This is a genomic window from uncultured Martelella sp. (assembly GCF_963677965.2).
Taxonomy (GTDB): Bacteria; Pseudomonadota; Alphaproteobacteria; order Rhizobiales; family Rhizobiaceae; genus Martelella; species Martelella mangrovi.
The window spans coordinates 57,672-114,310 of record NZ_OY782683.2; the positions used below are offsets into that span (position 1 = coordinate 57,672).

At 61.8% G+C, this 56,639-nt stretch carries 48 protein-coding genes, 1 pseudogene and 1 riboswitch (1 of these 50 only partly in view); of the genes and pseudogenes, 21 read left to right on the plus strand and 28 right to left on the minus strand.

Going from position 1 to position 56,639, the window contains the following annotated elements; translation table 11 throughout:
• The 11 genes and pseudogenes from ACHZCU_RS21335 to ACHZCU_RS21385 all read right to left on the minus strand — a co-directional run.
• Window positions 1-515, minus strand: partial view of an anaerobic sulfatase maturase gene (locus ACHZCU_RS21335; protein ID WP_319520626.1) — the start only. The gene continues 763 nt to the left of window position 1, outside the view; the window shows 515 of its 1,278 coding nt (coding positions 1-515); its start codon is at window positions 513-515; its stop codon lies off the left edge, out of view.
• 161 nt (window positions 516-676) lie between these two features.
• Window positions 677-2,344 carry a hydantoinase B/oxoprolinase family protein gene (locus ACHZCU_RS21340; RefSeq protein ID WP_319520627.1) on the minus strand — a complete coding sequence of 556 codons (1,668 nt, stop codon included), beginning with the start codon at window positions 2,342-2,344 and terminating at the stop codon, window positions 677-679.
• Window positions 2,344-4,428, minus strand: coding sequence for a hydantoinase/oxoprolinase family protein (locus ACHZCU_RS21345; protein WP_319520628.1), 2,085 nt, complete (start codon window positions 4,426-4,428; stop codon window positions 2,344-2,346). Before ACHZCU_RS21345 ends, ACHZCU_RS21340 begins: the two co-directional genes overlap by 1 nt.
• A complete protein-coding gene (locus ACHZCU_RS21350) occupies window positions 4,425-4,919 on the minus strand; it encodes a GAF domain-containing protein (protein ID WP_319520629.1) in 495 nt (164 codons plus the stop codon). The genes ACHZCU_RS21345 and ACHZCU_RS21350 overlap by 4 nt, the downstream gene beginning before the upstream one ends.
• On the minus strand, window positions 4,906-5,220 hold the full coding sequence (locus ACHZCU_RS21355; RefSeq protein WP_319520630.1) for an ABC transporter ATP-binding protein: 315 nt from the start codon (window positions 5,218-5,220) through the stop codon (window positions 4,906-4,908). The genes ACHZCU_RS21350 and ACHZCU_RS21355 overlap by 14 nt, the downstream gene beginning before the upstream one ends.
• Before the next feature lie 39 nt (window positions 5,221-5,259).
• A pseudogene (locus ACHZCU_RS21360) lies at window positions 5,260-5,714 on the minus strand (ATP-binding cassette domain-containing protein); the annotation flags it as partial.
• Entirely contained in the window at window positions 5,711-6,601 is an 891-nt protein-coding gene (locus ACHZCU_RS21365; protein ID WP_319520632.1) for an ABC transporter ATP-binding protein, read from the minus strand. The pseudogene ACHZCU_RS21360 and the gene ACHZCU_RS21365, both read right to left, overlap by 4 nt.
• Window positions 6,598-7,431 carry an ABC transporter permease gene (locus ACHZCU_RS21370; RefSeq protein ID WP_319520633.1) on the minus strand — a complete coding sequence of 278 codons (834 nt, stop codon included), beginning with the start codon at window positions 7,429-7,431 and terminating at the stop codon, window positions 6,598-6,600. Before ACHZCU_RS21370 ends, ACHZCU_RS21365 begins: the two co-directional genes overlap by 4 nt.
• Window positions 7,428-8,453, minus strand: a complete 1,026-nt coding sequence (locus tag ACHZCU_RS21375) for an ABC transporter permease (protein ID WP_319520634.1) — start codon at window positions 8,451-8,453, stop codon at window positions 7,428-7,430. Before ACHZCU_RS21375 ends, ACHZCU_RS21370 begins: the two co-directional genes overlap by 4 nt.
• A gap of 140 nt (window positions 8,454-8,593) precedes the next feature.
• Window positions 8,594-10,198, minus strand: a complete 1,605-nt coding sequence (locus ACHZCU_RS21380; protein ID WP_319520635.1) for an ABC transporter substrate-binding protein — start codon at window positions 10,196-10,198, stop codon at window positions 8,594-8,596.
• Window positions 10,199-10,226: 28 nt separating this feature from the next.
• Window positions 10,227-10,898, minus strand: coding sequence for an XRE family transcriptional regulator (locus tag ACHZCU_RS21385; RefSeq protein ID WP_319520636.1), 672 nt, complete (start codon window positions 10,896-10,898; stop codon window positions 10,227-10,229).
• A gap of 386 nt (window positions 10,899-11,284) precedes the next feature.
• On the opposite strand from ACHZCU_RS21385, the gene ACHZCU_RS21390 reads away from it, so the two are divergent.
• Entirely contained in the window at window positions 11,285-12,457 is a 1,173-nt protein-coding gene (locus ACHZCU_RS21390; protein ID WP_319520637.1) for an MFS transporter, read from the plus strand.
• Window positions 12,458-12,479: 22 nt separating this feature from the next.
• Here the strand turns inward: ACHZCU_RS21390 and ACHZCU_RS21395 are convergent, their stop codons facing one another.
• Entirely contained in the window at window positions 12,480-12,956 is a 477-nt protein-coding gene (locus tag ACHZCU_RS21395) for an Lrp/AsnC ligand binding domain-containing protein (protein ID WP_319520638.1), read from the minus strand.
• Window positions 12,957-13,095: 139 nt separating this feature from the next.
• Here ACHZCU_RS21395 and ACHZCU_RS21400 point away from each other — a divergent pair, with 139 nt between their 5' ends.
• Window positions 13,096-14,115, plus strand: coding sequence for a 1-aminocyclopropane-1-carboxylate deaminase (locus tag ACHZCU_RS21400; protein WP_319520639.1), 1,020 nt, complete (start codon window positions 13,096-13,098; stop codon window positions 14,113-14,115).
• A 35-nt stretch (window positions 14,116-14,150) separates the two neighbouring features.
• Here ACHZCU_RS21400 and ACHZCU_RS21405 read toward each other — a convergent pair whose 3' ends face one another.
• Window positions 14,151-14,828 (minus strand): GntR family transcriptional regulator, encoded by a 678-nt coding sequence (locus ACHZCU_RS21405; protein WP_319520640.1) that lies wholly within the window; start codon window positions 14,826-14,828, stop codon window positions 14,151-14,153.
• A gap of 95 nt (window positions 14,829-14,923) precedes the next feature.
• Between ACHZCU_RS21405 and ACHZCU_RS21410 the strand changes: the two genes are divergently transcribed.
• The 8 genes from ACHZCU_RS21410 (at window position 14,924) to ACHZCU_RS21445 (ending at window position 25,826) form a co-directional block, all read left to right on the plus strand.
• Window positions 14,924-16,435: an ABC transporter substrate-binding protein gene (locus tag ACHZCU_RS21410; RefSeq protein ID WP_319520641.1), complete on the plus strand. Its 1,512-nt coding sequence runs from the start codon at window positions 14,924-14,926 to the stop codon at window positions 16,433-16,435.
• Window positions 16,436-16,513: 78 nt separating this feature from the next.
• Window positions 16,514-17,434: an ABC transporter permease gene (locus tag ACHZCU_RS21415; RefSeq protein ID WP_319520642.1), complete on the plus strand. Its 921-nt coding sequence runs from the start codon at window positions 16,514-16,516 to the stop codon at window positions 17,432-17,434.
• A gap of 19 nt (window positions 17,435-17,453) precedes the next feature.
• On the plus strand, window positions 17,454-18,359 hold the full coding sequence (locus ACHZCU_RS21420) for an ABC transporter permease (protein WP_319520643.1): 906 nt from the start codon (window positions 17,454-17,456) through the stop codon (window positions 18,357-18,359).
• Window positions 18,359-20,017, plus strand: coding sequence for an ABC transporter ATP-binding protein (locus ACHZCU_RS21425; RefSeq protein WP_319520644.1), 1,659 nt, complete (start codon window positions 18,359-18,361; stop codon window positions 20,015-20,017). The genes ACHZCU_RS21420 and ACHZCU_RS21425 overlap by 1 nt, the downstream gene beginning before the upstream one ends.
• The gene (locus ACHZCU_RS21430) at window positions 20,014-21,591 is read left to right on the plus strand and encodes a gamma-glutamyltransferase (RefSeq protein WP_319520645.1); all 1,578 of its coding nucleotides are present in this window, start codon (window positions 20,014-20,016) and stop codon (window positions 21,589-21,591) included. Before ACHZCU_RS21425 ends, ACHZCU_RS21430 begins: the two co-directional genes overlap by 4 nt.
• A gap of 14 nt (window positions 21,592-21,605) precedes the next feature.
• On the plus strand, window positions 21,606-22,994 hold the full coding sequence (locus ACHZCU_RS21435) for a M20 family metallopeptidase (RefSeq protein WP_319520646.1): 1,389 nt from the start codon (window positions 21,606-21,608) through the stop codon (window positions 22,992-22,994).
• Between the two features lie 52 nt (window positions 22,995-23,046).
• Window positions 23,047-24,555 carry an amidase family protein gene (locus ACHZCU_RS21440; protein ID WP_319520647.1) on the plus strand — a complete coding sequence of 503 codons (1,509 nt, stop codon included), beginning with the start codon at window positions 23,047-23,049 and terminating at the stop codon, window positions 24,553-24,555.
• A gap of 23 nt (window positions 24,556-24,578) precedes the next feature.
• Window positions 24,579-25,826, plus strand: a complete 1,248-nt coding sequence (locus ACHZCU_RS21445) for an FAD-dependent oxidoreductase (protein WP_319520648.1) — start codon at window positions 24,579-24,581, stop codon at window positions 25,824-25,826.
• Window positions 25,827-25,880: 54 nt separating this feature from the next.
• On the opposite strand, the gene ACHZCU_RS21450 is transcribed toward ACHZCU_RS21445, so the two are convergent.
• From ACHZCU_RS21450 to ACHZCU_RS21460, 3 genes are read right to left on the minus strand one after another with little or no spacing between them, the layout of a single operon-like run.
• Window positions 25,881-26,774 carry an MBL fold metallo-hydrolase gene (locus tag ACHZCU_RS21450; RefSeq protein WP_319520649.1) on the minus strand — a complete coding sequence of 298 codons (894 nt, stop codon included), beginning with the start codon at window positions 26,772-26,774 and terminating at the stop codon, window positions 25,881-25,883.
• Window positions 26,775-26,808: 34 nt separating this feature from the next.
• The gene (locus ACHZCU_RS21455; RefSeq protein ID WP_319520650.1) at window positions 26,809-27,429 is read right to left on the minus strand and encodes an NAD(P)H-binding protein; all 621 of its coding nucleotides are present in this window, start codon (window positions 27,427-27,429) and stop codon (window positions 26,809-26,811) included.
• Between the two features lie 14 nt (window positions 27,430-27,443).
• Window positions 27,444-28,049 carry a DsbA family protein gene (locus ACHZCU_RS21460; protein ID WP_319520651.1) on the minus strand — a complete coding sequence of 202 codons (606 nt, stop codon included), beginning with the start codon at window positions 28,047-28,049 and terminating at the stop codon, window positions 27,444-27,446.
• A gap of 103 nt (window positions 28,050-28,152) precedes the next feature.
• Between ACHZCU_RS21460 and ACHZCU_RS21465 the strand changes: the two genes are divergently transcribed.
• The 4 genes from ACHZCU_RS21465 to ACHZCU_RS21480 all read left to right on the plus strand — a co-directional run bounded on the left by ACHZCU_RS21465 (window position 28,153) and on the right by ACHZCU_RS21480 (window position 32,614).
• A complete protein-coding gene (locus ACHZCU_RS21465) occupies window positions 28,153-29,085 on the plus strand; it encodes a LysR family transcriptional regulator (RefSeq protein WP_319520652.1) in 933 nt (310 codons plus the stop codon).
• A 644-nt stretch (window positions 29,086-29,729) separates the two neighbouring features.
• Window positions 29,730-31,175, plus strand: coding sequence for an amidohydrolase family protein (locus ACHZCU_RS21470; RefSeq protein WP_319520653.1), 1,446 nt, complete (start codon window positions 29,730-29,732; stop codon window positions 31,173-31,175).
• Window positions 31,176-31,289: 114 nt separating this feature from the next.
• Window positions 31,290-32,093, plus strand: a complete 804-nt coding sequence (locus ACHZCU_RS21475) for an SDR family NAD(P)-dependent oxidoreductase (RefSeq protein ID WP_319520654.1) — start codon at window positions 31,290-31,292, stop codon at window positions 32,091-32,093.
• A 116-nt stretch (window positions 32,094-32,209) separates the two neighbouring features.
• Window positions 32,210-32,614 carry a nuclear transport factor 2 family protein gene (locus tag ACHZCU_RS21480; protein ID WP_319520655.1) on the plus strand — a complete coding sequence of 135 codons (405 nt, stop codon included), beginning with the start codon at window positions 32,210-32,212 and terminating at the stop codon, window positions 32,612-32,614.
• 7 nt (window positions 32,615-32,621) lie between these two features.
• Here ACHZCU_RS21480 and ACHZCU_RS21485 read toward each other — a convergent pair whose 3' ends face one another.
• Window positions 32,622-34,028, minus strand: coding sequence for an MFS transporter (locus ACHZCU_RS21485; RefSeq protein WP_319520656.1), 1,407 nt, complete (start codon window positions 34,026-34,028; stop codon window positions 32,622-32,624).
• Window positions 34,029-34,283: 255 nt separating this feature from the next.
• Here ACHZCU_RS21485 and ACHZCU_RS21490 point away from each other — a divergent pair, with 255 nt between their 5' ends.
• The gene (locus tag ACHZCU_RS21490) at window positions 34,284-34,913 is read left to right on the plus strand and encodes a TetR/AcrR family transcriptional regulator (RefSeq protein ID WP_319520657.1); all 630 of its coding nucleotides are present in this window, start codon (window positions 34,284-34,286) and stop codon (window positions 34,911-34,913) included.
• A 28-nt stretch (window positions 34,914-34,941) separates the two neighbouring features.
• Window positions 34,942-35,337: a hypothetical protein gene (locus tag ACHZCU_RS21495; RefSeq protein WP_319520658.1), complete on the plus strand. Its 396-nt coding sequence runs from the start codon at window positions 34,942-34,944 to the stop codon at window positions 35,335-35,337.
• A 54-nt stretch (window positions 35,338-35,391) separates the two neighbouring features.
• Here ACHZCU_RS21495 and ACHZCU_RS21500 read toward each other — a convergent pair whose 3' ends face one another.
• On the minus strand, window positions 35,392-36,291 hold the full coding sequence (locus ACHZCU_RS21500; RefSeq protein ID WP_319520659.1) for a LysR substrate-binding domain-containing protein: 900 nt from the start codon (window positions 36,289-36,291) through the stop codon (window positions 35,392-35,394).
• A 182-nt stretch (window positions 36,292-36,473) separates the two neighbouring features.
• On the minus strand, window positions 36,474-36,950 hold the full coding sequence (locus ACHZCU_RS21505; protein ID WP_319520660.1) for a carboxymuconolactone decarboxylase family protein: 477 nt from the start codon (window positions 36,948-36,950) through the stop codon (window positions 36,474-36,476).
• Window positions 36,951-37,012: 62 nt separating this feature from the next.
• Here ACHZCU_RS21505 and ACHZCU_RS21510 point away from each other — a divergent pair, with 62 nt between their 5' ends.
• Window positions 37,013-37,504 carry a MarR family transcriptional regulator gene (locus ACHZCU_RS21510; protein WP_319520661.1) on the plus strand — a complete coding sequence of 164 codons (492 nt, stop codon included), beginning with the start codon at window positions 37,013-37,015 and terminating at the stop codon, window positions 37,502-37,504.
• Between the two features lie 12 nt (window positions 37,505-37,516).
• On the opposite strand, the gene ACHZCU_RS21515 is transcribed toward ACHZCU_RS21510, so the two are convergent.
• On the minus strand, window positions 37,517-38,413 hold the full coding sequence (locus ACHZCU_RS21515; protein ID WP_319520750.1) for a LysR family transcriptional regulator: 897 nt from the start codon (window positions 38,411-38,413) through the stop codon (window positions 37,517-37,519).
• Between the two features lie 212 nt (window positions 38,414-38,625).
• On the opposite strand from ACHZCU_RS21515, the gene ACHZCU_RS21520 reads away from it, so the two are divergent.
• Complete coding sequence (locus tag ACHZCU_RS21520) at window positions 38,626-39,825, plus strand: MFS transporter (RefSeq protein ID WP_319520662.1); 1,200 nt, start codon at window positions 38,626-38,628, stop codon at window positions 39,823-39,825.
• A gap of 80 nt (window positions 39,826-39,905) precedes the next feature.
• Here the strand turns inward: ACHZCU_RS21520 and ACHZCU_RS21525 are convergent, their stop codons facing one another.
• The 8 genes from ACHZCU_RS21525 to ACHZCU_RS21560 form a co-directional block, all read right to left on the minus strand.
• The gene (locus tag ACHZCU_RS21525) at window positions 39,906-40,976 is read right to left on the minus strand and encodes a hypothetical protein (RefSeq protein WP_319520663.1); all 1,071 of its coding nucleotides are present in this window, start codon (window positions 40,974-40,976) and stop codon (window positions 39,906-39,908) included.
• A 50-nt stretch (window positions 40,977-41,026) separates the two neighbouring features.
• A complete protein-coding gene (locus ACHZCU_RS21530) occupies window positions 41,027-41,674 on the minus strand; it encodes an epoxyqueuosine reductase QueH (protein ID WP_319520664.1) in 648 nt (215 codons plus the stop codon).
• Between the two features lie 128 nt (window positions 41,675-41,802).
• Window positions 41,803-42,006: riboswitch (cobalamin riboswitch) on the minus strand.
• A gap of 140 nt (window positions 42,007-42,146) precedes the next feature.
• Window positions 42,147-43,949, minus strand: a complete 1,803-nt coding sequence (locus ACHZCU_RS21535) for an ABC transporter ATP-binding protein (protein WP_319520665.1) — start codon at window positions 43,947-43,949, stop codon at window positions 42,147-42,149.
• A 1-nt stretch (window position 43,950) separates the two neighbouring features.
• Window positions 43,951-45,753, minus strand: coding sequence for an ABC transporter ATP-binding protein (locus ACHZCU_RS21540; RefSeq protein WP_319520666.1), 1,803 nt, complete (start codon window positions 45,751-45,753; stop codon window positions 43,951-43,953).
• A gap of 148 nt (window positions 45,754-45,901) precedes the next feature.
• On the minus strand, window positions 45,902-46,684 hold the full coding sequence (locus ACHZCU_RS21545; RefSeq protein ID WP_319520667.1) for an ABC transporter ATP-binding protein: 783 nt from the start codon (window positions 46,682-46,684) through the stop codon (window positions 45,902-45,904).
• A gap of 3 nt (window positions 46,685-46,687) precedes the next feature.
• A complete protein-coding gene (locus ACHZCU_RS21550; protein WP_394706177.1) occupies window positions 46,688-47,731 on the minus strand; it encodes a FecCD family ABC transporter permease in 1,044 nt (347 codons plus the stop codon).
• Window positions 47,732-47,748: 17 nt separating this feature from the next.
• On the minus strand, window positions 47,749-48,900 hold the full coding sequence (locus tag ACHZCU_RS21555) for an ABC transporter substrate-binding protein (RefSeq protein WP_319520669.1): 1,152 nt from the start codon (window positions 48,898-48,900) through the stop codon (window positions 47,749-47,751).
• 18 nt (window positions 48,901-48,918) lie between these two features.
• A complete protein-coding gene (locus tag ACHZCU_RS21560) occupies window positions 48,919-51,090 on the minus strand; it encodes a TonB-dependent siderophore receptor (RefSeq protein ID WP_319520670.1) in 2,172 nt (723 codons plus the stop codon).
• Between the two features lie 143 nt (window positions 51,091-51,233).
• Here ACHZCU_RS21560 and ACHZCU_RS21565 point away from each other — a divergent pair, with 143 nt between their 5' ends.
• The 3 genes from ACHZCU_RS21565 (at window position 51,234) to ACHZCU_RS21575 (ending at window position 56,599) form a co-directional block, all read left to right on the plus strand.
• Window positions 51,234-52,124, plus strand: coding sequence for an AraC family transcriptional regulator (locus ACHZCU_RS21565; RefSeq protein ID WP_319520671.1), 891 nt, complete (start codon window positions 51,234-51,236; stop codon window positions 52,122-52,124).
• A gap of 154 nt (window positions 52,125-52,278) precedes the next feature.
• Window positions 52,279-53,523: an efflux RND transporter periplasmic adaptor subunit gene (locus ACHZCU_RS21570; RefSeq protein ID WP_319520672.1), complete on the plus strand. Its 1,245-nt coding sequence runs from the start codon at window positions 52,279-52,281 to the stop codon at window positions 53,521-53,523.
• Window position 53,524: 1 nt separating this feature from the next.
• Window positions 53,525-56,599, plus strand: a complete 3,075-nt coding sequence (locus tag ACHZCU_RS21575; protein ID WP_319520673.1) for an efflux RND transporter permease subunit — start codon at window positions 53,525-53,527, stop codon at window positions 56,597-56,599.
• Window positions 56,600-56,639: the final 40 nt, after the last annotated feature.

A 56,639-nucleotide genomic window follows, 5' to 3' on the forward strand; every position in this document is an offset into this window, starting at 1 on the left:
ATATTGTATTCGACATCGTGTTTCTTCAGGAGCTCGAGGCTCTTGCGAACCTTGTCGAAAACCGATTTGCCGTTACGGGCCTTGCGATGCGCATCGTGCAGTTCAGACGGCCCGTCGATCGACAGACCGATGAGGAAGTCGTTTTCGGCGAGAAAGGTGGCCCAGGCGTCATCAATCAGCAGGCCGTTGGTCTGCATGGCATTACGGATGGTCTTGCCGTTGGCATGTTTTTTCTGCAGGTCCAGCGCGCGTTTGTAGAAGTCCAACCCTGCCATGGTCGGTTCGCCGCCCTGCCAGGCAAATTCCACTTCCGGCATCGGACTGGCGGCAATGTAGTTACGCACATAGGCTTCAAGCGTCGCGTCATCCATGTGGCGCGCGTATCTTGTCCGCTTGAGGGTGCCGGTCTCCTTTTCCAGATAGAAGCAGTAATCGCAGGCGATATTGCACTGATATCCCGTCGGCTTGGCCATCAGGTGAAATGGTTGCCGGGCGGCGGCACGGTTTACCGACATGGCGTCCTCCGTTGTTCGCCGCCATGGTTCTGCCGGTCGGCCGGTTTTTTCAAGTCCTTCTGTCAAGGCGCTGAAAATAAAACGGCAGGACCCGGGCGATACTGACTGATCGCCCGGGTCCTGCCGGATCGGTCCACATTCCGGACCGCCTTCAGCAATCTTCAGCCTTCGTCCCGGAGGCCGAAGACTTCGGCCGCCCGTTCGGGCGTGAGGAAGCCGTTCTTGATATCGGCCTTCACCTTGGCCGGATCGCGTTTCTTCGGATCGCCATAACCGCCGCCCGCACCCGTGATAATGCGGATGACATCGTCCTTGTCGACGCGCAGGCCGGAGACGAAGGCATAGCGTTCTTCACCGCCATCCTTGCGGCGGATCAGGGCATAGTTGTTGGAGCCCTCATTGCCGCCTTCAAGCGCCCATGGCCGTATCTTCGCCCGCGTGTAGCCGATTGTCACGAAGCTGTCGTCGCGGCGGATGCGATAGTCGAGCATGATGCCGCGCCCGCCGCAGAACTCGCCTTCGCCGCCATCTTCGAGGTTCAGCGCCATGCGGTCGATGATCAGGCCGTTGCGGGCCTCGGAGATTTCGGCCGGGCAGTTGAAGGTCTCGCCATGCACGGCGGAGAAGATGGCGCTGTTGCCGTCGGCGCCGCGTTCAGCGCCCCACCCGCCGATCTGCGGTTCGATGATGGTGTATTGCCGCCCGGTATCGGGATGAATGCCGCCGATGAAGGTGCCCGCAATCGAGGCGAAGTGACCGGCCGGGATCGCACCCTCCATATGCGGCGCAAGGCAACGGCAGATCAGATCGTAAACGCGGATGCCGACCTCATAATAGAAACCGACCGCTGCCGGTTCCTTCGCATGAAACACCGTGCCCTCGCGGGTCAAAAGCTTCACCGGCCGGAATGTGCCCTCATTGGCCTTCAGGGCCGGGTCCGTCAGAGATTTGAAGGCAACCTGGGTGGAGACCAGCGTGTCATCGAAGCTGGCGTTGAATGGCCCGTCGCTCTGTTCAGGGTTATCACGCAGATCGACGACGAATTCATCGTCGCTGATCGTCAGTTTGACGTTGAAAAACCGGCCGTCATCCTGCTCCTCGGTCAGTTCGAACGTTCCCTTGGGCAGTTTGGCGATCTCGGTCAGCGACATCTGCTCGCCGACGGTTATGAAGTTCTCGACCGCTGTCTGAAAGGTTTCGACACCGTATTTCGTGGCAAGCTCGGAAAGCCGCTTCGCGCCGATCCTGACGGAGGCAATTGCCGCCCACAAGTCGCCCTCGATGAAATCGGGCATGCGCGAATTGACGGTGATGATCTCGAAAACCGGTCTGACCGGCTCGCCCTTCGAAATCAGCTTGATGGCCGGCAGCCGCAGGCCCTCCTGAAAGATCTCCCTGGCGTCGGCCGAAAGCGAACCGGGCGCAATGCCGCCGATATCCGAGTTATGGGCGATATTGGCTGTCCAGGCGATCAGCGTGCCGTCGACAAAGACCGGCATGGCAACGATCAGGTCGTTGAGGTGGGTGACGCCGCCATAATAGGGGTCATTGGTGATGAAGACATCGCCGGGTTCGATTTCGCCGGGTTTCGAGAACTTCTCCGCCAGCACCTTGACCGATTTGTCGAGCACGCCGACAAAGCCGGGAATGCCGGCGCCCGAGCTTGCCAGCTGTCCCTTGGCATCAAGCACGCCGGTGCCCATGTCGAGCACTTCGTAGATAATCGAACTCATCGCCGTCTTGCGCATCGCCGCAAACATCTCGTCAGCGGCGGCCTGCAGCGAATTCTGGATGATTTCCAGCGTGATCGGGTCGTTGACTGTCGTCATCATGCTTCTCCTTCGGCGCCGAGCGCAATCTGGATATTGCCGAAGCCATCGATCTCGACGTGATTGCCGGGGTGGATGACCACTGTCGTGCCGGGATCTTCGATCACCGCCGGCCCGCTGAAGGTCATGCCGGGTTCCAGCTTTTCGCCATCATAGATATCGGCCGCGTGCACGCCCTCAAGGGCGTAATCGACCTTGCGTCTGCCTTTGAGTGCTGCTGCAGCCGGTGTTCCCGTTGCGGGCTTTTCCTGCATCTGCAACTTGCCGACTTCTGCCGAGGCGACCAGGTGAATGCCGACCAGTTCCACCGGCGCATCGAGGCGATAGGTGTATTCCTGCTCATAAGCGGCATGGAACGCCTCGGTGATTGCGGCAATGCCTTCCGTGGTGATCTCGCCCTCGATCAGAACCTCGGTCGTGTGTTCCTGGTTCTGATAGCGGAACTTGCCGAAACGCTGGAACCTGACACGGTTTGCATCGATCTTCTCGGCGGCAAACTGGGCAAACGCCAGCTTTTCGCTTTCCTCGAACAGGGCGGTGATTTCCCGTGCCGCATCGCTTTTCAGGTCGACAAGATGGGTGACGAAATAGTCTCGCCTGAGGTCCGACATCATCATCCCCCAGGCCGAGAACACCGAAGCGCCTGCCGGGATCACGACCTTTTTCGCGCCGAGTTCGGCGCCAAGCGCTGCCGCATGCATGGCGCCGCCTCCGCCAAAGGCAACGAGGGTAAAGTCGCGCGGATCGTGGCCACGGTTGAGCGAAACCAGCTTCAGGGCGTTGACCATGTTGTTGTTGGCGATGCGAACGATACCGCGCGCGGCCTCGTCAAGGCTGATCCCGAGCTTTTCGCCGACCTCGGCGAGTGCGGTTTCCACCGCCGCCATGTCGGCCTCCACCGAACCGCCGCAGAAATAATCGCGGTTGATACGGCCGAGCCATAGATTGGCGTCGGTGGTGGTGGCCTCTTTGCCGCCACGGCCATAGGCCGCAGGCCCCGGCATGGCGCCTGCCGATTGCGGGCCGACATGCAGCTTGGCGAATTCATCGACCCAGGCGATCGAACCGCCGCCATTGCCGATTTCCACCAGATCGACCACCGGCACCATGATCGGATAACCGGCAGAGGACTGATCGCGCTCGATCCAGTAATCGGTCATGATCTTCACATCACCGTTTTCGATCAGCGCGCATTTGGCGGTCGTGCCGCCGATATCGAGCGCCAGCACATTGGGCTCGCCGATCAGCCGCCCGAGTTCGGCAGCACCCCAGAAGCCGGAAGCCGGGCCGCTTTCAACCATGGTGATCGGGATTCTGGAGACGGATTCCAGCGTATCGACGCCGCAGTTCGACTGCATGATGTAGAGGCTGCCGTCGAAGCCCTGCGCGGTCAGCCCGTCGGAAAGGCGGGACAGATACCGTTCGGCAGCAGGCTGGACATAGGCGGAAAGCACGGCCGTATTGGTGCGCTCATATTCGCGCCATTCACGGGTGATCTGGTGCGAGGAAACCACCGCGACCTCGGGCCACCGCCGCCTGACCTCTTCAAGCGCTGCCAGTTCATGCGCCGGATTGGCATAGGAATGCAGGAACGAGATCGCAACCGCTTCCACGCCTTCGGCCCGGAACGCATCGAGAATGGCGGGCAGGCCGGAAAGATCGAGCGGCCTGACCTCTTCGCCATGATAGTCCATGCGCCCCGGCACTTCGAAACGCAGATAGCGCGGCACGAAAGGGGCGGGCTTGCGATAGTGCAGATTGAAGAAATCCGGGCGGTTGCCACGGGCGATTTCCAGCGTATCGCGAAAACCCTCGGTGGTGATCAGGCCAACCTTGACGCCCTTGCGTTCGGTCAGGGCGTTGATGACGACGGTGGTGCCGTGGGCAAGAAAATCGACGGCAGAGGCGTCGACATTGCCCTTTTTCATGACGTTGAGCACGCCTTCCTCGAAATTCGGCGGCGTGGTGTCGGATTTTGCCGTGGTGATCATCTGTTCGCCGGTTTCAATATCCGTTTCGAAGCAGACGAGATCGGTAAATGTGCCGCCGACATCGGTGGCGACGCGAATGGTTTTCCTGCTCATGTCCGCTCTCCCTTGCCCCGTTCGTGCAGCAACATGCAGATGGCGCCCGGCAGTTTCAGTGCCTCGGCAGCCTCGATGCGCTCCTGCGTATAAAATCCCGTCTCGTGCAGGCAGTTGATCGTGCCGATGACCTCGCCGCCGACGGTGACGGGAACATTGATGACGGACTGGCATCCCAGTTCGTTGATCAGCCGGTGGTCGTCAAACACCTCGGCGATGCCTTCAATCGTGTTCGCGACGAAAGTCTCGCGGCGTTTCAACGCCACGTCCGACCAGTAGGTGTCGTTATAGGGCTTGGTTCCCGAAACAGGATAGGCTTCCGGCATGTTGGAATAAATCCGTTCGGAATTGCGGGCGTTTGTATCGGCCGTCATCAGCGTGAACAGTTTCACGCCGACCAGTTCCTTGGTCAGAGCTTCCAGCGCCTTGCAGGCGGCCTCCGGGCCGTCGGCGACGGCGGCGGTAAAAGCGCTGTAGTCAGGACTTGTCATCAATGCTCTCCATTATCTGCCGGCGAAGCACCATCTCGTCTTCGCCGACCACAGGCACGGCCGAAATCAGCCGTCGGGTATAATCATGTCCGGGATTGGCGAATATCGCCTCGGTCGTATCGACCTCCAGCAGCCGTCCTTTCTCGAAAACGGCCATGCGATCGGCGATATTGCGGGCAACCGCCAGATCGTGGGTGATGAAGATGTAGGTGAGGCTGCGGGTCTTGCGCAGTGAGTTGAGGAGCTTCAGCACCCGCGCCTGAACCAGAACGTCAAGCGCCGACGTCGGCTCATCCAGCACCAGAAGCTCCGGCTCGCAGGCAAGCGCACGGGCAATCGCCACGCGCTGGCGCTGGCCGCCCGAAAGGCTGGAGGGCGAGCGCGCTGCAAAATCAGCCGCAGTCCCACCTCTTCCAGCAATTGTGCCACCCGCGCCCTGCGCCCGGCTTTCGGGCCGATATCGTGGATATCGAGCGGCAGGCGCAGCGACGCGCCGATGGACCGGCGCGGATTGAGCGCGGAAAGCGGGTTCTGCTGCACCAGCTGGATCGTGCGGCGCAGCGTGCGGTCGCGCTTGTCCGGCAGTTCATGGCCGTTGAAGATGATCCCGCCATCGCTGGCGTCGTGAATGCCGAGAATGATGTTGGCGATGGTGGATTTTCCCGAACCGCTCTCGCCGACCACGGCAAGGCATTCGCCCTTCTCCACATCGAAATTCACATGATCGAGCGCGCGGATGGTTCTGGTTCCGACGGTGAAATCCTTGGAGACGTTGAAGACGGAAAGCTGTTTCATTTCAGAAGCTCCCCTTCGCTATAGCCTTCATGGGCAATGAGAGGCGCGTGAAACCCGTCCATATCTTCTGGAAGATCGGGAATGCCGCCGCCGGAAATGCGTGGAACGGCGGAAAGCAGCGCCCGCGTATAGGGGTGGCGCGGATCGGCAAACAGGTCAGCCGTCGGCCCCTGCTCGACGATATTGCCCTTGTAGATGACGTAGACCCGATCGGCGAATTCGCGCACCACGCCGAGATTGTGGGAAATGAACAGAACCGAAGTGCCATGCTTTGCAACAAGCGCGGACATCAGCTTCAGCGTCTGGGCCTGCACGGTGACATCGAGCGCGGTGCCCGGTTCATCGGCCAGCAGCAGCGCCGGATTGTTGGCAAGCGCCATGGCGATCACGACGCGCTGGTTCATGCCGCCGGACAGCTGGAAGGCATAGGAATCCAGCACGCGCTCCGGGTCGTGGATGGCGACATCATCCAGAGCCGCAATCGCATTCTTGCATGCATCCACCGCGGTAATCCGGCGGTCGCGGCGCTTCAGCACCTCGAAAAACTGCTGCCCGATGGGATAGACCGGATTGAGCGAGGAGGTCGGGTCCTGAAAGATCATCGACATGCGCGTGCCGCGCAGGGCGTGACGCTTCTTCACGCTCATGGCGTTGATATCCTCGCCCTCGAAAATCACATCGCCGGAGACCCGGGTGGCGGAAAGTTCCTGCAACATGCCGAGGACGATGCGCGCGGTCACCGATTTTCCCGAGCCGCTTTCCCCGACAAGGGCGACACGCTCGCCCTTGCGGATGTGGAGCGAAATGCCGTGCAAAACTTCGTTTGTGCCGGACCATGAACGGAAAGCGAGCTTCAGGTCGGTAAGCTTCAGCGTCAGGTCATTCATTCGCCCACTCCCAGAATTTCACGCAGCGCATCGCCGATGAGGTTGAAACCGAAGACGACAACGAGGATGGCAAGGCCGGGAAAAACGGTCAGCCACCAGCTGTCCGGCAGGTAACGCGCGCCTTCGGCGACCATCGAGCCGAGATCCGGTGTCGGCGGCTGTACGCCAAGGCCGAGGAAGGACAGCGACGAGGCGATCAGGATGACAAAGCCGAAATCGAGCGTCATCTTGGTCAGGATCGACGGTACGCAATTGGGCAGGATCTCGCGGAACATGATGTGCATTTTCGATGCACCCAGCACTTCGGCTGCCAGCACATAGCCTTCCTGCCGCTCCGAGCGGGTAATGTTGTAGATCAGTCGCGTGTACCAGGGCCACCACATCACGGTGACGGCGATCATGCCGTTCATCAGCGTCGGTTTCAAAAGCCCCATCACCGACATCGCCAGCACCAGCGGTGGGATCGACAGGAACACGTCGGTAATCCGCATCAGGACGAATTCGGTCTTGCGGCCCAGATAACCGGCGGCAAGGCCCATCGATACACCGACGGGAACGGAAATCGCCAGAACGACAATGCCGAGGATCAGGGAAACCCGGTAGGCGTAGATAACCCGCGTAAAGAGATCGCGGCCGACCAGATCCGTGCCGAACCAGTGTTCGGCGCTTGGCGGCTTGTTGAAGTTGACGAAATCGACAATGGCGCCGCGGTGATCGGGATACGGCGTGATGACATCGGCGAAGATGGCCGAAAGCACGACAAGGCCGACCAGGATGATGCCTGCAAGCGACATCGGATTGCGGGTGAGAATGAAAAAAGCGCGCTTCATGTCCGGCCCTCCGCAAGGCGAATGCGTGGGTTGACGAAGGACACCATGAGATCGACGACGATATTGACGATCAGAAACATGGCGGCGATCACCAGAACCGTGCCGATGATGCCGTTCAGATCCTTGCGCAGGATCACGGCGACCCCGTAGCGCGAAAGGCCCGGCCAGGCGAAAACCGTTTCGATCAGGAAGGCGTTGCCGAGCATCGAAGCGAAGTCGAGGCCGATCACGGTCAGAGACGGGATCATCGATGGGCGAAGCGCGTATTTGCGGGCGATCTTCCTTTCGGGAAAACCATAGGCTTCGGCCATTTCGATATAGGGTTTGCCATAGGTCTCGACCATATTGGCGCGGATCAGCCGGGCCGTCTGGCCGATCCCGGCCAGCGCCAGCGCAAAGGCCGGCAGTATGACATGCCAGAGCGCATTGCCGAAGGCGGCGAAATTGCCGGCGAGCAGCGTATCGATCAGCAGAAAGCCGGAGGCTGACGGAATGTCGTAACTGTCGGAAATGCGGCCCGCAATCGGAAAGATCGGGAGGAAATAGGCAAACACCAGCATCAGTACCACGGCCCAGACGAAACCCGGCGCGGAAACCGTCAGAAGCGCGATGATGCGGGTCAGATGATCGAGAAACCGGCCACGGTGACGGGCGGCCATGATGCCGAGCGGCAGGCCGAAGCCGACCATCATGATACCGGCAACGATGACGAGTTCCAGCGTGGCGGGCAGAAACTGGGCGATATCTCTGATCACCGGACGGTTGGTATAAAGCGAAATGCCGAGGTCGCCGTGGAAAAGACCGCCGAGAAAATAGCCATATTGCGTCAGGAAGCTGTCATCGAGATGAAGCTGGGCACGCAAGGCGGCAACGGCAGCCGGGGTCGCGTTCGGACCCAGTGCGATACGGGCCGGATCGCCGGGGATGACCCGCGCGATGGCGAATATGAGAAAGGAAACCCCCACGAGGACGATGAGGGAAATTCCTATCCGCTGGAGAAGCAGGCGGACAATCGGAGTCATGCTTTATTGGCTTTCCCATCCGGCGCTTCTGTCCCGAAACGCTTTCGTGCTTGTTTCGGCCTCCACAAACCGGAACGGTGCGTGGAGGCCGGGTCCCGCCGGGGCGCACCCGCCGGCGGGACATTTGTCAGGTGAAATGCTTACTGCGCGTCTTTCATTTCCATCATGCGGAAATTGAAACCGAAACCGGCAAGGGCATAAGCCCTGGAAGGATCCGACAGGGCCGGCACGGAAACACGGTCGGACGCGGCGAATACCGGGGTTTGATCCTGCGCGTAGATGGTCGGCGCGATCGAGACGAGATATTCGTTCAGTTCCTTGTAGATCGCCGTCCTCTTTTCCGGATCGCTTTCGACGCGGCCGGTTTCAAGCATTTCGTCGACCTTGGGATCGTTCAGGTGCTCCGGTGACATCCAGGTTCCCTCAGCCGAGGAGGCATACATCGGATAAAGAAGCGTATCGGGATCGCCCGTGATCGTGTTGACGAACACCTGCGAGATATCCGGCGTGTTTTCAGGCTTGGTCACCTGCTCGGTGAACAGCGCCCACGGAACCTTGCGGATCGTGGATTTGATGCCGATCTGCGAAAGATTGGCCTGCATCAGCAGCGCAAAGCGCTCCTCAAGCGGCACTTCGCCGATCCATGACAGATCGACATTGATGTCGGATGCCGGATATTGGCAGGCCGCCAGATGTTCCTTGGCCTTTTCCAGGTCCTGCTTCATCACGTGATCATCACCAAGCGCGCCCATCATGCCGACCGGCAGCGCACCGGTCGAGGGTGAACCCTGCGAGACTTCATCGGTGATCGAAACCATCTTGACACCGGTGTCGTAATCGAAGGCATAGGCCATGGCGAGACGGCATTCCGGATCATCAAACGGCGCCTTGGCCGTGTTCATCTTGATGTAAAACTCGGTCGTGCCCTTTTCCTGCAGAAGCTGGGCGCCATCGTCTGCCAGCGATTTCAGCACTTCCGGGGGAAGCCACTGCGAGGAAATGTCATGCTCGCCCTGCGCAATCAGCGTGCGCACGGTGGCGGCTTCCAGACCATAACGGAAACGCACCCTGTCCGGCGCGGCAGCCGGCACGCCGAGGAAATAATCCGGGTTCTTGACCATTTCGGTCTCTTCCTGCGGATTATGCGATGTCAGCGCATAGGCGCCCGATCCGGCAGTGTGTTCCGAAAGCCAGGCCTGGCCCCAGTCGCCCATGTCATCCGTGCCATTGCCGCCGTCCAGCTGTTCCAGCACCGTCTTTTCATCGAGGATCGGCAGGCGCACCAGCGTTGAGACGAAAGGCGCGTTCGCTTGTTTCAGCGTGAAGACCACCGTTTGCGGGTCGGTTGCAGAAGCACTGTCGACAACATCGAACAGATAGGAGAGCCCCTGCCCGATGGCTTTCATGCGATCGAGCGAAAAGACAATATCGTCTGCGGTCAGCGGATTGCCGCTTTGAAACGTGACGTCGTCGCGGAGTTTGAATGTATAGGTCTTGCCGTCATCGCTGACCGTCCAGTCCGTTGCGAGGAACGGTTGAAAGCCCGGCTGCCCCTCGTTCGGGATCACCAGCGTGTCGTAGAGATTGTACATCAGGATGCTGTCGGCATAGTCCGATGCCTTGGCGGGGTCGAGCTCACCGGTCGGCGATTCATCCAGGCGCAGCACGGTCTCGGCAAAGACAGGTGTGGCCATGGCCGTTGCGGCGATGAGACCGGCAGCGAAGAGATGCCTTTTGAATTTCATATCGTCGTTCCCCTTGTTGCGGTTGGTTTCAGCCGTTGGCTCCGTCGGCCCTTTTGGCGGCGCGTGTGATGATCAGGTTTCTGTCGCTCGCATCCGGATCATCTCCGTCGCCGAAAACATCCATGGTGCAGGTGTGAAAGATGACGGTGTTCCCGGTGGTGTGATTCCAGGTCGTATGCGTCATGGTGGAGGGAAAATGCGCGGTATCCCCTGCCTCCAATATCGTGTGCGTGCCTTCGATCTCGATCGTCAGCGCGCCGGAAATGATGTAGAAAATTTCTTCGCCCTCGTGCGCCATCGGCTCGCTGCGATAGCCCGGAGGTTCATGAATGATCGTGCTTCTGAGCACATTGCCGGGAAAGGATGCCGACAGCCGTTCGTAACGCACGGCGTTTTTGTCATCACCCGAAAGACCATAGATTCGGCGGTCGCTGTGACGCGTGATCGGCGTGGCATTCTTCGGCTGGCTGAGAAAGCTGCCGATGTCGGCATCAAGAACACGGCAGACGGACACCAGAGACGTCAGCGATGGCACGGTAATGCCGCGTTCGATCTGCGAGATGAAGCCGGCAGTAAAGCCTGCCTCGTCGGCGACCTGCTGCAAGGTAAGCTTCATCGCCTTGCGGCGCTGGCGCAGCTTTTCCCCGAGCGGAGTGGCGGAAGGGGAAGAACTCTGAGGTTCATCCATTGGAGGCGTCATTGCCGTTCCTTTTTAGTATTACTTCAATTCAATGAATTCAGTAGGCATCTGTCAAGCCGTTTTTTTAGTCATGTTAAAAAAATAGGCGAAAACATGCTGCAGTGCGAGATGCCAAACGGAAAATAGAGACTGCTCTGGGAAATGGGTCGGATGCGCGCATCGCAGTGTTATGAACACAGCTCATGAGTGCTTGTCGGCATACCGCTCTGTTGCCGCCGGGCAATGCCGCTTATATAGCTGTTCAGAACTTGATGATAAGCAGCTTCCTGCCGACTGATCTCTCCCCGATATTCAGACAGTCCTGCATCTGTCCGGTCGCGCGCGCATGCCTTTCCGGCTGCTGATCTTCCATCACTGAAGGGCAAGACCGCACGGAGCGGGAAACTATGACGCAAGTGAAATCTGCCGGTTCGCCCGGCCTCACGCTGCTCGCCATCGGGCTTGGCGCATTCGCCATCGGCACCACGGAATTCGCGCCCATGGGCATGCTGCCTTCGATTGCTGCCGGCATTGATGTGTCCATTCCGGCGGCAGGTCAGTTGGTCACGGCCTATGCCGTCGGCGTGATGATCAGCGCGCCGTTCGTCACCCTGTTTCTGGCGCGCTTTGGCCAGCGGCGCGCGCTTCTGGCGACCATGGCGATCTATATTGTCGGCAATCTGCTTTCCGCGATAGCGCCGGAATATTGGTCGCTGATGGCCGGCCGGATTATCACCAGCCTGTGTCAGGGTGCATTTTTCGGCTTCGGCGCCGTCGCCGCCACAAGCGTGGTGGCGCCCGAACGGCGCGCCAGCGCCCTTGCGACCATGTTCATGGGGCTCAGCATCGCCAATATCGGCGGCGTGCCTGCGTCTGCGTGGATGGGCGAGACCATCGGCTGGCGGATGGCATTCGTCGTCACGGTCATCCTTGGCATCATCGCCCTTGTCGCGCTGGCGCTGGCGATACCGCAGGGCGAACCGGGAAAACGGCCGGATGCGAAACGTGAACTGGCCATCCTGATCCGCCCGCAGGTGCTGATGACGCTTGCCAGCACCGTCCTGTTCGCCGGCGGCTTCTTTGCCGTCTACACCTATGTCACGCCCATCCTCCAGAACCTTGCCGGCGCTTCCGGTCCCCTCGTCATACTGACGCTGATGCTGATCGGGATGGGACTGACCTTCGGCAACTGGGTTGGCGGCAGGCTGGCCGACTGGTCGCTGGAAAAAGGCGCCGCCCTGGCGCTCACGGCTCTGGCGCTCACAACGCTTGCCATTCCGCTGACGACGGGGTCGACCGTCACCGTCATCATCGGCTTCATGGCCTGGGCGATCGCGGCCTTCACCTGCACGCCGGCGCTGCAGCTGCGCGCCATGCATGCCGCCGCCGATGCGCCGAGCCTCGCCGCGTCGATGAATATCGCCGCTTTCAATTTCGGCAATGCCGTGGGGGCCGCCGTCGGCGGTGCAGTCATCGGCGTGGGGTTCGGCTATGCGGCCGTGCCGGTTGCCGCTTCCGTCATCGTCATGATCGGTCTTGGTGCCCTGCTGGCAAGGCATCGGGTGATGAAACCCGCCTGAACAGACAGGCCCCGCCGGCGGTTCAGAACTCCAGCGGGGCGTTGTCGATGACTTCCTTCATTACAAAGAAGGTTCGCGTCTGCCGGACGCCCGGCAGGGCGATCAGCTTTTCGCCGTGCAGCCTGTTGAAATCCGCCATATCGCGCACGCGCACCTTCAAAAGGTAATCGAAATCGCCGGCGACGAGGTTGCAGTCGAGAACGGCCTTTACCTTGCGAACCGCGTCCTCGAAGGTCGCGAAACTCTGCGGCGTGGAGCGGTCCAGAACAACGCCGACCATGACCAGCGCGCCGAGCCTGACCTTTTCGGGGGCGATCTGGGCTCTGAAACCCTTGATGTAATGTTCGTCAAAAAGCCTCTGCACCCGGCGGTGACAGGTGGCCGCACTGACATTGACGCGTTCTGCAAGTTCGGCATTGGTCAGGCGGCCCTCGCTTTGCAGGATGCGCAGAATTTTCAGATCGATGCGATCCAGATCGGCTGTGGTGGAATCTTTCATAATGATCGTTCTTTATGGATGTATCGGATAAATTTTCTTTCTTTTACCGATATTTAATCATTATTTTTGCTGAAATTCGAGAGTACATTTCACAATTCGATCTCTACTATCCAGCCAGTTTCATCTGCTGGAGAATTTCATGTCATTGCTGGAAAAATTCGAACGTTATCCGCTGACGTTCGGTCCGACGCCGATCGAGCATCTGCCGCGTCTGACCGAGGCGCTGGGCGGCAAGGTCGACATCTATGCCAAGCGGGAGGACTGCAATTCCGGTCTTGCCATGGGCGGCAACAAGCTGCGCAAGCTTGAATATATCGTGCCCGATGCGATTGCCGAGGGCGCCGATACGCTGGTCTCGATCGGCGGCGTGCAGTCCAATCATACGCGCATGGTCGCCGCGACGGCGGCCAAGATCGGGATGAAATGCGTTGTGGTGCAGGAAAAATGGGTCCCCCATTATGATGCAGTCTATGACCGTGTCGGCAATATCCTGATGACGCGGCTGATGGGTGCGGATTCGCGCCTCGTCGATGACGGTTTCGATATCGGCATCCGCCAGAGCTGGGAAAACGCCATCCAGTCGGTGAAGGATGCCGGCGGCAAGCCCTACCCGATTCCCGCCGGCGCTTCGGTGCACAAATACGGCGCGCTCGGCTATATCGGCTTTGCCGAGGAAGTGGCCGAGCAGGAAAAGGCGCTGGGCTTCAAGTTCGACTATATCGTCGTCTGCGTGGTCACCGGCTCGACACAGGGTGGCATGATCGTCGGCTTTGCCGCACAGGATCGCGCCGACCGGGTGATCGGCATCGATGGTTCGGCCACGCCCGAACAGACCCGCGCACAGGTGCGCTCGATCGTCGACAACACGGCGGAGCTCGTCGGCCTCGGCCGCACGGTGCGCGACGATGAAATCGTCATCAACGAAGATTATGCCTATCCGGCCTACGGCGTTCCGTCCGAGGAAACCAATGAAGCCATCCGTCTTGCCGCCCGCACGGAAGCGATGATGACCGATCCGGTCTACGAGGGCAAATCCATGCAGGGCCTGATCGACCTGACGAAGAAAGGCTTCTTCCCGGAAGGTTCCAAGGTGCTTTATGCCCATCTCGGCGGTGCGCCGGCGCTGAACGGTTACAGCTACTACTATAAGGACGGCTGATGCCGAGCGTCTCGGCGATTGGGCCCTGCGGGGCTTCAGTCGCCGGCTCCGGCCTGCGACATTGCTTCCAGGGTCGAAATATATTCGTCATAGGTGGCGCCCAGCGTGTTGATATGCCGGCGCATGCGTTCGGCGGCAAGTTCGGCGTCGCCATTGTCCATCGCTTCCAGAATTTCCGCATGTTCGCGCATCGACTTGGCAAGCCGGCCCTTGACGTCGAGCTGGTGGCGGCGGAACGGCCGCAGCCTCTGGTGCATCCGCCCTGCTTCCTCGGCAAGCACGCTGTTGCCTGAGGCCTCGTAAAACATGCCGTGAAGGCGGTTGTTGGCCTTGTAATAGAGGTCGGGTCTTTCCTGCTTCAGGGCCTTTTCGCAGCCCTGGGCGGCCTCGCGCAGAAAAAGCCGTTGCGCCGGCGTGATCCGCCGGGTTGCCAGCTTCACGCACCAGGCCTCGAGCTCGGCCATGACCTCGAACATTTCCACCAGTCGGACCATCGACGGGCGGCGGACGAAAGCGCCGCGGTTGGGGATCAGCTCCACGAGGAAACTGGCATTGAGAATCTGGAAGGCTTCCCGCAGCGGTGTGCGCGAGACATTCAGCTCGGTTGCCAGTGCCACTTCATTGAGTTTTTCGCCGTCCTGATAGCGCCCCATCGCGATGCGTTGCTCGATTTCGGCGCAGATGCGCGATGCGGTCTTCGATTTGGCGGTCATGATATTTTCTGTTTGACATTGTGCAGTGCATCATTTTGTATACAAAAAAACGGAACTGAATACAATAAAAAGTCAGACCACCAGAGGACAAACCAATGAAACTATCTTCCCTGCTTTTGAGCACGGCTGTCTTCCTGACGGCCTCATCTGCCGCATTTGCCGGCAAGGACGACAATTCCGTCAACATGGCGTTCGGAAAAGAGCTTGAGACGGCCGATGTCTATTTCAACACGGCGCGTGAAGGCCTGTTGCTGAACTATTCGGTATGGGACGGTCTTTTGTACCGCAATCCCGAGACCGGCGAATACGAGGGCAATCTCGCGACCGAATGGGAATGGGTCGATGACGTGACCCTGGAATTCAAGCTGCGCGAAGGCGTCACCTTCCACAATGGCGAGCCCTTCAACGCCGATGATGTGGTCTACACGATCGACTACATCACCAACCCCGACAATGGCGTCAAGAACGTCTCGAACGCGGCCTGGATCGACCACGCCGAAAAGATTGACGATTACACGGTCCGCATCATTGCCAAGGCGCCGTTCCCGGCAGCCGAGGAATATCTCTCCGGCCCGCTGGCGATGTATCCCAATGAATATTATGCCGAAGCCGGCCCGAGCGGCATGGGTCTCAAACCCGTTGGCACCGGTCCGTTCAAGGTGACCGAAGTCGATCCCGGCAAGCATTTCGTTCTCGAGGCATTCGAAGACTATCACGACGGCCCGAAGGGCAAGCCGGGCGTGGAGACGGTCGATATCCGCACCATTCCCGACGTGAATACCCAGATTGCCGAGTTCTTCAACGGCACGCTGGACTTCCTCTGGAACGTCCCGGCCGATCAGGCCGAAAAGCTGGACGCGACCGGCAATTACAACGTCGTCAACGCACCGGCCATGCGGATCGGCTATATCACCATGGACGCTGCAGGACGCGCTGACCCGGACGGCCCGATGACCAAGACCAAGGTCCGTCAGGCGATTTATCACGCCATTGACCGTCAGGCCATTGTCGACGCTCTGGTGAAGGGCTCGTCCACGGTCATCGACAGCGCCTGCTCGCCGGCGCAGTTTGCCTGCGCACAGGACCTGCCGACCTATGACTACGATCCTGAAAAGGCGAAGGAACTGCTTGCCGAGGCTGGCTATCCCGACGGCTTCACGATCGATTTCTACGCCTACCGGAACAGGCCCTATGCCGAAGCGATTACCGGTTTCTTAAGCGAAGTCGGCATCAGCACCAATTTCAACTACATGCAGTATTCGGCCCTGCGCGAGCTTCACCGGAAAGGTGAAGTGCCGATGGCATTCCTGACCTGGGGTTCGAATTCGGTGGCGGACGCTTCGGCAAGCACGGCGGAATTCTTCACCGGCGGGCCGCAGGACGATGCCCGCGACCCGGACGTGATCGAATGGCTTGAGGAAGGCGATTCCACCAACGACAAGGCCGCGCGCACCGACCTTTATAAAAAGGCGCTGACGAAGATCATCGACGAGGCCTACTGGGTTCCGCTGTTCACCTACAATGTGAACTACGTCATGGACCCGGACATGAGCTTCAAGCCCACCGACGACGAGCTTGTCCGCTTCTACGACTTCTCGTGGAATTGATCTGACGGAAACAGCATGCAGATCCCGGCCCTTCCGGCCGGGCTCTGCCCGCATTTTTCGAGCGGTCGGGAAAACGGTATGTATATTTTCGTTCTGAAACGGCTCGGGCTGGCGGTCGCCGTGGCGCTCACCGTTTCCGCCATCAGCTTCAGCCTTCTTTATATGGCCGGCGATCCGGCAATCGCCATTGCCGGCGAAAATGCCGACAGCGACACCATCGCCATGATCACCCAGCAATACGGGTTCGACCGGCCGATGATCGTGCAGTACTGGGACTGGCTGTCAAAGGCGGCCTCCGGCGATCTCGGGCAATCCTGGTATTTCAATCTGCCGGTGACCGAGCTGATCGCCGACCGGTTGCATGTCACCATGACGCTGGGTTTTCTGGCCATCAGCTTTGCCCTTCTTCTGGCAATCCCGATGGGGGTAGCCGCGGCGGTGAAACCCAATTCGCTCGTAGACCGGGCCGCCCTTTTCATCTCTGTGGTCGGTCAGGCAATTCCGTCCTTCTGGTTCGGCCTCATCCTGATCGTCATCTTCTCCATTCGGCTCGGGCTTGTTCCCGCCTCGGGGTCCGATCACTGGCAGAACTTCATCCTGCCGACCGTGGTGCTCGGTTACTACGCGACGCCGGCGATCATGCGGCTGACGCGGGCGGGCATGCTGGAGGTTCTGAGCTCCGACTATATCCGCACGGCCCGCGCCAAGGGGCTTTCCACCCGCAAGGTGCTGTTCAAGCATGCGCTGCGCAACGCCGTCATTCCCGTCATCAGTCTTGCGGCGGTGCAGATGGGTTTCATGCTCGGCGGTTCCGTGGTGGTGGAAAGCATTTTCGCCCTGCACGGCGCAGGTTTCCTCGCCTGGGAATCGATCTCGCGCAATGATCTGCCGACGATGCAGGCGCTGATCCTGATTTTCTCGATGTTCTACATTTCCTTCACCTTCCTGGCCGACATCCTGAACGCATGGATGGATCCCCGCCTGCGGGTCGGCGGCTGAAACCGGAGGCGAAAACAAAATGACTGAAGCCAACGCCATCAAGGCCCCGCCCGCCGTCAACAGAAAACCCCGCAGCCCGCGTCAGGCAATGCTTCGCCGGGCGCTGCGGCACAAGGGCCTGCTTTTCGGAATGGCAACGATGCTTGTCATCGCTCTGATCGCCATCTTCGCGCCGTTTCTGACGGACTATTCGCCCTACAAGCAGGACCTCCTGGCGCGCATGAAGCCGCCGGTCTTTCTGGGCGGGACCTCCAAACACCTTCTCGGAACCGATGCGCTGGGCCGGGATTTTCTGACGCGGCTTCTCTATGGCGCCCGCATCTCGCTGATGATCGGTCTGATTGCCGCGACCATTTCCGCGATCATCGGCACGGTTCTGGGGGTTACCGCCGGGTTCTTCGGCGGTAAGGTCGACCTCGTGGTGACCTTTCTCATCAATGTCCGGCTGGCCATGCCTGTCGTGCTGGTGGCGCTGGCGGTCGTGTCGCTTTTCGGCGGCTCTCTGGTTGTGGTCGTCTCGGTGCTTGGCCTGTTGCTGTGGGACCGGTTTGCCGTTGTCCTGCGCTCGGCCACCATGCAGGTGCGCAAGCTGGAATATGTGGCCGCAGCCGAAATTCTCGGCGCTTCGCTGCCGCGCATGCTGGTGAAGGACATTCTGCCGAATGTGATGAACCACCTGATCGTCATCTTCACCCTGGAAATGGCGCATGCGATCATTCTGGAAGCCGCGCTCAGCTTTCTCGGGCTCGGGGTTCAGCCGCCGACGCCATCCTGGGGTCTGATGATTTCGGAAGGCAAGGAAATGCTGCTGTTCGAACCATGGATGATCACCATTCCCGGCATCGCGCTTTTCCTGCTGGTTCTGTCGATCAACATGCTGGGTGACGGCATTCGCGATGTCACCGCACCGGAGGGCCGAAACTGATGAGCAATCCCATTCTGGCGATCCGCGACCTGACCATCGATCTTCCCGAGGGAAGCGACCGCCCCCACGCCGTCGAAAATCTGACACTCGATATCCACCCGCGCGAGATCGTCTGCATTGTCGGCGAGAGCGGCTCGGGCAAATCGATCACCTCCTTCACGACGATGGGGCTTTTGCCGAAAGCGCTGAAGCCGTCCTCCGGCGAAGTCGTCTTCGACGGCCGTGATGTGCTGAAGCTGTCACCGGCCGAACATGCCCGGCTGCGCGGCAAGCGCATGGCGATGGTGTTTCAGGAGCCGATGAGCGCGCTCAATCCCTGCTACACCGTCGGCAACCAGATCGAGGAGATGTTCGAGCAGCACACCGCCCTTGGCGCGGCCGAGCGCAAGGCCCGCACGATCCGGCTTCTGGAGGAGGTGCAACTGCCGGAGCCGGAGCGCATCTATGCCTCCTATCCGCATCAGCTTTCCGGCGGTCAGCGCCAACGCATCGTCATCGCCATGGCGCTGGCGCTGGACCCGGCCCTGCTGATCGCCGATGAACCGACGACGGCGCTGGACTTGTCGACACAGGCGCAGATCCTCCATCTCTTCAAGGAACTGCGCGAGAAACATTCGGCCGGGATCATGTTCGTCACCCATGATTTCGATGTCGTGGCGGAAATTGCCGACAAGGTGATCGTCATGCAGCACGGGCGCATCGTTGAGCAGGGACCGGCGGAAGAGGTGCTGAACCGCCCGCGCCACCCCTATACGCGCAAGCTGATCGACGCCGTGCCGCGCCGGGCGGCGGAAGAAGACCGGGGCCTTGCCAAAAAGCCGACCGTCCTGACGGTCGCCGGCCTTCAGAAAACCTATCGCACGAAGAAGACCATGTTCAAACCGGCGCGCGAGGTCCACGCCTGCAAGGACATCGAATTTTCCGTCCGCGAGGGCGAGACGCTCGGCATTGTCGGTGAAAGCGGTTCCGGCAAGTCGACGCTGGTCAAATGCATGATCCGGCTTGAAGACCCGGATGACGGTTCGGTTCTGGTCCGGGGCAATAATATCGCCGTCTATTCCCGGCGCGGTCTGCACCCCTACCGCAAGGAAATCCAGATCGTCTTTCAGGACCCTTATGGATCGCTCAATCCGCGCCGCACCATCGGCGATCAGCTTGTCGAGGGGCCGGTCAATTTCGGCGTGCGCCGGTCGGTTGCCTTCGAGCGCGCGCGTGAACTGATGCGCATCGTCCGGCTCGAACCCGATGCGCTGAACCGCTATCCGGCGCAGTTTTCCGGCGGCCAGCGCCAGCGCATCTGCATTGCCCGCGCGCTGATGGTGGAGCCGAAAGTGCTGATTGCCGACGAGGCGGTTTCCGCGCTCGATGTGTCGGTGCAGAAGGAAGTGCTGCTGCTGTTGAAGGAAATTCGCGACAAGATGGGCCTGACGGTGCTGTTCATCACCCACGACCTGCGGGTCGCCGCCCAGATCTGCGACAATCTGATTGTCATGCAACAGGGCAGGATCGTTGAACGCGGCAGCGTGGACGATGTTTTCGGCGCGCCGAAACACCCTTATACGCAAAAACTTCTGGCCGCGCAGCCGGGCAAGGCCTGGCAGGTGCCGGATATTTCCAAACTGCCGCCGCCCGATCTTCTGGCCGGAGGGTTGGCATGAGCGGCTCATTCTCGCGCTCGCAGACGGTCCGCAAGCCGGGCGTCACCGTTGACGGCAAGGGCGTGGTCGCCGCCCAGCATGTCCGCGCTGCCGAGGCGGGCGCCCGTGTTCTGGCCGATGGCGGCGATGCGGTCGATGCCGCCGTTGCCGTCAGCTTTGCAATCGGCGTGCTTGAACCGTGGATGTCCGGGCCCGCAGGCGGCGGGGCGATGATGCTGTGGCGAGCGGATGAGGGCAAGGCGTATGCGCTGAATTACGGCATGCGCTCGTCGGCCTCGCTTGATCCCGCCTTCTATCCGCTGGCCGGAACCGGCAAGGCCTCCGATCTTTTCCCGTGGGAGGCGGTTGTCGAAGACCGCAACGTCACCGGGGCATCATCCGTCGCTGTTCCGGGCACTGTCGCAGGTGCTGGCGAAATGCACCGGCGTTTCGGAAAGATGCGCTGGGCCGACCTCCTCCGCCCGGCCATCGGCTTTGCCCGCGAGGGCCTGCTTGTCGACTGGTATGCCGCGCTCATCATCGCCTCTTCGGCGCGCGACCTGGCTGAAGATGCGGATGCGGCGGCGCTTTTTCTGGAAGAGGGGCAATGGCCGAAGATTTTCGGCTGGACGGCGCTTTCGGACGTTCGCCTCGACCAGACGAAAATGGCCGAAACGCTGGAACATCTGGCCCATGCGGGTGCGGAGGATTTCTACCGGGGCGACATCGCCGATGCGCTCGTGAAGGATGTGACCGAAAAGGGCGGTTTCCTGACGGCAGACGATCTTGCCGCCTACCGGGCGGAGTGGCAGGAACCGCTGAACATCCCCTATCGTTCCGGCAATCTGTGGGCCGTGCCGGAAATGACCGCCGGGCCGACGCTGGCCGCCGCCATGGCGAAATGGCAGCAGGCCTACACGCCGGCGGATGCGCCCGATGCAACCAGCTTTACCGCGATTGCCGCCGCTTACCGCGATGCCTACGCCGAACGGCTCGCCACCATGGGCGACCACGAAAGCCCGCGCGCGCCGGGCTGCACCACGCATTTTTCCATCGTCGACCGCAACGGCAATATGGTGGCGATGACGCAGACGCTGCTGTCGATCTTCGGCTCGCGCACGCTCTCGCCCGCAACCGGGCTGCTGCTCAACAACGGCATCATGTGGTTCGACCCCGAGCCCGGCAAACCCAATTCGCTCGGCCCCGGAAAACGCTGCCTGATGAATGTCTGCCCCGTCATCGGCGAGACCGGAGAAAAGCGCTTTGCCCTCGGTGCCTCGGGCGGGCGCAAGATCATGCCCGCCGTCGGCCAGATCGCCTCGTTCCTGATGGATTACGGCATGAGCATGCAGGACGCGATCGAAGCGCCGCGCATCGACGTTTCCGGCGGCGATCAGACCGTTGCCGATGAACGTCTGACGGGCGCGGTGACCGATGCGCTTGCCGCAACCGGGCCGGTCATGACTGCACAGAGAACCCCCTTCCCCTACGCTTTCGCCTGCCCCGCCGGGGTGATGCGCGAAGGCACCGTCAATTCCGGCACGACGGAAACCTTCTCGCCCTGGGGCGATGGCGTGGCCGAACCGGATGAATAATCAGGAGCCTGTTGATGAACAGCCGTAGCAAGGCGCTGGCGCTGAGCGCCCGTTATTTCGACGAGGGCGGTTTTCGGGCCGATCTCGAAAAGCTGGTCGCCTATCCGACCGAAAGCCAGGACCCGCGCGGACGTCCGCATCTCGACATTTACCTCGCCGAAGCGATGACGCCGATGCTTGAAAGCATGGGATTTGAGGTGGAAATCTTCGAAAACCCGGTTGCCGGCGCCGGGCCGATCATGGTCGCGCAGCGCATCGAGGATGTGAACCTGCCGACCGTGCTGACCTATGGCCACGGCGACGTGGTCCGCGCCCAGACCGAACAATGGCGCGAAGGGCTTTCGCCTTTCGAGATCACGGAAGAGGGCGACCGGCTTTACGGACGCGGAACGGCGGACAACAAGAGCCAGCACCTGATCAATCTGAAAGCCATGGCCAGCCTGATCGAAACCCGCGGCAAGCTCGGCTTCAATGCCAAGGTACTTCTGGAAATGGGCGAGGAAAACGGTTCGCCGGGGTTGAAGGCCTTTTGCGAGGCCCATCGCGAACGTCTGGCCGCCGATGTTCTGATCGCATCCGACGGTCCGCGTCTTTCGGCGGACGTTCCGACGATTTTCACCGGGTCGCGCGGCGGCGTGACCTTCGATCTTCGCGTCGATCTGCGCGAGGGGGCCAATCATTCGGGCAATTTCGGCGGGCTGCTGGCCGATCCGGCGATCATTCTTGCCCACGCGCTTGCCACCATCACCGACGCGCGCGGCCAGATCAAGGTGCCGGAATGGCGCCCCGATAGCCTGACGCCGCGCATTCGCGAAGTGCTGGCCGAACTGCCGCCGGTCGAGGCCGGTTTTGCGCTCGATCCTGATTGGGGCGAGGAAAGCCTGACGCAGGCCGAACGGGTTTTCGGCTGGAACAGTTTTGCGGTTCTGGCGATGAAATCCGGTGTTCCGGAAGCGCCGGTCAACGCGATTTCCGGCCACGCCCGCGCCACCTGCCAGCTTCGTTACGTTGTCGGAACCGACAGCGAAGACATTGTGCCTGCCTTGCGCCGTCATCTGGACCGGCATGGTTTTTCGGGCGTCGAGGTCGTGCCCGCCGGTGGCGGTTCCTTCCCCGCGACCCGGCTTGACCCCGACCATCCATGGGTGAAATTCGCGGCGGCTTCGCTTGAGAAAACCACCGGAGAAGCGACGCATATCCTGCCCAATCTGGGCGGATCGCTGCCGAACGACTGCTTTGCCGAGGTGCTGGCGCTGCCGACGATCTGGATACCGCACAGCTATGCGGGTTGCAGCCAGCACGCCCCCAATGAACATATTCTCAAGCCGCTTGCCCGTCAGGCGCTTGCCGTCATGACCGGCCTGTTTTCCGATATCGCCGACACCGGGACACTGCCGGCGTGATATGGCAGGATCCGCTGCGGATATGACCGAAAGCCACTTGGAGTGAATATGCATGACCGTTAAATCCGCGACGCAGCCGGCCGATCTTGGTGCGGTGGAAGCCCGCCGGCTGATTGCCCGCAAGGCGCTGTCGCCGGTGGAGCTGGTGGAAAGCTGCATCGCCCGCGTCGAGGCGCTCGACCATGCGGTCAACGCCGTCGTGGCCAGCGATTTCGACGCACTTCTGGCGGACGCAAAACAGGCGGAAGAGGCCGTCATGAGCGGTGCGGCGCTCGGCCCGGTGCACGGCCTGCCCTTCGGCGTGAAGGACATGATCGACGTCAAGGGCCTGCCGACGACCTTCGGCTCGGAAATCTTCCGCGACAATATCGCCGCGAAGGACGACGCCATCGTTGCCGCCATGCGCCGCGCCGGCGCCATCCCGCTTGGCAAGACCAACAATCCCGAATGGAGCGCGGGCGGCAACACCCGCAACCGCGTCTATGGCGTCACGCCCAACCCGTATGATCTCACGCGCACGGCGGCGGGCTCGTCCGGCGGGTCCGCTGTGGCGCTTGCCTGTCGCTATGCGCCGCTCGCAACCGGCTCGGATACCGGCGGCAGCCTGCGCAACCCTGCGGCCTATTGCGGCGTTGTCGGCTTTCGTCCGAGCCCCGGCGTGGTGCCTGGCGACACGCGCCCCATCGCACTGATGCCGCTGTCGACCTCCGGGCCGATGGCGCGCAGCGTTGCCGATGCCGCGCTGATGCTGTCGGTGATGGCCTGCCCCGACCGCAGCGATCCGTTTACCGCCATCATCGATGGCAAGACTTTGTGGGAGCCCGGCGCGTTCGCCAATCTGCCGCGCCGCGACCTGTCGTCGCTGCGGATCGCGTTTACGGAAGACTATGGTTTTGCACCGGTGGAGAAAACCGTCCGCGCGCATTTCCTGAAGGCGGTCGAGGCGCTCTCGCCGTTCATCGGCCGGCTTGAGGAGGCAACGCCCGACTGCGACGGCGCGGACCGGATCTTCTCGGTTCTGCGTGCCATCAATTTCCTCGGGCACCACGCCCGGCTCGTCGATGAACAGCCGGAACTTGTCGGCCCGAATGTCACCGACAATGTTGCCGAAGGGCGCGGCTATTCGGCGGAAGATGCCGCCGCCGCGATGATCGCCCAGAGCGGTTACTACCGCAACTGGCAGGCGTTTTTCGAAGACCGCGACTTCATCATCTCGCCCGCCGTAACCATCAGCCCGCGTCCCTGGCGCGAACTCTATCCGACCGAAATCGACGGCGTTGCCACCAAAAGCTATTACCACTGGCTGGCGATGGCCTATGCCTCGACCATCGCCGGGCACCCCTCGATCACCATTCCCTGCGGTTTTGATGCCAACAACATGCCCTTCGGTCTGCAGATCGTCGGTCGCCGTCATGACGATCTCGGGGTTCTGGCCGTGGCAGCGGAATTCGAAGCCGTTATCGCCGGCCTGTCCGGTTTCGCCCCGCGTCCGCCGGATTTCAACGCCCTGAAGGCGGCGCCGCCGATTGCCGAAACCGACGGTTTTCTCAGTTTTGAATAGACGGGATCGGGAGCCATACTGTCATGCGTGAAATTCTGGTTCTGGGCGCCGGCATGGTCGGCATTTCGACTGCGCTCGCCCTGCAGGAAAGAGGCCATAGCGTCACGGTCGTTGACCGCAAGGGGCCGGGCCTTGAGACAAGCTATGGCAATGCGGGCATCATCCAGAGCGAGGCGGCGGAGCCCTATGCCATACCCTATGCCCCGGCAAAGCTCTTCCGCTATGCCATCGGGCGGACCAACGATATCATTTATAACGTCCCCGGCCTGTTGCGGTCCACGCCGGCGCTGTGGCCTTATTTTCTCGCCTCCGCGCCGGGACGCCACGCGCGGATATCGCAGACCTATGCGAAGCTGACGGCGCGCGCGACGCATGATCATGCGCCTTTGATCGCGGCAGCGGGCGCGGACGACCTCGTCCGGCGTTCCGGCTTCTATCAGGTCTACCGCACGCCCGAAATATTCGACGCAGCCGCCGCCGATGCGGACAGGCTGAAGAAAACCTACGGCGTTGCCTCAACCCTGCTGGACACGAAAGCGCTGAAAACCGAAGAACCGGCGCTGAAAGCCGACATTGCCGGCGCGGTTTTCTGGACAAGCCCCTGGACCGTCAGCGATCCGGGGGGCCTGACCCAGGCCTATGCGGCACTGTTCGAGGCCCGCGGCGGGCGTATCGTCAGGGCCGATGCCGCGACACCGATCCGGGAAAACGGCGGCTGGCGCATCGAAAATTCCGGTGAGCGGCTGACCGCAGAACATCTGGTGATCGCGCTGGGGCCGTGGTCTCCCGAATACCTGAAACCGCTCGGATATCGTATCCCGATGGTCCGCAAACGCGGCTATCACGGCCATTTCGAAATGACCGAGCGGCTCAACCGGCCGCTGATGGATGCCGCCAACGGCGTGGTGCTTTCCAACATGCGGCAGGGCTTGCGCATCACCACCGGCGCGGAACTGACCGGCCCGGCCGCGCCGGCCAATCTCACCCAGCTTGAACGCGGCGTTGCCGGCGCGCGCGAGCTGATCGATATCGGCCCGCCGATCGAAAACAGCACATGGTTCGGCCATCGCCCCTGCCTGCCGGACATGCTGCCGCTTGTCGGCTCCGCGCCGCAGCACGAGGGACTGTGGTTCAACTTCGGCCACGGGCATCAGGGTTTTACGCTCGGCCCGACAACGGGAAGCATCCTCGCGGACATGATCGATGGCCGCGAGGATAACGAGTTCGTGCTTCTGAAGCCGGAAAACCGGCGCCTGCGTTGCCGTGGATAGGCTTGGCCTTATGCGATCAGGCTTTTCCGCGGCGGTTCCGGCGCTGTTTTCAGATCAGCCCCATTTCATTTCGCCCATGGCGACCTTTGCGCCGAGTTCGAGTGAACTGACGCCCTCAAGATCCGGATAGCGCACCGCCATCGCGGCGATCAGGGCGGCGCTGTCATTCGCCTTTTTCAGTTCCTCGTCGAAGGCCACCAGATAATCGCGGGTAAAGGTCACGGCTTCGACGCCGCCAGGCGCATCTTCCGTCTTGTGGCCGGGAACGACGATTTTCGGCTGGCGCGCGATGATCTCGTTGAGGGCGTCGACCCAGGCCGCGCGCTCTTCGGGCGTCGGCGTGTCGGCCACCCAGACATGGATGCCGGACGACACCAGAACGCCGCCAAACACGGCTTCGAGCGACGGCACCCAGAGATAACGGCGGTCGTGCATCGACGAAATCTCGACGATGTCGATGTCCTGCCCTTCAAGCGCGAGCGACGAGACGTCCGACGGCGTGGGAATGACCACATCGGCCAGCTTCTGCGGGCCGTTGTCCTTGAGCATCGGCCCCCATGTCGCCAGCTTGCTCTCGACATTGCCGTTGATCGCTTCGACGGTGACGGTCTTGGCGATCACGTTGGCTTCCGGAAAAGCCTCAACGACGGGGCCGAGGCCGAAATAGTAATCGGGGTCGCTGCAGCTGACATAGATCGTTGTCAGTTTTTTACCCGTGGCCTTGATGGCTTCCGCCAGGGCGCGGCCATCGGAAAGCGTGAAGCCGCCATCGATCAGGATCGCCTCGGTCTCGCCGCTGAGCAGGACCGGTGTGCGGCGAAAGCCCTCTTCTCCGGCCTGAAAAACCTGCCAGTCAAGCTGCTGCGCGGCCGCAAAAGCGCTGCGGCCGGCTGTCACGACGGCGGCCGCCGTCACTGCGTATTTCAACGTTTCCCTGCGGGTCAGCATGATCGTCCCCTCCTTCCGGGCAAGTGTTTCGGGTTCAGTAGGCTGCCGTGAACAGCTGCCGGCCAAACTGCGGCTGTTCAACCTCGTTGAGCAAGGCCACGGCGAAGTCTTCGGCGCTGATCCGGCTGTTGCCGTCGGCATCCGTCAGCAGAATGTCGGTTTGAAGGCGGAATTGTCCGGTCCGTTCGCCGGGTGCAATCTCTCCCGCAGGCGCCTGAACAGTATAGTCGAGATCCGATGCCTTGATGCGCTCATAGGCAGCGCGCATGGCGCGGGCTTCTGCCGCATAGACATCCGGCACGACATCGGCGACGGGGGTGCCGTCGGGCAGGTTCAGCGAGCCGGCGCCGCCGACCATCACCAGCCGGGTCTTGCCGAGCGCTTCGATCAGCGCCGAGGCGTAGGACACGGCCTCTGCTTCCGGGTTGCCGCTGCTGCGCGGGCTGGTTGCCGAGATCACGGTATCGACGCTGGCCGCAAGTTCGCCCAGCCGTTTGACGTCTGTCACGTCCAGCGCCTCGGCGGTCAGACCCGCACGGGGCTGGATCCTGTCGGGGTTGCGGGTTGCGGCCACCACTTCATGGCCGCGGGACAGCGCTTCATCCACAATGCGCGAACCGACCATGCCGGTGGCGCCGATGACGAGAAGTTTCATTGTCGTTTCCTTTCTCAGGCAGCGATCGCTGCAATGCGTTCAGGCGTTTGGTAGAAGTCGCCGATATTCACGATCTGCGTGTTGTCACCGTCGTGGCGAAGCAGTGCGGGCACGCCGGAGAGGCCGTAACGCGCCAGAAGCGCGGCCGCCTGTTCGCTGATGGCACGGGCCTTTTCCGCGCCGTCGGCCAGATCGGCGGTCACGCCTGCCTCGGCCAGTGTCGCTGTGACGGCGGCCTTGTCTGCGGCCGAACGTCCGTTGACGAAACGGTCCCGCTGCAGGCGAGCGGCCAGCGCCATTTCGGCCTTTGCGCCCCGATCATGAATGAGCGCGGCGGCCCGGGCCGTCAGGCCGGATTCCAGCACCTCGTCCGGCGCCGACAGGATATTGGATATATAAGTATCGCTGAATTCCTGTCCGGAAAGGGTCGCGATGCGGCGATCATACTGCATCGCCATCCGGCCAAACCCGTCGCCCATCCGGTGCGCATTGGCGCCCTGAAACAGATGCCGGTGGAAGACCTCGACCGCGGCGCCGCTTTCTATCAGTGCGGTGATGACCGGTTCGGCCCCATAGCACCAGCCACAATAGGTATCATAAATATAGGTGAAATGCGGCATGCCGACGTCTCCGGTGTTTCCTCAATGGCAGCAAGATAGGGGATGACGGGCGTTTGCTGAAGAGCGTATATTCTGACTGTGCGTCAGCTAAAAGGAAACGATGGTGCGAAACTACACGCGTCTCCAGTATTTCACGGCCATTGCCGAAGAAGGAACGATTACCGCCGCCGCCGAACGGCTGAACATCACCAAGGCCGTGGTCAGCAAGCAGTTGCAGCTTCTCGAAGCCGAGCTTGGTACGGCCCTGGTGATCCGCAATTCGCGGCACTTGAAGCTGACCGAACAGGGCGTGGCTTTCTACGAGGCCGCCCGCGCCGCGATTGCCCAGATCGAGGAAGCCTACTGGGTGGCGCAGCAGGGCAATGAAGTGCCGACGGGTGAATTGCGGGTGACGGCCTCGCTGGATTTCGGCAGCACATATGTTGCCGAAGCTGCCGCCGTGTTCAGCCGTCGCCACCCGCAGGTCGCGGTTGATCTGAACTTCACCGATGCCCGGCTGGACCCCATCGAAAACCGCTTCGATATTGCGTTTCGGGTCGGATGGCTCAGGGATTCGACCAATATCGCGCGAAAGCTTGCCGATTTCGAGCAGTATGTTGTTGCTGCCCCGTCGCTGATGGACGGTGTGGATGCGCCTCTGGTACCGGCCGATCTGCACCGGCTTCCCTTCATCATGAACCGGGCGCTTGGGGGCGCCAGCCGGTGGTCATTTCACCGGGAGGGCGAGCCTGCGCATGAGGTCACGCTTTCACCCGCGATCCGGGTTGACGCCACCATCGGGTCATCGACCTGTGCCATGGCCGGCGGCGGCTTTGCCATCCTGCCGGATTTCCTGGTTGCCGATGCGTTGCGGACGGGCCGCCTGATCCGGCTGCTGCCGGACTTCCGGCTGAGACGCGGCGGCATTTTTGCAGTCTTCCCGCCGGTTCCGTTTCGCTCCGCGGCAACCCGGCAGTTCCTGCACACGCTTGAGACGTATCTGCACGGGACGCTGAAACAGTCAGCCACGCCCGCGGGGCGCGGTTCAGTTTGTTGACAAACCCTGTGGCCAATCACTGTCTTCCCTCCCTTTCGCCGTCATTCCGGCCTTGAGCCGGAATCTAGTAAGGGCCAAGTCCTTGCGCGCAAAGACTCTTTCTGGAAGCGCATAACAAGCGGCCCTGGATACCGGCTCAAGGCCGGTATGACGAAAGAACGAAGGACGAGATTTCTCAATAATCTGAGCAGCACCCGCGGGGCGCGGTTGATCGTCGTCCTGACCGGCCGCTACGGCACATGTTTGCCGACCGGTGGGTTTCCTCACAGAGCCCTGAAAAGGGCATGATTGTCCGCAACGATCATCATGTCACCCTTGTCAGTTCATCACCATGGAATTTCAGGTAAATAACTGAATTTGATGGGTGAAATTACACTTACTCCGACGCAGGCAGTCGTGTTGAGCCGGACCGGTGATATGCCTGCCGGCTAGCGAAAATTTTCCAATAATCTTCTTGACTTATTATCGTTTCAGATTTTCAAAGTACTGTCTTGGGAAACGGGCCGGGTCCGGGAAAGCCTGAAATTGCAGATGCGGCACACATCATCTCGGGCCGCCTGCATGCATCACGGATCGGTTTCAACGCGCGCTCAGCCTGTCCGAAAGGGTTGGTGAAGCGCAGCTCAACAGGAGGAAAGCCCCCGATGAACCAATCCGACACAACACCGCATGCGCTGGCGTGGGCGCAGTTCGATCCGGCCCGCGCAACGCTTGTCAAACAGGCGATCATCATCAGCGGCTCTGACAAGGGAACCTTCCGGGGCGATCTTCTGCTGCGCGACGGACATATCTTCGACATCGGACCGGAACTCGATATCGGTGACATCGATGCAGAGATCATCGATGCCTCGTCCTATATCGTTTCACCGGGCTTTATCGACACCCACCGCCACCTCTGGCTGTCAGCGTTCAAGGGGCTGTCCTACGACTCCCATCTGGCGGATGTGTTTGCCAATCTCTACGGCGTCTATTCCCCGCGTTTCCGCCCGCAGGACCATTATGCGATCACGCGGCTTGCCCGGTTGGCAGCACTCGATGCGGGCGTGACCACCATGCTCGACTGGGCCCACAACATCGCCTCGCCGGAGCACGAGGATGCTGCCATTCAGGCCCATCGCGATATCGGCGGCCGCACGGTCTTCGGCCACGGCTACGGCTCGGACCGGCTTTTCGATGTCGACCGCTACTATGATCAGGCGAGGTCCTTTGCCGGCGCGGAGCGCACCCGCAAGCTTCTGCCCGATGATGATGCGCTGCTGTCGTCCTGTTTCCTCGGGCTTGAGCCGCCGCAGCTGATTTCGCTCGATGCCTGCAAGAGGGAATTCGAGATCGCCCGGGAACTGGGCATGCGGATTTCGATCCATATCGTCTCGGCAGACCGGAATTTCCAGCCCTGCGCAACGCTGGAAATGATGTACGAGGCCGGCATGATGGGGCCTGATGTCACCTGGGTTCATCTCACCGGCGCCAGCGATCACGAACTGAAGCTGATCGCCGAGACCGGCGGTTCGGCCTCCGTCGCCCCGCATGTGGATTCGCATTTCATGTCGCCGCCGCCCACCGGGCGCCTGATGGCCGCCGGCATCCGCCCCAGCCTCAGCATCGACTCGGCCAATGCGGCTTCGGAGGATTTCTTCTCGCAGATGCGCACCGCCTTCGGCGTCGAACGCACGATCTCCATGAGCGGTTTTGAGGAGCGTCCCGAAGGGTTCAAGATCACGCTGGACGACATTTTCGAGTTTGCCACCTTCCAGGGCGCACGCGCCCTCGGACAGGAAAAGCGGCTGGGCACCATCGAACCCGGCAAGGTCGCCGACCTTCTGTTCATCGACACGACCTCGCCCAACATGGTGCCGGTGTTGAACCCGGTCGCCTCGGTCGTCTTCCATGCTTCCATCGGCGATATCGACACGGTTCTGGTGCATGGCAAGCCGGTCAAGCGCGGCGGCAAACTACTGGCCGATCTCGACGATGTCCGCCATCAGGCCGAAGACACGATCGACCACCTGTTCTGGCAGGCCCAGAACGAAATCCCGAAGACGGCCACGCGGCCGCATCCGGCGGCCCGGTCGTGCGCCTGCCACTATTGAGGTGGCCCAATACGGGCCTGAAAACGCAAAACATGCGGCGGCGCGCGCCGCCTGCATTCCCATTGGCAAAACAACAAACCGGTCAAGAGACCGCATATGTGGAGGACATGAAACATGTCGGCAAATTTCAAGGACAAGGTCGCCATCGTCACCGCCGCCGCTTCGGGCATCGGGCGTGATATCGTCGAACGTCTCGCTGCGGACGGCGCGCACATCATCGGCGCGGATATCAACGAGGAAGCCCTTGCCGGGCTGAAGCAGGCGTTTCCGGATGTGGAAACCGTCACCGTCGACGTCACCCGCGAGGCCGATGTCGAGGCGATGACGAAACGCGCCGTGGACAAGTTCGGCCGCATCGATATTGCCCTCAACGTCGCCGGCGGCGCGCGGGTGGGGTATCTGCTGGATCTCGAACTCGAGGATTGGCAGGCGAGCGTCAATATCGGCCTGACCAACGTCTTCCTGTGTCTCAAGCATGAAGGCCGGCATATGGTCAAACGCGGCGGTGGAGCCATCGTCAACGTCGCCTCCCTCACCTCGCACCTGCCGCTTCATGCCGGAAGCGCCTACAGTTCGGCCAAGGCCGGCGTGGAAATGCTGACCAAGAACGCCGCACTCGAGTTCACCCCTCTCGGCGTGCGCGTCAATGCCATTCTGCCGGGGCTGGTGCAGACCCCGCGCACCGGCGGGCTCTTCGAAAACGAAACCGTGCACAAGGCCTATATGGACCGCATTCCGATGGCCAGGGCCGGAAGCCCGCGCGAGGTTGCGAATGCGGCCCTTTTCCTTGCTGGCGACGATGCCAGCTATATTTCCGGGACAAGCCTGGTCGTCGATGGCGGCTGGGAAGTCACGGGCTATCCGGACCTGCGCAGCCTGCGCGGCGAGCCGGAATGGCTGAAGGACACGAAGAACTGATCCCTTCCCTTCAGACAAATCTCTGACCGGCATTGCGCCTTTTGCCATGCCGGTCTTCTTTCAGGATGCACAATGCCGTTTAGGCGAAAGCTTTTGCGGGCACGGTGGAGGACAGCATGACGGACGGCGAAAAACAGCAGGCGGAAGATGACGTTCTCGCCGTCGAGGCCGTGCGTCTTCAGGCTATGCTGGATAGCGATGTCAAGACGTTGGCGCGGATTACCGGAGCCGATTATGTGCATGTCGAAAGCAGCGGGCAGCGACGCTCAAAAACAGATTTTCTGGCGGGTTTCACCAATGGTGAATATCGTTTCATTGCGTTCGTGATCGACGAAAACGCCGTCAATGTGCTGGGGTCTGTCGCCGTGGTGACCGGACGCTACCACAATGTGATCGAAACGCCGGGCGGTGTGCAGCCGGTCAAGCATGCGCGGCATATGCGTGTCTATGCGCTGCGCGACGGGCAATGGGTCAACATCGCCCATCAGGCAACCGCGCTGCCGGGTGGGCCGCCGGTCTGACGGGGGACTATGCCTGCTCTCGCTGCGCCCTTGCAGATGGTCTCATGGCCGCGATCAGGAACAGCGATACCGCCACGGCCGATATCCCGCCCCAGAGCACGGCCACGCCGAACCCTTCCGCTGTGGCTTCGGCCGCGCTCCGGCCGAGGGTCAGGGCACGGGCACTGGCGCCGGCCATCAGCGAGCCCAAAAGCGCGATGCCGATGGTCATGCCGCTTTGCCGCATCGTATTCAGCGTGGCCGAGGCTGCGCCGGTGCGCGCGCGCGGCGTCATGGTCATGACCGCGGCGCTGGTTGCGGGCACTGAAAGCCCCATGCCAACGCCCAGAAGCAGAAACAGCGCAAACAGCAGCACGTAGGACGTATCGGGCGCAAAGCCGGTCATGCCGAGCATGGCAACGCCCATCAGCGCGTAACCTGCGACCATCGGGCCGAACTGACCGAAACGATGCGAAAGCCTGCCGAAGCGGGAGGCAAGAACAGCCATCGACAGGAACACCGGCGCCATGCGCAATCCGGCCTGCGTGGCGGAGAGTTGCTGGGCATCCTGAAGGAAAAGCGAAAAGAAGAACAGGCTGCTGTAGCCCATGAAGCCGAGCACGAAGGAGGCGATATTGACCGCAGCAAAACGGCGATCCCGGAAAAGGTCCACCGGCAGGACCGGCCGCGCAACCCTTGTCTCCACGGCAAGGAATGCAAGGAAGGACAGCCCGGCGACCACAAACGCCGAAAGCGCCAGCATCGTATCCCAGCCGCTGCGCCCGGCTTCGGTCAGGGCGAGTGTCAGTGCGCCCAGTGCAATGACGCTGAGCAATTGTCCCGCCGGATCGAAGGCCGCGTGATCCGGGTCCGCGCTTTCCTCAATGCCGATGCGGCCGAGGATCAATGTCACGAGGCCAAGGGGGACATTGATGAGGAACACGCTGAACCAGCCGAAAAGATCGACCAGGATGCCGCCGGCAAACGGGCCGAGGATCAGCGAGATCGCGCTGACCGACGCCCAGCCGCCAATGACGCGGCTGCGCTGAACGGCATCGCGATATGTCTGCGTGAGGATGGAGAGCGCACCCGGAATGACCAGCGCGCCGGCAATCCCCTGAACCGCGCAGCCGGCGATCAGCATCGGCAATGTGACGGCGCCGGTGGCCAGTGCCGAACCGAGAGCGAAGATCGCGACGCCGGAAAGCCACACCCGCCGCCGCCCGTACCGGTCGCCCAGAGGCCCGGCCGACAGCATGAAGGCCGAAAGGCAAAGGGCGTAGCTGCCGACAATCCACTGCAATGCGGTGATATCCGCATCGAAATCCTTCTGGATCGCCGGCAGGGCGACGGTGACGATACTGATGGCGATCGTGGCCATGCAGGTGCCGAGATAGACGGCGATCGTACCGACGGTTTTGCGCGAAGCTGTCATGGTGTGGTCCTGTGGTTGGTTTGCGCAGGGCAATCAGTGTTTCAGTCGGCGAGAAAGAAGGTCTCGCGGATATCCCCGCTGGAAATCGGCGTCCGGCGAACAGGGATGCGCGCCGCTGACGGGCGCTATTAATGTGCTAACTGATTGTTTAGTCAACATATAATATGAAATTTTTACTCAAGTTATTGCGAGGCGTTGATTATTTGTTTAGTTGGCTATACGTTTGTTCAAAATCAACGTCAGGAGCCCGCGCCGATGCCGGAACTCAGCCCCGTGCACACAACCGTCGATGCCCGTGATCGTATCCTTGAGGCCGCGCTTTCGGTTTTTTCCGAGGTCGGCTTTTCCGGCGCGACCATGCGGGCGATTGCCGAGGAAGCCGGAGTTTCACCCGGCCTCATCCATCATCATTTCAAGGACAAGGAAAGCCTCTGGAACCTTGTCGGAGAACGGACCTCGGATGATCTGGCAAAAGCCGTCTCGGCCATTCCCGATGACGCAGCCGATGATCCGGCCAGGGCGTTGCGGCATACGATGGCAAGCTATCAGCGATACTGGAAGGAGCATCCCCGCGCGCTTCGTTTTCAGCTCTGGCGCGTTCTGGGCGCGCCGGTGGAGGAGCGCAAGTCCCGCTCGCAATTCCTGAACAGCCATTTCGTTCCCAAAATCAGACAGGCCCAGGAGGCCGGGCTGGTGCGCGACGATATCCCGGCGGGGCTGGCGATGACGACGGTCGGTGGCCTCATTCAGTATTTCCTGCACAGTGATATCGAAATCGAAAGTGCGATCGGCGTCACCGGCGATACGGTTCCCGATGATGATCAGCTTCTGGACTATTTCATCGGTCTGATTGCGCCGCCTGCGGACACCGGGCCGAAGGACTGACCTCGCAAAACAGATAACGAGCATATTCATGACAACAGATAATTTATCCGTGCTTGACGGCTCCGGCTTTCCGCTTGTGCGTCTGGATGTCGGTAGGCTTGCGACCAGCGGGATCGACGCGATGATTGCCGATTTCGAGACCCTTCTGGCGGATGGGACGCAATTTGCGCTTTCCGTGCGCGGCCGGAGCGCCGAAACAAAACAGGCGCATGACGACCAGAAGCGCTGGATCCTGTGGCTGAAGGAAAACCGGTCCCGCATGGCGGCCGTCTGCCTGGGCTTCGTTTCGGTCAGGGATGCGGCGACCGACCGCGCCGTTCAGGACAAGCAGATCGCCGGACTACAGGCCATGCTGGGTTTTCCCGCGCTGCTCGCCGAGGATGCCGCCGAAGCGGACCGGATTGCCGCCGGGCTTGTGGCCTGACGATACGGTTTCAGGCGGTTGTTTCCTGCCGATGCGGTGAGCCTCGCCCTGCCATCATTCCAGTTCGGTCCTCAGCCAGGCGATGAGCCGGTCGACTGCAGCGCTGGGCGTGCGGCGGGGGCCGCGGAAAACTGAAATTTCGCCGGGGCGCCGGATCGTTTCCGTACAGGCGGGGCGCAGCTTTCCCTCGTCAATCAGCCCTTCCACGGTGCGCTTCCAGCCAAGCGCGATCCCCTGGCCGGCAATGGCGGCCTGAAGCACGAGCGGGTAGCTGTCAAAGGCGATCACGCGCAGGTCCTGCGGCCGGGACATGCCGCTGGCGGCAAACCAGTCGGGCCAGTCGAACCAGTCCTGCGGCAGAACGCGGTGCGACAGCAGCGGGAATTCGCGGATTTTATCCGGCGGCAGAGGTCCGGGGTCATTCGCCAGAAGCGAGGGCGCACACACCGGAAATATTTCATCGGACGCGGTGAACAGAAGCCGTGCCGAACCGGCGGCACGGCCGGTGGTCTGCAGGGCAACGTCGAAAGGCTCCCGCGCCTGCGTCAACGGCTCCAGCGCGCTGACCAGCTGAAGCTGGATGTCGGGATTGCGGGCATGAAACCGCGAAAGGCGCGGCATCAGCCAGTAAAACGCTTCGCAGAGCTGGCAGCGCAGAATGACGGTTCCCGGCGCGCCGGTTCCGGTGATCGCGGCAATTTCCGCATCGATCGACGCCAGCGCTTCGGCAACGACAGCACCGAGCCGCCGTCCTTCTTCGGTAAGGAAAACCGCGCGGTTGCGCCGTTCGAACAGGCTAACGCCGAGCTCCGCCTCGAGTTGACTGATCTGACGGCTGACTGCGGTCTGGGTCAGGCCCAGTTCTTCGGCCGCGCGGGTAAAGCTTTCATAGCGTGCCGCGGCTTCGAAAGGTCTGAGCCGTGCCAATTGGGCCTGTCCATGCGTTTCACTCATGTATCATGCCCGTCGTTTCATTGCAGTTGCGTGTTCACGCTTGTTTCCATGCGGCTATGATATCCATATTGCCTCCGGGGCCGCAAGGTAGACGACGGCTTGAAGGCACGAGCGCTATCACGGGGTGCCGCTGGTTTCTCGCCTGCCCTCTTTGCATAAGGAAAACGTGCGGCCGTCCGGGCCTATCCCTCCGGCATTGGCGGGAAATGCAGCGCACCGGCGATGCGGTTCCATGCGTTGATATTGGCAATCGCGACCGTCAGGTGGGTGATTTCCTGTTCAGAAAAGTTTGCGGCAATCTCTGCCTGAGCCGCCGCAGCGACAGGCGCTGTCGGAAACCGGGTGACATGTTCGGCCCATTGCAGCGCCGCACGTTCGCGCGCCGTGTAAAGGTCTGTATCGCGCCATGCCGTCAGCATATCCAGCCTGACGTTTTCAACACCGGCCCGCCGCGCAACCCTCAGATGGAGCGCAATGCAGAATGCGCATCCGTTGATCTGGGAGACCCGCAGTTTCACCAGTTCCGTCAGTGTCTTTTCAAGCCCGGCCGCGTCGACGGCCTTGCCCATGGCCAGCAGCGCGCCGAGCCCGTCAGGGGCAATCGCTTCGAAACGGGCATAGGTGAGGCTCGGAATGGTGGTGGGGCTATCGGCGGACATCTTGGCAACCTTTCGCAAAACATCTATATCAGAACTCTGACATTAATATCAGGGTTCTTACAATGAGCAAGGATGATTCATATTCCGCAGCCCTGCCCCGTGCGGGAGAGGGAAAGCGGGGCGCGGATGGATATCTGGGATATCTCCTGCGGCAGGCGGCCGGTGCCTATCGTTATCGCGTCGAGGCGGTTTTGCATGATCTGCAGCTGACCCAGCCACAATTTGCCGCCCTGACCATGCTTGCCGCCTACCCTGAACATTCCAGTGCTGATCTGGCGCGCCTGGCGCTGTTGACCCCGCAGACGATGAGCACAATCGTCGCAAATCTCGAAAAGGCGGGGCTGGTCAGCAGGCGCCCGCATGCCCGCCACGGCCGCAAACAGCATATCGCCCTGACCGACAAGGGGCGCGCGGTTCTCGCTACCGCCAAGGACAAGGTCTATGTGCTGGAAACCGAACTGCTTGCCGGCATGACCGACGACGAACAGACCGTTATCAGACGCTGGCTGGTCAAGGTTGCAGGCGCGGAAACCGGGCCGGAAACGAAGAGCTGATATCCACCGGCGTCAGCTTTGCGCCCGGGCGAAAAGGTTCTCCACCATGAAGTCAACGAAAACCCGCAGTTTCGGCGAGCGGTAGCGGCTCGATGGCCAGAGAATACGAAGGGAGCCGGTATTTTGAACATCCGCCTCCAGAATGCTGACAAGCGTGCCGTCATCGCAATGGCTGCGCACGGCAAAATCCGACAGGCAGGCGATACCGCGCCCCTGTAGCGCCAGATAGAGAAGCGGCTCGATGGCACTGGCAACGACTGTTTGCGGCAAGCCGTTGACGCCGGCGCCAGCTGTGCGGGCAAATTGCCATTCTTCCAGCTTGCCGGTGCTGGGATAGCGATGACGCAGGCATTTGTGGTGGCGCAGGTCATCCGGAGTTTCAGGGATGCCATGTGCCGCGAGATAGGCGGGCGAGGCAACAAGCCTGTAGCCGAACGTTCCAAGCTTGCGGGCCATCAGGCGTGAATCGTCCGGTTCGCCGCTGCGGATGACCGCGTCATAGCCTTCTTCGATAACATCGACGAGCCGGTCTGTGAAATCGAGTTCCAGCTCGATGTCCGGCCACGCTGCCATGAACGCGGAGATGGTCGGCATCATCAGCATCGCGACGAGCGGCAGGCTGACACGCAGCACCCCGCCCGGCTGGTCGCGGATCTCGGCCAGTTCCATTTCGGCGGCTTCCACCTCGCAGAAAATCCGGCGGCAGCGTTCGAGGAAAAGCTGCCCTTCGGGCGTCAGCGTGATCGCGCGCGTCGAGCGGTGAAACAGCCTGACGCCAAGGCGCGCCTCCAGCCGGGCAACCGCTTTGCCAACGGCCGACGGCGACACGCCCAGCTGACGCCCGGCATGGGTGAAGCTGCGCGTTTCCGCGGCCTGGACGAAGACATTCAGTGCGCCGAGATTGTCCATCGGGATTGCCATAATAGCGGACATAATAGTCCGAAGTGTTCGGAATTAAAGCCTGTTTTTCTGCAATTCGGTCCGTGTCAGGCTTGCCGTCATTCATCAACCGAATGAGGTTTTCCCATGGTTTCGCATGCCCCTTCCGCCGATCCGGCGGACGCCCTGCCGCTTTCCGTCGCCGGTTCATTTCCCTGCCTGCCCGCCACGGGAGGTCTGCAATGGCTGTAAGCGACAGATCGGTTTCGGGCCATGCCGGCGCCACCGGTGAAAGCCTGCCATGGGCGGGGCTGCTGGCGCTTTCCATGGCGGCATTCATCACCATTTTGACGGAGGCGTTGCCGGCCGGTCTTCTGCCCGCCATCGGTAGCGGTTTGGGCGTTTCGGAAGCCGCGGCCGGTCAGCTGGTCACAGCTTATGCGCTGGGCTCGCTTCTTGCGGCCATTCCGCTGACATTGCTGACCCAGGGACTGCGTCGTCGCCCGCTTCTGTTGGCGGCGATTTTCGGTTTTCTGTTCGCCAACACCCTGACGGCCATCTCCGGCAGCTATGCGCTGACACTTGTCGCAAGGTTTGTGGCGGGCGTGGCGGCGGGCCTGCTGTGGGCGCTGGCCGCCGGTTATGCCGCGCGCATGGCGCCCGAACATCTGAAGGGCCGCGCAATTGCCGTGGCCATGGCGGGCACGCCGCTGGCGCTTTCACTCGGCGTTCCCGCGGGAACCTTCCTCGGCGCGCAGATCGGCTGGCGCAGCTGTTTTGCGCTGATGAGCGGGCTGACCGTGCTGCTTGTCTTCCTGGTTCTTGCAAAGGTGCCGGATTTTCCGGGCCAGCCTGCGGGCAAACGCAGCAACCCGGTTTCCGTCCTGAAACGGCCCGGCATTGGCTCCGTGCTTCTGGTGGTGCTGACCTTCGTGCTCGCCCACAACATCCTCTACACCTATATCGCCCCGTTCCTGGGGCAGGCCGGCATGACCGGACGCACCGATACGGTGCTTCTCGTCTTCGGCATCGCCTCACTGTTCAGTATCTGGATCGTCGGTGTATTGATCGATCGCCACCTGCGGGCGCTGACCCTTTTCAGCACGGGGCTTTTCGCCCTTGCGGCGGTAATGCTCTGGCTTGGCGGCGCGGTACCGGGCGTGGTCTATGTGGCGTGCGCCTTCTGGGGGCTGGCGTTCGGCGGCTGCGCGACCCTGTTTCAGACGGCAGGCGCCCGTGCTGCGGGCCCGGTGGCCGATATTGCGCAGTCGATGCTGGTGACGGTGTGGAACATGGCGATTGCCGGTGGCGGGCTGGCCGGTGGGCTGATGCTCGATGCATTCGGCGTGACCAGCTTTCCGCCGGTTCTGCTCGTCCTGATCGTCTTGTCCCTGTTGCTGATCCTGCGGGCCCGCGGGCACGGTTTTCCCCGGCGGGTGTGAGGCAGCACGGCTGGATGACAGGGATGGTATGTCCGCAAAAATGCCCGGCAGAGGGTACTGCCGGGCATTGTCGGATGGTCTTAAGCCGCCGCCTGCTTGTCGGCGCCTTCGGCCAGCGTTTTCAGCAGGTCCGGCATGATCGCCTTGTTCCAGAAATACCCGCAATAATGGGCAACGCCGAATTTCGGCAGGAATTTCTGCGCGGCGTTCATGCGCCGTTCCATGCCCTCAAGGCCGTCATTGCATTCAAGGCCGAGGTAGATCGTCGCATCGCCCGTTTCCAGCCGCGAAAGCGGGGCGAAATAGGCTTCGCCCGAGTCCGTCATGGCCGGCAGATGGAAATAGCCGATACGGCCACCGGCCGCCTTCTGGATGGCATTCGACAGGTCGACCGGCAGGCCGATGTCGTCGAGCGGCTGCACCGGATAGGACGGCGATGTGCCGCAGCAGACGTGAAAACCGATGGTGACGGCGTCGGGCAGGCCCTCGATATGACCGTTGATGTATTCGGGCGATGTGTAACGGGCGAACAGCGTGTCCTTCGGTTCTTCCTCAATCCAGTCGAACTTCTGTGCCCAGGTGCCGCCGATGTGGATCATCTCGGTGCAGTAATCGACCTGGATGCACAGCTCTTCTGCCGGGATGACTTCGAGAATCCGGCGATATTCTTCCTGCAGTGCTTCCTGCCAGGCTTTGAACAGCACGGGCCATGTGGAAACATCGGGGAAGGTGATCGAGATCACGTCATGGGCGCCCGGGACCGAGCACTGGAAGCGGACTTCCTTGGGAATGCGGCCTTCGGACTGCATCTGCTTGAAGATCCTGTAGGAGGCAATCGCATCCTTGGCGTAGGGCAACCGACCACGCAGGTCGACAGTCGCGCCATCCTTGATCTTCAGCGTCTTGAACATGTGGTAGGGATGGTCTTTGGGCAGCGTCAGCGGCGAAGGGATTTCCTCGAAGCAGGGCGCTGTGGCCAGCACCATATTGTTAACCGCGCCGATCCAGCCGCGCCGTTCCGGGTTGGTCTCGCCATCCGGCCAGAAAGCGGCGCGGGCGCCAACCGTTCTGGCCAGCGATTCGAAGACGTCCTCGACGCCTTCACCGGGAATGCCGCCGGAAAACATCACATTCTGGCATATCTGGCACATATTTGGTCCTTTCGTTTGACAATGAAGCGATTTTTGCGGGCGCAGCGGTGTTATTCGCTGTAATAGAGCTTGCCCAGTTCGATGGGCTCACGCCCCTGTTTGCGGCGGTGCATATTGGTGTCGCGCAGCGAATAGACGCAGCCGCAATATTCCTGCTGGTAGAATTCCTCGCGCTTGCTGATCTCGATCATGCGGTTGGCGCCGCCGCCCTTGCGCCAGTTGAAATCCCAGTAGCTGAGGCCTTCGTAAGGCGCGGCGGCGCGATGGCCGCAATCATTGATCTGCGCCATGTTCTTCCAGCGCGATATGCCGAGAGAAGACGTCATCACCGGAAAGCCGTTTTCATGGGCGTAAAGCGCGGTGCGTTCGAAACGCATGTCGAAACACATGGTGCAGCGGATGCCGCGTTCGGGCTCCCATTCCATGCCCTTGGCGCGCGCAAACCAGTTGTCCTTGTCATAATCGGCGTCGATGAACGCGACGCCGTGCTTTTCGGCGAAACGGACATTCTCGTCCTTGCGCAGCAGATATTCCTTCTGCGGGTGGATGTTGGGATTGTAGAAGAAAATCGTGTAATCGATGCCGGAGGCCAGCATGGCCTCCATGACCTCGCCCGAACAGGGGGCGCAGCAGGAATGCAGCAGAACTTTCCTGTTTCCGCCGGGGGGTGTCAGTTCGGGCCTTTGCAGATCCGTCATGGCAAATCACCTTCCCTCCGGATGCGACAAGCCTCCGGACAGATGCAGACAGACACCGCGCGGTTTGAGCGCGGTGCGACGAAAACACCTTCACGGAAAACCGCTCCCGACACGCCGCCCGCGGTCAGAACAGGTGAATATCTTCAGGCAGGTTTCCTGACTTGCGGGTCATCACTTATCCCGGCCTTCCCGATGCACGTCTCTGCACCAGTGGTATTCCGGGTAAACTCTCCGCCTACAGTTGCGGGGGCAGTTCCGGATTTGGCCGAGGCCGTGAACCGGATTCCCTTTTAACCGAAGCTTCCTCCGGCACCTGAACGGGTTTGACCAATATCATCACCGCTGCGATGTCAATAGCAAAACGGAAGGTTTGCGCTGTGGTGGGCAGCGATATGCGCCGCGCTATGACAGGGATTATATTATTGATTTCAAAGAGAAATAACCTCTTTCCCATCGACCTTCAAAGCGTGCTTTAATCCTCTGGATTGTCAGGCCTTGTCTGATGTCCGCCAATCCGCCAATGCGCGGCCTTTGTCCAGGAAAGCCACAGCCGTCGGTAAAGCCCGTTGTTTTCGATAAGGCCGTCATGGTCGCCGCGCTCGACGATCCGGCCATTGTCGAGGACGAGGATCTGGTCGGCCTCGCGCACGGTGGAGAGCTTGTGGGCGACGACGATCAGGGTCTTGCCTTTCACCAGTGCGGCAAGCGCTTTTTGCAGGGCGCGTTCATTGGTCGGGTCGATGGCCGCCGTCGCCTCGTCGAGCAGCACGATGGGGGCATCCTTCAGCATGGCGCGGGCAATGGAGATGCGCTGGCGCTCGCCGCCGGAAAGCGAGGCCCCGCCCTCGCCGACGCGGGTGTCGTAGCCATCGGGAAGCGCCATGATGAAGTCGTGGGCCTGCGCGGTTTTGGCAGCGGCCTCGATATCGGCGGGCACGGCGTCGGGGCGGCCGAAGGCGATATTGTCGAAGATCGTCCCGGAAAACAGGTAGACGTCCTGAAAGACCACGGTGATCAGCTCCGACAGCCGTTCCGGCGCCATGTCGCGGATATCGATGCCGCCGATGATGATCGCGCCTTCGTTGACATCCCAGAAGCGCGGCAGCAGGTTCAGGATGGTACTCTTGCCCGCACCCGAGGGGCCGACAATGGCGGTCATCGAGCGTTCGGGAACGGAAAAGCCGATATCTTTCAGCACCGGCCCCTTGCCATAGCCGAAGCCGACATCCTCGAAGGCAATGGCGAAACCGTCCGGCTGTTTGGGCAGCGCGGTTTCACGCAGCGGTTCCGCCGTCAGCACCCGGTCCATGCGGGTCAGCGAGGCATCGGCCTGGCGGGTGAGTTCCATCAGGCTGGTCAGCCCCAGAAGCGGGCTGTAGATGGCATAGACCAGCATCAGCGCGATAATGATCGTCTCGATTCCGATCGCGCCTGTGGCAAAGCGCAGACCCGCCGCGAAAATGACTAGCGGCACGCCGAGCGTCAGCACCATGCCGAACAGCGCCAGCGGCAGGGTAAGCTGCGCCACCATTTTCAGCGACAGGTCGCGGAAATCTTCCAGCGAGGCGCGGAAATCCTCGGTTCCGCGGGTCACGCGGTTGAAGGCGCGGATCACGGGCATGCCCTGCACATATTCGATCATCCGGGCGGCGGCCTCGGCCTGTATGTCCTGTCGTTTCAACCCGGTTTTCGCCAGATAACGGCTGATGGCGAAATAAAGCGGCATCGACAGGACAATGGAAACGATGGCAGCCAGCGTCACCGGCCCGTCCTGAAACGCCATGAAGGCAAGCACCGCGACCGGCAGGCCGAAGGCTTCGGCCACGCGCGGCAGACCGTCCGACATGAAGCTCTCGACCATCTGCATGTCCGAGGTCAGCATGGTGACCGTATCGCCGCGATTGCGGGAAAAGTGAAAGCCGAGCGGCAATTGCTGCAATCGTCCCAGCATGGCAAGCCGGAGTTCGCCGCCGAGCGCAAAACTGGAAAGCCAGCTATTGGCCGACGACAGATAGCTGAAGACGACCTGTCCCGTAAGCGAGAGCGCCGCAAGCCCTGTAATCTGCCATACCCATGCAGGCGACGGCGTAAAGCCCGGCTCCGTCATGGCGCTGACAAGCCGGATGGCGGCGGCAAAGCCGATGCCGAGCGAGAAGGATTGCAGGAAACGGAAGACGATGCCCGCCGCAACGCGGCTGCGCAGCGGCCCGGCCAGCGCCCAGAGCCGTTTCAGGCTTTGCAGGTCTGAGCGGATTTCGGTGGTCTTGGCACGCATTTCAGGCCTCCTTTTCTGCGGTTTGGCGTAGGCCGGTTTCGCGCGCGGCGATGAAATCGCGCCACAGCCGGGCATAAAGGCCGTCATGGGCAAGCAGATCGTCATGGCGTCCGGTCTCTGCGACCTGTCCGTTTTCGATGGCGATGATGGTTTCGGCATCGCGGATCGTGTGCAACCGGTGGGCGACGATGATCAACGTGCGGCCTTTCGCCAGCGCTTCGATCGCCTGCTGGATGGCGGCCTCATTGTCGGGATCGGCAAAGGCGGTGGCCTCGTCGAGCACGATCACCGGCGCATCCTTCAGGATGGCGCGGGCAATGGCGATGCGCTGGCGCTCGCCGCCGGAAAGCACAGCGCCCCGGTCGCCGATCTTCGTGGCGTAACCATCCGGCAGCGCCGCGATGAAATCATGCGCGCGGGCGGCAACGGCGGCGGCTTCCACCGCTTCATCGGAGGCATCGGGATTGCCGAAGCGGATATTGTCGGCAACCGTGCCGGTGAAAAGAAACGTCTGCTGGAACACGAAGGCGACGGTGTCCATCAGCTGTTCCTGCGCCATATCGCGGATATCGACGCCGCCGATGGTGATCCGCCCGGCGCGCACATCGAAAAAGCGCGGAATGAGGCTTGCAAGCGTACTCTTGCCAGAGCCGGAGGGGCCGACCAGCGCCGTCACCGTGCCGCTTCTTGCGATAAAGGAAACATCGGTGACCACATCGCCGCTGCCATAGCCGAAGCTGACATTTTCGAAGACGACATCATGGCCGGAAAGCGCGGCGCGCCGGCCGGTGTCATGCTGCGGCGCTTCGGCCAGCACGCCCGCAATCAGCTGCGAACCGACACTGATATGGGCAAGCTCGTGAAACAGGTTGAACAGTTTCATCAGCGGCCGGCTGTAATTGGCGCCGAGGATGACGAACAGCAATATGGTGACGATATCGGTTTCGCCCCGGCTGGCAAGATAGGCGGCGACCGGCACGATGAAGACGATATTGGAGAGGATGAGGCTGAAAAACGTGCCGCCGAGCGGCAGATAGGCCCTCGCCCAGCGGGTTTCGACCGCCGCATAGGCGCTGACGGCCTCGCTTGCCTCGCGAAAGCCTTCGCCTGGCCGGTTGAAGATCTTCACCACCGGCATGCCGGCCAGAAATTCGACAATGGCCGCGTTCATGCGCCCGCCCGCCGCCTGATAGGCATCGACATGGCGGCCGCCGCGCTTCATCGCCAGCACCAGAAGCACGAAGGAAACCGGGGTGATGAACACCGTCGCCAGCGCCAGCCGCCAGTCGATGGCGAACAGGAACACGGAAACGGCAAGCCAGGTGCCGAACGCGCCGATGCCCTCGGGAATGCCGTGGGCGACGACGAGTTCCAGCTTTTCCGGGTCGTCGATCATCAGCTTCTTGGCCTCGCCGCTGCGCCTGTCGGCGAAATAGCCGAGCGGCAGGCGGGCAAGATGGCGGGCAATGGCAAGCCGCAGCCGGTAGATGGCGGCAAAGGCGATCCTGTGCGCCCCGCTCATGGCGGCGGCGAGCGCCAGCCAGGTTCCGATGACGGCGACAAGCGCGATGGCGGCATAAAGGCCCGCGACGGAAACCGTCAGCGTGCCGGCAAGGGCGGATTGCAGAACCCGGTAGATGACGTAGACCGGCACGAGTTCGAGCACGACGGAAAGCGTGGCCCAGCCGATGGCGTGCGCAAGCTGCAGTTTTTCGCTCGCCATGTGCGGCCAGATCAGCCGGAGACTGGCGAAATAATCCGGCCCGCTGCTCTTTTGTCCGGCGTCATCCGAATGCTGTGTCATGACGAAAACCTGAAAGTTTTAGGGTGTATTTTCCTGAAATCATGGCTGTACGGCCGGCTGGAAACCGGAGCGGCTGGCTTGCGCTTTGCTGGCTTGCCGCTCCGGCTCTCCGGAAAGGGCCGACCTTTCCGAACCCTGTGACCGCACGCTATCCCGGTGCGAGGACATGAATGGTCATCGCCCCGTCGGGCCGTGTCGCAACCTCCGCCCTGATGCCGTAGACCGTGTGCAACAGCGCGGGCGTCAGCGTTTCTGCGGCCGCCCCCGCCGCAGCGATCCGGCCATCGGCGAGAAACACGAAATGCCCGGCCCATCTTGCCGCCAGCGTCAGGTCATGCAGCACCAGAATGATGGTTGTGCCTTCATCGGCGAGCGATTGCAGCACGGCCATCACCTCGAACTGGTGGCGCAGGTCGAGCGCGCTGGTCGGCTCGTCCAGCAGCAGAACCGGCGGCCGCCGCGCCAGCGATTGCGCCAGCACCGCAAGCTGGCGCTGGCCGCCGGAAAGGCTGGCAAGTGGCGTTTGCGCCAGATGCAGAATGCCGAGCCGTTCCAGCGCATCGCAGGCGGCATCCATGCTTTGGCGCGAGGCGCGCAGGCCGGATGTGATGTCGGTTGCCGCCAGCACGGCTTCCAGAACCGTCAGCCGCGCCCGCGCCGAGCCCGATTGCGGCATGAAGCCGATCAGCCCGCTTTTTTCGCGCGGCGGCAGGTTGGCGAGATCGGTATCGCCCAGCCGGATGACGCCGGAATAACGGACGGTCCCGGCTATCGCCTTCAGAAGCGTCGATTTTCCAGCACCGTTTGGCCCGGCGAAAACGGTCATCCGCCCCGGTTCGATGCGCTCCAGCGTGATGCCGTCAAGCGTCGGGCTGGTCGCGCGGGGATAGGAGACGGAGAGGTCGCGGATATGAAGTTGGCCGTCGCTCATGGTTCACCGCGCTCGCATCAGCAGAATGACGAAGAAAGGCAGGCCGACAAGCGTGGTGACGATGCCGATGGGCAGCAGCACGCCGGGCAGGATGGTCTTCGAGGCGATGCTTGAAAGCGACATGATGATTGCCCCGCACAGCACCGAGGCCGGCAGGTGAAACCGGTGGTCGCCGCCGATCAGCATGCGCGAGACATGCGGCCCCGCAAGGCCGACAAAGCCGATGGTTCCGGCAAAGGAGACGGCAAAGGCGGCCAGAAGGCTTGCCCGCAGCAGACAGCCGAAGCGCAGGCCCCGGATCGAGATGCCGAGGCTTTCGGCGCGCTCCTCGCCCAGTTCCAGAAGCGTCAGCGCCCGCGATGCCCGCATCGAAAACGGCAGGATGGCGGCGAGGGCTACGGCCAGAATGCTGACGGAAAACCCGTCGGCGCGGGTCAGCGAGCCCATTGTCCAGAACACCAGTTGTTGCAGCGAATCCGCCGTGGCGACGAATTGCAGAGCCGAGACCAGCGCATTGAAGGCGAACACCATGGCAATGCCGAACAGCACCAGCGGCGCGCCGCCGCTCTGCCGGTTGGCGATCAGCTGGATCAGCAGAATGGTCAGCAGCGAGAAGACGAAAGCATTGGCCGGAACCGCAAAGCCCGCCGGAATGAACGGCAGCGACACGCCGAGCACGATGGCAAGCGCCGCGCCGAACGCGGCAGCGGACGAAATGCCCAGCGTGAAGGGGCTTGCCAGCGGATTGGCGAGCATGGTCTGCATTTCCGACCCCGCAAGCCCGAGACAGCCGCCGATCAACACCGCAAGACAGGCCGTCGGCAACCGCACCTGCCAGATGATGGCACTGGCCGTGCTGTCGCTGCCGCCGAAAAGCGCATCGACGACCTCCGGGAGCGCAAGCCGCGCGGGGCCGGTCATCAGGTCGAAAACGAAACTTGCGGCCAGAAGCGCGGCCAGCGCCACAAGCGTCAGCACGCGCCTGTGGATGACACCGCCATGCCCTTCAAGGGCACGGCGGCGCAGGTCGGTCGTATTGTCCGGCATGGCGGGCGCGGTGGCGGTCAATTCGATTGTGCTCCCGCCTTGATCCAGAATGTGCCCTCAAGGTCAAACGGCAGGAAGCGTTCATTGAGTTCGGCCAGCGTTTCATCGGGATCGACATCGGCAAACAGGTCGGGGTGAAACAGCGTCGCCATTTCCTCCACGCCGAGGAAGAACAGCGGATTGTCGAAGAAGAACAGCCAGATGCCCGCCGCGTCATTGTCCTTCACCGCCGTAAGCTCCGAAATGCCCGGCGCGGCTGTGACCTTTGCCAGCGTTTCGGCCGCTGTTTCCCGCGTGATATGGGTGCCGACCTTCAGCCCGTCCGGGCTGACCGTGGAACCGCCGCCGGCAAGATAGAAATCCGGGTCTTCCGCCAGAATATATTCCAGGCTCAACTGGCCGATGGGGCCGGGAATGCGGTCCTCGCCGATATTGCGGCCTCCGGCTGCGGCAATGAAATCGCTCATGTTTCCGGGGCCGGAGGAATAGCAGCAATTTTCTCCATCAGGGTTGAGATGGAAGAACACGCTTGTCGGCGTCGTGTTTTCGGCAAGCCGGTCGGCGATCTCGTCCATATGGCTTTCGTAAAAGCTGATGAATTCTTCCGCCTGTTCTTCCCGGCCCAGCAACTGCCCGAGCTGGCGCATGCTTGGCACCGTGTTTTCAAGCGGCTTCTGGAAGAAATCGACAAACATGTAAGGAATGCCGGCGGCTTCCAGCTTGTCGGTCGTCTCCGTCGGCACGCGGCCGTAAAGCGTGAAGATCACGAGATCGGGCTTTGCCGCCATCATGCTTTCGATCGAAAGCGAATTCTGCATTGGATTGCCCATGTCGGGAATATCGTCGATCTCGGGAAAGGCGGCGTGAACCGCGTCGAAGGTCTCGGGCGAAAACAGTTTCAGATCATTGCCCCAGCCGACCAGAAAGGCGGCCGGGTCCGGGTCGAGCAGCGCCAGCGTCAGGATATGGCGGCCCTCCGGCAGAATGATCCGTTCGGCCGGTTCGTCAAGCGTCACCGTGTGGCCGGTAACGTCGGTGACGGTGATCTCGTCGGCGCGTGCGCCGGAGATGTCGCCCGCAAGCGCTGCGAGGAACAGGCCCGCCGCAAGCAGCGTGGCTTTTGCCTCCCGGCCGGAAAGGGAGCCGGTTTTTGCGAATATATGCGTCATGGTGATCGTCTCCCGGCCTTACCAGTTATAGGTGAGCGTGGCCTTGACCATGCGGTCGAAGCCCTGGCTGCACGAGCGTGCCGAGCAACCGCTGTAATAGTGTTTGTCGAAAAGGTTGGAGGCGTTGACCGCGAGGTTCAGCCCTTCGAGATCGGGATTGCGCGCGCCGAAATTATAGGAAAGCGCGGCATCGACAAGGGCGAAATCCGGCACGGTGATCGTGTTGGCCGGGTCGGCATAGGTCTCGCCGACATAGCGCACGCCCGCACCCAGCGACAGCCCGTTCAACGCGCCGTAATCGAAGGTGTAGTTCATCCACAGCGAGGCCATGTGCTCCGGCACGCCGGTCGGGCGCTTGCCGGCCGCGAGCGGATTGGTGGTGCTGGTGATCTCCTGGTGGTTGTAGCTGTAGCTTGCCAGAAATTCGAAATTCGGCGTCACATTGGCGCTGGCGGAAAGCTCGATGCCGTTGGCGGTAACCTCGCCGGTCTGGATGGTGTTGAGGTCGTTGTCCGGGTCGACGGTTTTCACATTCTCCTGAACGAGGTGATAATAGGCGACGGTGAACAGACCCTCGAAGGCATCCGGCTCGTATTTGGCGCCGACCTCGATCTGCTTGCCGGTGGTCGGCTTGAAGGTGTTGCCGTAAAAATCGGTCCCGAGCTGCGGATCGAACGAAGTGGCGTAGCTGACATAGGGGTTGACGTTCCAGTCCGACAGATAGGTCAGCCCGGCGCGATAGGTGAAGGCGTCGTCATCCTGTTTTGTGCTGGTGCCGTTCAGCCGGTTATCGGTCTTCACCCAGTTCCAGTCCTGCCGCCCGGCGAGATCGATGGCGAACATGTCATCATAGATGAAGGTGTTGGCCGCATAGAGGCCGAGCCCGTTGCTGGTCTGATCGGTGCTGGTAAACGGCGTGGGGGCCGAAAACTGGCCGTTATAGGTCGGGTTATAGATATCGACCGGGTCTGCGGTGCCGGAATTCAGCCAGTAGTCTTCCGCGGTGTTGCGATAGGCAACGCCGAAGACATTGGTGCCTTCCCACGGGCCCGCCTGCCATTCGGCCTTGGCATTGTTATCCAGCGCGAAGATGTCGCCGACGATCGAGAATTCATAGGCAGTCCGGTTCAGCGTGCGCATATCGGGCTGAAGGCTCATGCCGGAAAGCGTCTGGGTGAACAGGTCGTTGCGGGTGTAGCGCCCGGCGGAGTGGAACGACCAGACATCGTTGAAGGCATGGTCGAATTCATAGCCGAGATTGAACTGCTCGTTGTGATTGTCGAGATCGGAACCGTCGAGATAGGTGTTCCACGGGATCGGGCCGTTGGGATTGGGCAGTATCGTCCCCTGAATTGGCAGGAAGGGCCGGGGCGGACCGAATTCGTCGCGGCTGTAGGAACCGAGCACGGTCAGGCTGGTATCCGCGTTCGGCTGCCATGTGAATGACGGGGCGAAATAGCCGGTATCGTCGGGCACGTAGTCGAACTGGGTATCGGCCAGCCGGCCGAGGCCGACGAGGCGGTAAAGCAGGGTGCCGTCCTCATTCACCGGGCCAGAGAAATCGAAGCGCGCCTCGAGCCGGTCATGGCTGCCGGCCTGAATACCGATCTCGTGATACGGCTCGTCCAGCGGCTTCTTGCTGATGGTATTGACGACGCCGCCGAGCGAACCGGCGCCGTAAAGCACCGAGGACGGGCCGCTCAAAACGTCGATCTCCTCCATGCCGTAGGGCTGATAGCGGACATAGGATTGCGGCGTGGTCGAATTCAGCCCGTCCAGCATGATGCCGGAATTGGTGGCGTCGAAACCGCGTATGCTGAAATAGTCGAAACGCTGGGAAATGGCGCTGGTGGAGGCGAAGACGCCGGGCGAATATTCAATCGCCTCCGTCGTCGTGGAAACGGCGCGGTCCTTCATCTCCTCCGCGGTGACGGCGTTGACCGATTGCGGCGTTTCGGCAATCGGCGTGCCGGTCTTGCTGCCGGTGGTGGTGTCATAGGCGACATACCCCTCGGCGCCGCCCGTGGTGGTTACCGTGACCGGATCAAGAACCGTCGTGTCTTTTGCGCCGTCCTGCGTTGCCTGTTGCGCCAGGGCCTGACCGCCGGCGGACATGGCAATTAGACTGACCGTTGAAACCAGCAGACGGACACCGAACCGGGCACTGACGTTGCGCTTGCAATCTCTCACCGAGACCCCCTATAACTTTACTGAAAAATTCATGTTTTGTTGCCACGGCGGTCCGGCGCATGGCAATTTGCCGTCCTTTCGATGGACGGACTCTTTCTTTCGATGGCGTGCGGGGGCTTCGTCCGCATGCGGGAAACGGGACGATGATGGAGAATGGCGCTGCGGCGATAGAGCAGGAAGACCGCCGGGTTGACGCGCTTTATGACGGGCAGACCGCGCTGACCGCCGGAACGCTGAAGATCGCCTCGACCTTCCGGCGCAACGAGGCGCTTTTCGATGGTCTGCGGGTGATCGTGGTCGAGACGGGAAAGCTGGAATGTGGCCTGCCGGGTCATGACCGCTTCACCGTCGCCGGCCCTGCGCTCTGCCTTGTCTGGAACCGCCGGGCGGAAGAAGGCGAGCATATGTTTTCCGGCGGCCAGACGCTGCGCTACACCGCCGTCTCGCTGACGCCGACCTTCGCTGCGCATGTTTCAGACGGTTCTGCTGCACACCGCGCCGGTTCCTTCCTGAGCGACAACCCGCATATCCCCGCCCTGCGCATCAGCCGTATCCCGGAAAGCATTCGCGGCGTCTGCAGCCAGATCGCCGCCTGCCCGCTGAAGGGCGCGGGGCGCTCGCTGTTCCTCACGGGCAAGGCGCTGGAACTGACCGGCATCGCGCTTGAAAACACCGGTGACGGCGAGACCGGCGCCACGGCAATCAGCCTGGCCGACGCCGAACGCATCCGCGCGGCCAAGGACCTCCTCGACAGCAATCTTGCCCATCCCCCGGCCCTTGCCGGTCTGGCGCTCGCCGTCGGCCTCAACAGCCGGAAACTCAGGGAAGGTTTCAGCCACATCTTCGGCATGAGCCCGAACGCCTACCTGCACGAGGCCCGCATGGACGCCGCCTACCGCCTGCTGTCATCGGGCAATATGCAGATCGCCACCGTCGCCTACCGCATCGGCTTCACCCCGGCCCATTTCTCGGTCGCCTTCAAGAAACATTTCGGCGTCTCGCCCAAGGCGCTGAGGGGCCACGCCGATATCTGATTTCCCCTGCAATTCCTACAGACACCCTGGAACAGTCGCCGGCCGGGTTCGCAATATTTTGTAACATAACGTAGCACCTGCTGTGGGGCTGCTCTGGCAGATGTCGTGGCGGGGTCGGATGGGCCGGCTCCGGTTTCTTGCACAGAGATCGGCCATGACAGACAAGACGACTGATTTTTCCCTTTTCGGAGCGCATGGCAGGCGGCGGCTTTTGCCGATGTTTGCGGTGTTGTTCGCGGTTGCTTCCGTTTCCCTCGCTTCGGCGCAGGAGGTCAGGCATGTCACCGTGGCGGCCGCACGTGAGGGCGAGGTCGTCGGCACGGTGGCGGCGACCGGGGCGGTTATCGCGCGGGAAGACGTGCCGGTGCATGCCGAGGTGGACGGCGAAATCATCCGCGCGGTGCTTGTCGAGGAAGGCGATTATGTCGCCGCGGGCGCGCCGCTTGCCGAGATCGACACAAGCGCTGCCGAACTGGCGCTGGAGAAGAACACCGTCGAGCGGCGCCGGACCCGCACGATGATCGAGCAGGAAAAGGCGCGGCTCGAAAAAGCCAGGGTCAGTGAGGCGGAGGCGGCAAAGGAACTGGCGCGCAACCGCTCGCTGGTCACCAGCGGCGCGGTCTCCGAACGGGCGTTAAGCGAGCGCGAGAATGATCACGCCCGCGCCGCCGCTGATCTGGCGCTCGCCCGCAATGCGCTGGAGGTGGCCGAGGCCGAGCTGGAGCTTGTCGGGCGCAACCGCGCGGAAATTGAGCGCACGCTCGACAAGAGCACGGTCAGGGCCCCGGCCGCCGGGCTTGTGCTTGTCCGCAACGCCCGCACCGGCCACACTGCCGCGCTTTCCGGCGAGCCGCTTTTTGTGCTGGCCGAAGACGGCGATCTGGAACTTGAGGTCGCGGTGGCCGAGGCCGATCTGGCCCGCATCAGGGAAGGCCAGAAGGCGGTCTTTCATCTTGAAGGGCGCGACGCGCCGCTTGAGGGCCATGTCCGGCATCGCACCGCGCAGATCGATGCGGCAACCCGCCTGGGGGCCGTGCGGATCGCGCTCGACGACCCGGAAGGTCTCGTGGTCGGCGCCTTTGTGAGCGGACGGATCGAAGTGCTGTCGCGCCGCTCCATCCTGCTTCCCGTCTCCGCGATCCGCTTTGCCGGAAACGGCGAAACCATCGTTACCATTGTTGAAGATGGCATCGTGTCGAAACGGCCGGTCGAGACCGGGCTGACTGAGGGCGATCTCATAGAGGTTCTGAGCGGCATCCGCCCCAGCGAACGCGTGGTGCTGAAGGCCGGAAGTTTCCTGAAGGACGGCGAGCGCGTGGTGCCGGCGGTCGATGACTATCATCTGCCGTCGACAGACACCGGCAATGCCGCCGCCGTGACCGTATCGAGGGCCGGATAAGATGAACATCTCCGCCTGGGCGATCCGCTCGCCGCTTGCCTCGATCCTGCTGTTCATTGTCTTGATGGTGGTCGGCGTCTACGGCTTCATGCGCCTGCCGATCACCTATTTTCCGACCATCGATACGCCGGTGGTCAGCGTCACCGTCGGGCAGTCGGGCGTCGCCCCCGAAGAGCTTGAAACCGAAGTCACAAAACCGGTCGAAAACGCGCTGGCCTCGCTTGCCAATGTCGAAAGGATTTCCTCGACCGTCACCAATGGCGAATCCGTCACCGAGGTCGATTTCGTGCTCGGTACGGTCGACATCGACAGGGCGGTTTCGGAGGTGCGCGGCGCGGTCTCCCGGATCCGCTCCGACCTGCCGGCCGATATCGACGAGCCGATCATCGAACGCATCGAGGAAGAGGCGCAGCCGGTCGCCATCTATGCGGTGTCGAGCACGGATATGTCGCTTGCCGAGGTCTCGTGGTTCATCGACGACACGCTGGCGCGCGAACTGCAATCCGTGCCCGGACTTGCCGGCATCAGCCGCATCGGCGGCGTCGACCGCGAAATCCGGGTTTCGCTCGACCCGGACCGGCTTCACGCTTATGGGCTTTCGGCCAGCGCGGTAACGGAAAGTCTTGCCTCCACGCAGCTCGATGTTTCCGGCGGGCGCAGCACGTTCGGCGGGCGCGAACAGGTGTTGAGCACGCGCGCCAGGGTGGACGACGTTGCCGATCTTTCGGCCATCGGCATTGCGCGCCCCGGCGGCCGGCAGATCGCGCTCGGAAACCTTGGCGCGATCCGCGATCTTTACGCCGAACCGCGCAGTTTTGCCCTGCTCGGCGGGGCCGAAGTGGTCGCCTTTTCCGTCGAGCGCACCATGGGCGCCAGCGAAACCGGCGTCGCCGACAGCGTTGCCCGCAGGATCGATGAAATCGCTACGGCAACCCCCGGCATCACCATGACTCTGGTGGATGACGGCGTGCGCTATACCCGCGGCAATTATGATGCCGCCATGCATACGCTGCTGGAAGGCGCGGCGCTGGCCGTTGCCGTCATCTTCCTGTTTCTTAAGGACTGGCGGGCGACAATCATTGCCGCGCTGGCGCTGCCGCTTTCGGCGGTCCCGACCTTTTTCGTCATCGGCCTTTTGGGCTTTTCGCTCAACATCCTCACACTTCTGGCGATCACGCTGGTCACCGGCATCCTTGTCGACGATGCTATCGTCGCAATCGAAAACATCGCGCGCCACCGCGCCATGGGCAAGAAACCCTATCGGGCCGCACTCGACGCCTCCGATGAAATCGGGCTCGCGGTCATCGCCATTTCCGCCACCATCATCGCCGTTTTCGTGCCGGTCGGCCTGATGAGCGGCGAGGTCGGCCTCTATTTCCGCGAATTCGGCCTGACGGTCGCCATCGCGGTGTTCTTCTCGCTGCTGGTCGCCCGCCTGATCACGCCCATCCTGTCGGCCTATTTCCTGACCGGGACAATCCCGGCTGAAGGCGGGCGGGGCGCGTTTGTCTGTGCCTATCAGCGTCTCCTGCGGCTGGCGCTGAAATTCCGCTGGCTGACGGTCGGGCTTGCCGTCGGTCTGTTTGCCCTGTCGATGATGCAGCTCGGCTCACTGCCCACCGCCTTCCTGCCCGAGGAAGACACCGGCAGGCTGGCGCTCACCGTCGAGCTGCCGGCAGGCTCGACGCTCGATGAAACCCGTGCAGTGGCCGAAGATGTAAGTCGCCGTTTTTCCCGCGTCGGCGATCTCGACACCGTGTTCATTCGCGGCGGCGCCAGCGCTTCGGGCGAGCGCGGCGTGCGGTTTGCCGCCGTCACGCTCGATTTCGGCCCGGCCGCCGGCCGCGATATGAGCGCATCCGATGTCGAGGCGGCCATAAAGGTCGAACTCTCCGCCATCCCCGATATCCGCTATCAGTTTCTCAATGCACGCGGCGGCCGCGATATTTCCTTTGCCATCTTGAGCGATGACGGCGATGCCGCGCAAGCTGCGGCCAACGCGATCCTGACGGCGATGGAAAACGATCCGGCCTTCGTCAACCCGAGCTCGGAAGCCACCGCCATGCGGCCGGAACTGCGCATGGATGTGCTGTCGAAAAAGGCAGAGTCGCTTGGCGTCTCCACCGCGTCGATTGCCGAGACCATCCGCGTTTCGACGGTTGGCGACAGCGACGACAACCTGCCGAAATTCGCCGATGGCGGCCGCCTTATCCCGATCCGCGTGCAACTGGACGAGAACCTGCGCACCGATATCGAGACCCTCGGCCTGCTGGGCATTCCGGCGGCAGGCGGCATTCAGGTCCCGCTGTCCAGCGTGGTCCGGTTCACCTATGGCGAAACGCTGTCCTCCATCGAACGGCTCGACCGCGAGCGCCGCATCGATATCGGCGCGGACATGGCCGATGGGCTGACATCGGGCGAAGGGCTGGAGGCGCTGATGAGCCTTCCCGCCATGCGCGATCTGCCGCCCACGGTGCGGATTTCCACGACGGGCGATTCCGATACGCAAGGCGATGTGTTTTCCAGCTTCATCGTCGCCATGAGCGCCGGCGTGCTGCTGGTCTTCGTGGTGCTGGTGCTGCTGTTCGGCAGTTTCCTTTCGCCGTTCACCATTCTGGCCTCGCTGCCGCTTTCCGTCAGCGGCGTAGTGGCGGCGCTGATGCTGACGGGAAGCGCCATCTCGCTGCCGGTGGTGATCGGCATCCTGATGCTGATGGGGATCGTCACCAAGAACGCCATCATGCTGGTCGATTTCGCCATTGAACACGAAAAGGCCGGCCATCCCCGCCTCGAGGCCACCATGGAGGCCTGCGCGGAACGGGTGCGGCCGATCATCATGACCACGCTGGCCATGGTCGCGGGCATGCTGCCCTCGGCGCTGGCCTTCGGCGAAGGCGGCGAGTTTCGTTCGCCAATGGCCATCACCGTCATCGGCGGGCTGATCGCCTCGACCTTCCTGTCGCTCGCCGTGGTGCCGGCGCTGCACCTCATCGTCTCCGGCCTCGGCGACCGGTTGACGCGGCTTTTTGCCCGGCACGCGGAGACGGGCGAACCCGCGCCAGACGCACAGTCATGACAACCGCTGGACAATTGCCTCCAAACGAACAAACCTTGGG

What these genes read in the sequence shown, in the direction of transcription:
- ACHZCU_RS21340 (WP_319520627.1), bottom strand. Translation starts at nt 2,344, where the DNA reads ATGACGACAGTCAACGACCCGATCACGCTGGAAATCATCCAGAATTCG.
- ACHZCU_RS21345 (WP_319520628.1), bottom strand. Translation starts at nt 4,428, where the DNA reads ATGAGCAGGAAAACCATTCGCGTCGCCACCGATGTCGGCGGCACATTT.
- ACHZCU_RS21350 (WP_319520629.1), bottom strand. Translation starts at nt 4,919, where the DNA reads ATGACAAGTCCTGACTACAGCGCTTTTACCGCCGCCGTCGCCGACGGC.
- ACHZCU_RS21365 (WP_319520632.1), bottom strand. Translation starts at nt 6,601, where the DNA reads ATGAATGACCTGACGCTGAAGCTTACCGACCTGAAGCTCGCTTTCCGT.
- ACHZCU_RS21370 (WP_319520633.1), bottom strand. Translation starts at nt 7,431, where the DNA reads ATGAAGCGCGCTTTTTTCATTCTCACCCGCAATCCGATGTCGCTTGCA.
- ACHZCU_RS21375 (WP_319520634.1), bottom strand. Translation starts at nt 8,453, where the DNA reads ATGACTCCGATTGTCCGCCTGCTTCTCCAGCGGATAGGAATTTCCCTC.
- ACHZCU_RS21380 (WP_319520635.1), bottom strand. Translation starts at nt 10,198, where the DNA reads ATGAAATTCAAAAGGCATCTCTTCGCTGCCGGTCTCATCGCCGCAACG.
- ACHZCU_RS21385 (WP_319520636.1), bottom strand. Translation starts at nt 10,898, where the DNA reads ATGACGCCTCCAATGGATGAACCTCAGAGTTCTTCCCCTTCCGCCACT.
- ACHZCU_RS21390 (WP_319520637.1), top strand. Translation starts at nt 11,285, where the DNA reads ATGACGCAAGTGAAATCTGCCGGTTCGCCCGGCCTCACGCTGCTCGCC.
- ACHZCU_RS21395 (WP_319520638.1), bottom strand. Translation starts at nt 12,956, where the DNA reads ATGAAAGATTCCACCACAGCCGATCTGGATCGCATCGATCTGAAAATT.
- ACHZCU_RS21400 (WP_319520639.1), top strand. Translation starts at nt 13,096, where the DNA reads ATGTCATTGCTGGAAAAATTCGAACGTTATCCGCTGACGTTCGGTCCG.
- ACHZCU_RS21405 (WP_319520640.1), bottom strand. Translation starts at nt 14,828, where the DNA reads ATGACCGCCAAATCGAAGACCGCATCGCGCATCTGCGCCGAAATCGAG.
- ACHZCU_RS21410 (WP_319520641.1), top strand. Translation starts at nt 14,924, where the DNA reads ATGAAACTATCTTCCCTGCTTTTGAGCACGGCTGTCTTCCTGACGGCC.
- ACHZCU_RS21415 (WP_319520642.1), top strand. Translation starts at nt 16,514, where the DNA reads ATGTATATTTTCGTTCTGAAACGGCTCGGGCTGGCGGTCGCCGTGGCG.
- ACHZCU_RS21420 (WP_319520643.1), top strand. Translation starts at nt 17,454, where the DNA reads ATGACTGAAGCCAACGCCATCAAGGCCCCGCCCGCCGTCAACAGAAAA.
- ACHZCU_RS21425 (WP_319520644.1), top strand. Translation starts at nt 18,359, where the DNA reads ATGAGCAATCCCATTCTGGCGATCCGCGACCTGACCATCGATCTTCCC.
- ACHZCU_RS21430 (WP_319520645.1), top strand. Translation starts at nt 20,014, where the DNA reads ATGAGCGGCTCATTCTCGCGCTCGCAGACGGTCCGCAAGCCGGGCGTC.
- ACHZCU_RS21435 (WP_319520646.1), top strand. Translation starts at nt 21,606, where the DNA reads ATGAACAGCCGTAGCAAGGCGCTGGCGCTGAGCGCCCGTTATTTCGAC.
- ACHZCU_RS21440 (WP_319520647.1), top strand. Translation starts at nt 23,047, where the DNA reads ATGACCGTTAAATCCGCGACGCAGCCGGCCGATCTTGGTGCGGTGGAA.
- ACHZCU_RS21445 (WP_319520648.1), top strand. Translation starts at nt 24,579, where the DNA reads ATGCGTGAAATTCTGGTTCTGGGCGCCGGCATGGTCGGCATTTCGACT.
- ACHZCU_RS21450 (WP_319520649.1), bottom strand. Translation starts at nt 26,774, where the DNA reads ATGCTGACCCGCAGGGAAACGTTGAAATACGCAGTGACGGCGGCCGCC.
- ACHZCU_RS21455 (WP_319520650.1), bottom strand. Translation starts at nt 27,429, where the DNA reads ATGAAACTTCTCGTCATCGGCGCCACCGGCATGGTCGGTTCGCGCATT.
- ACHZCU_RS21460 (WP_319520651.1), bottom strand. Translation starts at nt 28,049, where the DNA reads ATGCCGCATTTCACCTATATTTATGATACCTATTGTGGCTGGTGCTAT.
- ACHZCU_RS21470 (WP_319520653.1), top strand. Translation starts at nt 29,730, where the DNA reads ATGAACCAATCCGACACAACACCGCATGCGCTGGCGTGGGCGCAGTTC.
- ACHZCU_RS21475 (WP_319520654.1), top strand. Translation starts at nt 31,290, where the DNA reads ATGTCGGCAAATTTCAAGGACAAGGTCGCCATCGTCACCGCCGCCGCT.
- ACHZCU_RS21480 (WP_319520655.1), top strand. Translation starts at nt 32,210, where the DNA reads ATGACGGACGGCGAAAAACAGCAGGCGGAAGATGACGTTCTCGCCGTC.
- ACHZCU_RS21485 (WP_319520656.1), bottom strand. Translation starts at nt 34,028, where the DNA reads ATGACAGCTTCGCGCAAAACCGTCGGTACGATCGCCGTCTATCTCGGC.
- ACHZCU_RS21490 (WP_319520657.1), top strand. Translation starts at nt 34,284, where the DNA reads ATGCCGGAACTCAGCCCCGTGCACACAACCGTCGATGCCCGTGATCGT.
- ACHZCU_RS21495 (WP_319520658.1), top strand. Translation starts at nt 34,942, where the DNA reads ATGACAACAGATAATTTATCCGTGCTTGACGGCTCCGGCTTTCCGCTT.
- ACHZCU_RS21500 (WP_319520659.1), bottom strand. Translation starts at nt 36,291, where the DNA reads ATGAGTGAAACGCATGGACAGGCCCAATTGGCACGGCTCAGACCTTTC.
- ACHZCU_RS21505 (WP_319520660.1), bottom strand. Translation starts at nt 36,950, where the DNA reads ATGTCCGCCGATAGCCCCACCACCATTCCGAGCCTCACCTATGCCCGT.
- ACHZCU_RS21510 (WP_319520661.1), top strand. Translation starts at nt 37,013, where the DNA reads ATGAGCAAGGATGATTCATATTCCGCAGCCCTGCCCCGTGCGGGAGAG.
- ACHZCU_RS21515 (WP_319520750.1), bottom strand. Translation starts at nt 38,413, where the DNA reads ATGGACAATCTCGGCGCACTGAATGTCTTCGTCCAGGCCGCGGAAACG.
- ACHZCU_RS21520 (WP_319520662.1), top strand. Translation starts at nt 38,626, where the DNA reads ATGGCTGTAAGCGACAGATCGGTTTCGGGCCATGCCGGCGCCACCGGT.
- ACHZCU_RS21525 (WP_319520663.1), bottom strand. Translation starts at nt 40,976, where the DNA reads ATGTGCCAGATATGCCAGAATGTGATGTTTTCCGGCGGCATTCCCGGT.
- ACHZCU_RS21530 (WP_319520664.1), bottom strand. Translation starts at nt 41,674, where the DNA reads ATGACGGATCTGCAAAGGCCCGAACTGACACCCCCCGGCGGAAACAGG.
- ACHZCU_RS21535 (WP_319520665.1), bottom strand. Translation starts at nt 43,949, where the DNA reads ATGCGTGCCAAGACCACCGAAATCCGCTCAGACCTGCAAAGCCTGAAA.
- ACHZCU_RS21540 (WP_319520666.1), bottom strand. Translation starts at nt 45,753, where the DNA reads ATGACACAGCATTCGGATGACGCCGGACAAAAGAGCAGCGGGCCGGAT.
- ACHZCU_RS21545 (WP_319520667.1), bottom strand. Translation starts at nt 46,684, where the DNA reads ATGAGCGACGGCCAACTTCATATCCGCGACCTCTCCGTCTCCTATCCC.
- ACHZCU_RS21550 (WP_394706177.1), bottom strand. Translation starts at nt 47,731, where the DNA reads ATGCCGGACAATACGACCGACCTGCGCCGCCGTGCCCTTGAAGGGCAT.
- ACHZCU_RS21555 (WP_319520669.1), bottom strand. Translation starts at nt 48,900, where the DNA reads ATGACGCATATATTCGCAAAAACCGGCTCCCTTTCCGGCCGGGAGGCA.
- ACHZCU_RS21565 (WP_319520671.1), top strand. Translation starts at nt 51,234, where the DNA reads ATGATGGAGAATGGCGCTGCGGCGATAGAGCAGGAAGACCGCCGGGTT.
- ACHZCU_RS21570 (WP_319520672.1), top strand. Translation starts at nt 52,279, where the DNA reads ATGACAGACAAGACGACTGATTTTTCCCTTTTCGGAGCGCATGGCAGG.
- ACHZCU_RS21575 (WP_319520673.1), top strand. Translation starts at nt 53,525, where the DNA reads ATGAACATCTCCGCCTGGGCGATCCGCTCGCCGCTTGCCTCGATCCTG.